Annotated in this window: 56 protein-coding genes and 1 tRNA gene (2 of these 57 only partly in view); 26 read left to right on the forward strand and 31 right to left on the reverse strand. The window is 66.1% G+C overall.

The window, feature by feature from the left end:
- The 4 genes from ACEL92_RS05205 to ACEL92_RS05220 form a co-directional block, all read right to left on the reverse strand.
- A protein-coding gene (locus ACEL92_RS05205; RefSeq protein WP_374024576.1) for a nuclear transport factor 2 family protein crosses the window boundary here: on the reverse strand, window positions 1–456 show its 5' portion. 81 nt of this gene lie to the left of the window's left edge; the window shows 456 of its 537 coding nt (coding positions 1–456); it begins with the start codon at window positions 454–456; the stop codon falls past the left edge of the window.
- Between the two features lie 4 nt (window positions 457–460).
- A complete protein-coding gene (locus ACEL92_RS05210; RefSeq protein WP_374024577.1) occupies window positions 461–1,276 on the reverse strand; it encodes an SDR family NAD(P)-dependent oxidoreductase in 816 nt (271 codons plus the stop codon).
- Between the two features lie 128 nt (window positions 1,277–1,404).
- Window positions 1,405–2,166, reverse strand: a complete 762-nt coding sequence (locus ACEL92_RS05215; protein ID WP_374024578.1) for an enoyl-CoA hydratase/isomerase family protein — start codon at window positions 2,164–2,166, stop codon at window positions 1,405–1,407.
- A gap of 32 nt (window positions 2,167–2,198) precedes the next feature.
- Window positions 2,199–3,395 (reverse strand): cytochrome P450, encoded by a 1,197-nt coding sequence (locus ACEL92_RS05220; RefSeq protein WP_374024579.1) that lies wholly within the window; start codon window positions 3,393–3,395, stop codon window positions 2,199–2,201.
- 101 nt (window positions 3,396–3,496) lie between these two features.
- Between ACEL92_RS05220 and ACEL92_RS05225 the strand changes: the two genes are divergently transcribed.
- Together ACEL92_RS05225 and ACEL92_RS05230 are read left to right on the forward strand one after the other, a co-directional pair.
- Window positions 3,497–4,309, forward strand: coding sequence for an enoyl-CoA hydratase/isomerase family protein (locus ACEL92_RS05225; RefSeq protein ID WP_374024580.1), 813 nt, complete (start codon window positions 3,497–3,499; stop codon window positions 4,307–4,309).
- 2 nt (window positions 4,310–4,311) lie between these two features.
- Window positions 4,312–5,514, forward strand: coding sequence for an acyl-CoA dehydrogenase family protein (locus ACEL92_RS05230; protein ID WP_374024581.1), 1,203 nt, complete (start codon window positions 4,312–4,314; stop codon window positions 5,512–5,514).
- Between the two features lie 2 nt (window positions 5,515–5,516).
- Here the strand turns inward: ACEL92_RS05230 and ACEL92_RS05235 are convergent, their stop codons facing one another.
- The 8 genes from ACEL92_RS05235 to ACEL92_RS05270 form a co-directional block, all read right to left on the reverse strand.
- Entirely contained in the window at window positions 5,517–6,287 is a 771-nt protein-coding gene (locus ACEL92_RS05235; protein WP_374024582.1) for an enoyl-CoA hydratase/isomerase family protein, read from the reverse strand.
- 10 nt (window positions 6,288–6,297) lie between these two features.
- Window positions 6,298–7,095 (reverse strand): enoyl-CoA hydratase/isomerase family protein, encoded by a 798-nt coding sequence (locus ACEL92_RS05240; protein ID WP_374024583.1) that lies wholly within the window; start codon window positions 7,093–7,095, stop codon window positions 6,298–6,300.
- A gap of 7 nt (window positions 7,096–7,102) precedes the next feature.
- Complete coding sequence (locus ACEL92_RS05245; protein WP_374024584.1) at window positions 7,103–7,954, reverse strand: enoyl-CoA hydratase/isomerase family protein; 852 nt, start codon at window positions 7,952–7,954, stop codon at window positions 7,103–7,105.
- Window positions 7,951–8,184: a lipoyl domain-containing protein gene (locus ACEL92_RS05250; protein ID WP_374024585.1), complete on the reverse strand. Its 234-nt coding sequence runs from the start codon at window positions 8,182–8,184 to the stop codon at window positions 7,951–7,953. The genes ACEL92_RS05245 and ACEL92_RS05250 overlap by 4 nt, the downstream gene beginning before the upstream one ends.
- Window positions 8,181–10,199, reverse strand: a complete 2,019-nt coding sequence (locus tag ACEL92_RS05255; protein ID WP_374024586.1) for a thiamine pyrophosphate-dependent enzyme — start codon at window positions 10,197–10,199, stop codon at window positions 8,181–8,183. Before ACEL92_RS05255 ends, ACEL92_RS05250 begins: the two co-directional genes overlap by 4 nt.
- 71 nt (window positions 10,200–10,270) lie before the next feature.
- Entirely contained in the window at window positions 10,271–10,699 is a 429-nt protein-coding gene (locus ACEL92_RS05260; protein ID WP_374024588.1) for a MaoC family dehydratase, read from the reverse strand.
- A gap of 9 nt (window positions 10,700–10,708) precedes the next feature.
- Window positions 10,709–12,136, reverse strand: coding sequence for an NAD-dependent succinate-semialdehyde dehydrogenase (locus tag ACEL92_RS05265; RefSeq protein ID WP_374024589.1), 1,428 nt, complete (start codon window positions 12,134–12,136; stop codon window positions 10,709–10,711).
- Window positions 12,137–12,198: 62 nt separating this feature from the next.
- Window positions 12,199–12,720, reverse strand: a complete 522-nt coding sequence (locus ACEL92_RS05270; protein ID WP_374024590.1) for a MaoC family dehydratase N-terminal domain-containing protein — start codon at window positions 12,718–12,720, stop codon at window positions 12,199–12,201.
- A 256-nt stretch (window positions 12,721–12,976) separates the two neighbouring features.
- On the opposite strand from ACEL92_RS05270, the gene ACEL92_RS05275 reads away from it, so the two are divergent.
- From ACEL92_RS05275 to ACEL92_RS05290, 4 genes are all read left to right on the forward strand, one after another.
- On the forward strand, window positions 12,977–13,924 hold the full coding sequence (locus ACEL92_RS05275) for a VOC family protein (protein WP_374024591.1): 948 nt from the start codon (window positions 12,977–12,979) through the stop codon (window positions 13,922–13,924).
- Window positions 13,887–14,375 (forward strand): DUF3237 domain-containing protein, encoded by a 489-nt coding sequence (locus tag ACEL92_RS05280; RefSeq protein ID WP_374024592.1) that lies wholly within the window; start codon window positions 13,887–13,889, stop codon window positions 14,373–14,375. The genes ACEL92_RS05275 and ACEL92_RS05280 overlap by 38 nt, the downstream gene beginning before the upstream one ends.
- A 136-nt stretch (window positions 14,376–14,511) precedes the next feature.
- Window positions 14,512–15,786 carry a serine hydrolase domain-containing protein gene (locus ACEL92_RS05285; RefSeq protein WP_374024593.1) on the forward strand — a complete coding sequence of 425 codons (1,275 nt, stop codon included), beginning with the start codon at window positions 14,512–14,514 and terminating at the stop codon, window positions 15,784–15,786.
- Between the two features lie 58 nt (window positions 15,787–15,844).
- On the forward strand, window positions 15,845–16,285 hold the full coding sequence (locus ACEL92_RS05290; protein WP_374024594.1) for a nuclear transport factor 2 family protein: 441 nt from the start codon (window positions 15,845–15,847) through the stop codon (window positions 16,283–16,285).
- Here ACEL92_RS05290 and ACEL92_RS05295 read toward each other — a convergent pair.
- From ACEL92_RS05295 to ACEL92_RS05315, 5 genes are read right to left on the reverse strand one after another with little or no spacing between them, the layout of a single operon-like run.
- The gene (locus ACEL92_RS05295; protein WP_374024595.1) at window positions 16,282–16,680 is read right to left on the reverse strand and encodes a nuclear transport factor 2 family protein; all 399 of its coding nucleotides are present in this window, start codon (window positions 16,678–16,680) and stop codon (window positions 16,282–16,284) included. The genes ACEL92_RS05290 and ACEL92_RS05295 overlap by 4 nt on opposite strands.
- Entirely contained in the window at window positions 16,677–17,072 is a 396-nt protein-coding gene (locus ACEL92_RS05300) for a Zn-ribbon domain-containing OB-fold protein (RefSeq protein ID WP_374024596.1), read from the reverse strand. The genes ACEL92_RS05295 and ACEL92_RS05300 overlap by 4 nt, the downstream gene beginning before the upstream one ends.
- On the reverse strand, window positions 17,069–18,235 hold the full coding sequence (locus ACEL92_RS05305) for an acetyl-CoA acetyltransferase (RefSeq protein ID WP_374024597.1): 1,167 nt from the start codon (window positions 18,233–18,235) through the stop codon (window positions 17,069–17,071). Before ACEL92_RS05305 ends, ACEL92_RS05300 begins: the two co-directional genes overlap by 4 nt.
- Window positions 18,232–19,731 (reverse strand): class I adenylate-forming enzyme family protein, encoded by a 1,500-nt coding sequence (locus ACEL92_RS05310; protein WP_374024599.1) that lies wholly within the window; start codon window positions 19,729–19,731, stop codon window positions 18,232–18,234. Before ACEL92_RS05310 ends, ACEL92_RS05305 begins: the two co-directional genes overlap by 4 nt.
- Window positions 19,728–20,801, reverse strand: coding sequence for an LLM class flavin-dependent oxidoreductase (locus ACEL92_RS05315; protein WP_374024601.1), 1,074 nt, complete (start codon window positions 20,799–20,801; stop codon window positions 19,728–19,730). Before ACEL92_RS05315 ends, ACEL92_RS05310 begins: the two co-directional genes overlap by 4 nt.
- A gap of 100 nt (window positions 20,802–20,901) precedes the next feature.
- Here ACEL92_RS05315 and ACEL92_RS05320 point away from each other — a divergent pair, with 100 nt between their 5' ends.
- From ACEL92_RS05320 to ACEL92_RS05350, 7 genes are all read left to right on the forward strand, one after another.
- Window positions 20,902–21,729, forward strand: a complete 828-nt coding sequence (locus tag ACEL92_RS05320; protein ID WP_374024602.1) for a MaoC/PaaZ C-terminal domain-containing protein — start codon at window positions 20,902–20,904, stop codon at window positions 21,727–21,729.
- Between the two features lie 2 nt (window positions 21,730–21,731).
- Window positions 21,732–22,370, forward strand: coding sequence for a TetR/AcrR family transcriptional regulator (locus ACEL92_RS05325; RefSeq protein WP_374024603.1), 639 nt, complete (start codon window positions 21,732–21,734; stop codon window positions 22,368–22,370).
- A complete protein-coding gene (locus tag ACEL92_RS05330; RefSeq protein WP_374024604.1) occupies window positions 22,360–23,109 on the forward strand; it encodes an SDR family NAD(P)-dependent oxidoreductase in 750 nt (249 codons plus the stop codon). The genes ACEL92_RS05325 and ACEL92_RS05330 overlap by 11 nt, the downstream gene beginning before the upstream one ends.
- 70 nt (window positions 23,110–23,179) lie before the next feature.
- Window positions 23,180–23,947 carry an enoyl-CoA hydratase-related protein gene (locus ACEL92_RS05335; protein ID WP_374024605.1) on the forward strand — a complete coding sequence of 256 codons (768 nt, stop codon included), beginning with the start codon at window positions 23,180–23,182 and terminating at the stop codon, window positions 23,945–23,947.
- 18 nt (window positions 23,948–23,965) lie between these two features.
- Window positions 23,966–25,606, forward strand: a complete 1,641-nt coding sequence (locus ACEL92_RS05340; protein WP_374024606.1) for a class I adenylate-forming enzyme family protein — start codon at window positions 23,966–23,968, stop codon at window positions 25,604–25,606.
- Entirely contained in the window at window positions 25,603–26,244 is a 642-nt protein-coding gene (locus ACEL92_RS05345; RefSeq protein WP_374024607.1) for a nuclear transport factor 2 family protein, read from the forward strand. Before ACEL92_RS05340 ends, ACEL92_RS05345 begins: the two co-directional genes overlap by 4 nt.
- Window positions 26,245–27,372 (forward strand): acyl-CoA dehydrogenase family protein, encoded by a 1,128-nt coding sequence (locus ACEL92_RS05350; protein WP_374024608.1) that lies wholly within the window; start codon window positions 26,245–26,247, stop codon window positions 27,370–27,372. It begins immediately after the preceding gene.
- 4 nt (window positions 27,373–27,376) lie between these two features.
- Here the strand turns inward: ACEL92_RS05350 and ACEL92_RS05355 are convergent, their stop codons facing one another.
- Window positions 27,377–28,306 carry an SDR family NAD(P)-dependent oxidoreductase gene (locus ACEL92_RS05355; RefSeq protein ID WP_374026084.1) on the reverse strand — a complete coding sequence of 310 codons (930 nt, stop codon included), beginning with the start codon at window positions 28,304–28,306 and terminating at the stop codon, window positions 27,377–27,379.
- A gap of 33 nt (window positions 28,307–28,339) precedes the next feature.
- Here ACEL92_RS05355 and ACEL92_RS05360 point away from each other — a divergent pair, with 33 nt between their 5' ends.
- The 3 genes from ACEL92_RS05360 (at window position 28,340) to ACEL92_RS05370 (ending at window position 31,120) form a co-directional block, all read left to right on the forward strand.
- The gene (locus tag ACEL92_RS05360) at window positions 28,340–28,951 is read left to right on the forward strand and encodes a TetR/AcrR family transcriptional regulator (RefSeq protein WP_374024609.1); all 612 of its coding nucleotides are present in this window, start codon (window positions 28,340–28,342) and stop codon (window positions 28,949–28,951) included.
- A 98-nt stretch (window positions 28,952–29,049) separates the two neighbouring features.
- On the forward strand, window positions 29,050–29,817 hold the full coding sequence (locus ACEL92_RS05365; protein ID WP_374024610.1) for an SDR family oxidoreductase: 768 nt from the start codon (window positions 29,050–29,052) through the stop codon (window positions 29,815–29,817).
- 22 nt (window positions 29,818–29,839) lie between these two features.
- A complete protein-coding gene (locus ACEL92_RS05370; RefSeq protein WP_374024611.1) occupies window positions 29,840–31,120 on the forward strand; it encodes a DUF427 domain-containing protein in 1,281 nt (426 codons plus the stop codon).
- Window positions 31,121–31,143: 23 nt separating this feature from the next.
- Here ACEL92_RS05370 and ACEL92_RS05375 read toward each other — a convergent pair whose 3' ends face one another.
- On the reverse strand, window positions 31,144–31,743 hold the full coding sequence (locus ACEL92_RS05375; protein ID WP_073870015.1) for a TetR/AcrR family transcriptional regulator: 600 nt from the start codon (window positions 31,741–31,743) through the stop codon (window positions 31,144–31,146).
- A gap of 236 nt (window positions 31,744–31,979) precedes the next feature.
- Between ACEL92_RS05375 and ACEL92_RS05380 the strand changes: the two genes are divergently transcribed.
- From ACEL92_RS05380 to ACEL92_RS05395, 4 genes are read left to right on the forward strand one after another with little or no spacing between them, the layout of a single operon-like run.
- Window positions 31,980–32,777 (forward strand): SDR family NAD(P)-dependent oxidoreductase, encoded by a 798-nt coding sequence (locus ACEL92_RS05380; protein ID WP_374024612.1) that lies wholly within the window; start codon window positions 31,980–31,982, stop codon window positions 32,775–32,777.
- Window positions 32,778–32,808: 31 nt separating this feature from the next.
- On the forward strand, window positions 32,809–33,225 hold the full coding sequence (locus tag ACEL92_RS05385; protein ID WP_374024613.1) for a Zn-ribbon domain-containing OB-fold protein: 417 nt from the start codon (window positions 32,809–32,811) through the stop codon (window positions 33,223–33,225).
- On the forward strand, window positions 33,225–34,400 hold the full coding sequence (locus ACEL92_RS05390) for a thiolase family protein (protein ID WP_374024614.1): 1,176 nt from the start codon (window positions 33,225–33,227) through the stop codon (window positions 34,398–34,400). The genes ACEL92_RS05385 and ACEL92_RS05390 overlap by 1 nt, the downstream gene beginning before the upstream one ends.
- Before the next feature lie 45 nt (window positions 34,401–34,445).
- Window positions 34,446–35,318, forward strand: coding sequence for an NAD(P)-dependent oxidoreductase (locus ACEL92_RS05395; protein WP_374024615.1), 873 nt, complete (start codon window positions 34,446–34,448; stop codon window positions 35,316–35,318).
- A gap of 82 nt (window positions 35,319–35,400) precedes the next feature.
- Here the strand turns inward: ACEL92_RS05395 and ACEL92_RS05400 are convergent, their stop codons facing one another.
- From ACEL92_RS05400 to ACEL92_RS05430, 7 genes are all read right to left on the reverse strand, one after another.
- On the reverse strand, window positions 35,401–35,589 hold the full coding sequence (locus tag ACEL92_RS05400; RefSeq protein ID WP_374024616.1) for a hypothetical protein: 189 nt from the start codon (window positions 35,587–35,589) through the stop codon (window positions 35,401–35,403).
- A 116-nt stretch (window positions 35,590–35,705) separates the two neighbouring features.
- Window positions 35,706–35,778: transfer RNA gene (locus ACEL92_RS05405), tRNA-Arg, on the reverse strand.
- Window positions 35,779–35,818: 40 nt separating this feature from the next.
- Window positions 35,819–36,643, reverse strand: coding sequence for an LLM class F420-dependent oxidoreductase (locus ACEL92_RS05410; protein ID WP_374024617.1), 825 nt, complete (start codon window positions 36,641–36,643; stop codon window positions 35,819–35,821).
- Window positions 36,644–36,666: 23 nt separating this feature from the next.
- Window positions 36,667–37,722 carry a poly-gamma-glutamate hydrolase family protein gene (locus tag ACEL92_RS05415; RefSeq protein WP_374024618.1) on the reverse strand — a complete coding sequence of 352 codons (1,056 nt, stop codon included), beginning with the start codon at window positions 37,720–37,722 and terminating at the stop codon, window positions 36,667–36,669.
- Window positions 37,723–38,949: an Nramp family divalent metal transporter gene (locus ACEL92_RS05420; RefSeq protein WP_374024619.1), complete on the reverse strand. Its 1,227-nt coding sequence runs from the start codon at window positions 38,947–38,949 to the stop codon at window positions 37,723–37,725. It abuts the gene before it with no gap.
- 154 nt (window positions 38,950–39,103) lie between these two features.
- On the reverse strand, window positions 39,104–40,180 hold the full coding sequence (locus tag ACEL92_RS05425) for a diacylglycerol kinase (protein WP_374024620.1): 1,077 nt from the start codon (window positions 40,178–40,180) through the stop codon (window positions 39,104–39,106).
- Window positions 40,181–40,200: 20 nt separating this feature from the next.
- Complete coding sequence (locus ACEL92_RS05430; protein WP_374024621.1) at window positions 40,201–40,992, reverse strand: SDR family oxidoreductase; 792 nt, start codon at window positions 40,990–40,992, stop codon at window positions 40,201–40,203.
- 306 nt (window positions 40,993–41,298) lie between these two features.
- Here ACEL92_RS05430 and pstS (ACEL92_RS05435) point away from each other — a divergent pair, with 306 nt between their 5' ends.
- The 4 genes from pstS (ACEL92_RS05435) to pstA all read left to right on the forward strand — a co-directional run bounded on the left by pstS (ACEL92_RS05435) (window position 41,299) and on the right by pstA (window position 45,610).
- Window positions 41,299–42,405, forward strand: coding sequence for a phosphate ABC transporter substrate-binding protein PstS (pstS, locus tag ACEL92_RS05435; RefSeq protein ID WP_374024622.1), 1,107 nt, complete (start codon window positions 41,299–41,301; stop codon window positions 42,403–42,405).
- Window positions 42,406–42,590: 185 nt separating this feature from the next.
- Window positions 42,591–43,706 (forward strand): phosphate ABC transporter substrate-binding protein PstS, encoded by a 1,116-nt coding sequence (gene pstS / locus ACEL92_RS05440; protein ID WP_374024623.1) that lies wholly within the window; start codon window positions 42,591–42,593, stop codon window positions 43,704–43,706.
- Window positions 43,707–43,712: 6 nt separating this feature from the next.
- Window positions 43,713–44,711, forward strand: a complete 999-nt coding sequence (pstC, locus tag ACEL92_RS05445) for a phosphate ABC transporter permease subunit PstC (protein WP_374024624.1) — start codon at window positions 43,713–43,715, stop codon at window positions 44,709–44,711.
- The gene (gene pstA / locus ACEL92_RS05450) at window positions 44,708–45,610 is read left to right on the forward strand and encodes a phosphate ABC transporter permease PstA (protein WP_374024626.1); all 903 of its coding nucleotides are present in this window, start codon (window positions 44,708–44,710) and stop codon (window positions 45,608–45,610) included. The genes pstC and pstA overlap by 4 nt, the downstream gene beginning before the upstream one ends.
- Window positions 45,611–45,628: 18 nt before the next feature.
- Here pstA and ACEL92_RS05455 read toward each other — a convergent pair whose 3' ends face one another.
- From ACEL92_RS05455 to ACEL92_RS05475, 5 genes are all read right to left on the reverse strand, one after another.
- A complete protein-coding gene (locus ACEL92_RS05455; RefSeq protein WP_374024627.1) occupies window positions 45,629–46,537 on the reverse strand; it encodes a Ku protein in 909 nt (302 codons plus the stop codon).
- 89 nt (window positions 46,538–46,626) lie between these two features.
- Window positions 46,627–47,538, reverse strand: a complete 912-nt coding sequence (locus ACEL92_RS05460; RefSeq protein ID WP_374024628.1) for a carbohydrate kinase — start codon at window positions 47,536–47,538, stop codon at window positions 46,627–46,629.
- The gene (locus tag ACEL92_RS05465) at window positions 47,535–48,947 is read right to left on the reverse strand and encodes a mannitol dehydrogenase family protein (protein WP_374024629.1); all 1,413 of its coding nucleotides are present in this window, start codon (window positions 48,945–48,947) and stop codon (window positions 47,535–47,537) included. Before ACEL92_RS05465 ends, ACEL92_RS05460 begins: the two co-directional genes overlap by 4 nt.
- Window positions 48,948–49,053: 106 nt before the next feature.
- Window positions 49,054–49,911: an HAD family hydrolase gene (locus ACEL92_RS05470; RefSeq protein ID WP_374024630.1), complete on the reverse strand. Its 858-nt coding sequence runs from the start codon at window positions 49,909–49,911 to the stop codon at window positions 49,054–49,056.
- Window positions 49,908–51,416, reverse strand: coding sequence for a mannitol dehydrogenase family protein (locus ACEL92_RS05475; protein ID WP_374024631.1), 1,509 nt, complete (start codon window positions 51,414–51,416; stop codon window positions 49,908–49,910). Before ACEL92_RS05475 ends, ACEL92_RS05470 begins: the two co-directional genes overlap by 4 nt.
- 135 nt (window positions 51,417–51,551) lie before the next feature.
- Here ACEL92_RS05475 and ACEL92_RS05480 point away from each other — a divergent pair, with 135 nt between their 5' ends.
- Both ACEL92_RS05480 and ACEL92_RS05485 read left to right on the forward strand, forming a co-directional pair.
- The gene (locus ACEL92_RS05480) at window positions 51,552–53,810 is read left to right on the forward strand and encodes an ATP-dependent DNA ligase (RefSeq protein ID WP_374024632.1); all 2,259 of its coding nucleotides are present in this window, start codon (window positions 51,552–51,554) and stop codon (window positions 53,808–53,810) included.
- Window positions 53,807–55,595, forward strand: the 5' portion of a protein-coding gene (locus ACEL92_RS05485; protein ID WP_374024633.1) for a fumarylacetoacetate hydrolase family protein. It continues 155 nt past the right edge of the window; 1,789 of the gene's 1,944 nt are visible here — the first part of the coding sequence; the start codon lies at window positions 53,807–53,809; its stop codon lies off the right edge, out of view. The genes ACEL92_RS05480 and ACEL92_RS05485 overlap by 4 nt, the downstream gene beginning before the upstream one ends.

Genomic DNA, 55,595 nt, shown 5'->3' on the forward strand with positions numbered 1-55,595 from the left:
GGTCTGGTTTCGTGGCCAGGATGCGGCTTCTTGTGTCAGGGGCGACGGCCGGCGGCTCACGCCGTAGAATAGGCGATGCCTTCGATGCAGGAAAAGCCAACGCCCGCAGTGCCGCTCGTAGCGGTCTTCGTACTTGATGAGCTGTTCGACAAACCCCTCGGCGTCGGTCTGGGCGAAACACTGGGCCCAAACCTGCCCACGGGCGCGATCCGCTGTGTCCAGCTCGACGAGGTGGTTAGCGACAAGGATGACCGCGAATACGCTCCCGTCGATGCTTGCCAACATCAGCCGGCGCAACGCCTTGGGGCCCTGTCCGTGGTCGCCGAACCGGGCGTGCGGGACGAACAATTCGGCCATCGCGGCGACGTCCCGCGTTTCGATCGCGGCGGCGTAACGGTAAGGCAGTTGACGAATCTCCTCCTTCGCCAACAGGTCCCGAATTTCGGTGTCGTGCATCGGGCTAGGGCACCGGGGTCGGCGGGCCGAGTATGTAGCGCCCCGATTGCGGATGGTGATACCACCCGCCGGCCGCCGATGTCCCGCCGTCGACGTGCAGCGTCTGCCCGGTCACATAAGCGCTGAGGTCACTGGCGAGGAAGATTGCGGCCCCGGCCATTTCGTCGACGTGACCGGCGCGACCCATCGGCACCATGAGTTTGGCGTTCTCGACGCCGTTGGGCGCCATCTTCTGCAGACTTTCGGTGAGCGTGAAGTCGGGCGCGAGCCCGTTGACCCGGATGTTGTGCGGCGCCAGTTCCAGCGCGGCCGTCTTGGTGAAGTTGACCACCCCCGCTTTGGCCGCGGCGTAAGCGGCGAACCCGGGCGCGGCCCGTACCGCCTCGATGGTGCTGATGTTGATGACGCTGCCGCCTCGCCCGGCGTCGACCAAGGCCCGCGCTAAGCGCTGCGTACAGAGCAGCACCTGCGTCAAATTGATCCGGATCAGTGCATCCCAGCCGTTGGGCGAGGTGTCCAGCAGGTCCGACCAGAACACCCCGCCGGCATTGTTCACCAGGATCGTAGGAACCCCCAGCGCGTCGACGGTCGTGGCCAGCGCCGCGTCGACCTGTTCGGCGTCGCGTACGTCGGTGACGCACGCGAGGCCGCCGACCCGCGCGGCCACCTCCGTGGCACTCGGCTGGTCCTTCTCCCAGATGGCCACCCGTGCGCCGAATTCGGTGAGGGTCTCGGCGATGGCGCTTCCGATCCCACCGCCCCCGCCCGTGACGACGGCGACCCGGCCGTTCAGCGATGCGGCGCTCCGGTGCAGCGTCATTCGCTTCTCCTCACGCCCTCGGACGGCATCGGTGAGCGGGCTTCCACCAGCTCGCGGCGAGTGACAGATTAACACTGAGTGTTCTATTACCCAATCGAGTCATCGCGGCATGGGGCAACCGCGAGAGCTCAGCATCCACGAAAGTTCGGGTCGCGACGCTCGGTGAAAGCCGCCATGCCCTCGGCAACGTCGTCGGTCGCGGCGACCTGCTCCACCAACAGCGCCTCGGTGCGAAAAGCGGCGTCGCGGTCGACGTCGAACGCCTGATTCAGCATCGCCTTGGCCGCCGCCAGCGCGCGGGTGGGCCCGCCAGCGAGGCGCTGGGCCCAGGCGGCGGTCTCGGCTTCCAGGTCGTCGGCGGCGACGACCTTGTTGACCAAGCCGAGGCGCTCGGCCTCCGCCGCCGACAGTTCCTCGCCGAAAAACAGCAGCTGCTTTGCGACGTTGAAGGGGACCTTGCGCGCCAGCAGGTAGGCGGCACCCCCGTCGGGGGCGAGCCCGCGCCGCGCGAAAAGCTCGATGATCCGCGCGCTTTCGGAGGCCACGATGAGGTCGCACGCCAGCACCATGCTTGCGCCCACGCCGGCGGCGATCCCGTTGAGCGCGCACAGCACCGGCTTCTCGCAGTCGAGCAACGCGGACACCACCGCCTGAGAACCGGTACGTAGGATGCGGGCGGCGTCGCCCGCAACCCGATCCTTCTTGGGCTGCATTCCCGGGTCCCGCAGATTCGGCCCCGTACAGAAATGCTTGTCCCCGCGGCCGGTCAGGACCACCGCCCTGACACCTGGCTCGTCGGAGGCCGACCGCAGGTTTTCGATGAGGGCCTGCTGCACCGCCCGCGTCACCGAATTGCCGGCCTCGGGGCGGTCCAAGACCAACCAGAGCACGGCGCCTTCCGTGCGGACGGTAAGGCCGGGGGTCACAGCCGCATCGGCACGCTGGCGGGGCCGCGCACGGAATTGGTGTGCACGTACGTCACCGCGCCGCGGTCGACGTCCCAGGTCGGGAAACGCTTCAACGTCTCCTCGAGCGCTACCCGGGCCTCGAGGCGGGCCAGCGCCGCGCCCAGGCAGAAGTGGGAACCATGGCCGAAGCTGATGTGCCGGATCCCCGTGCGCTCGACGTCAAGCACGTCGGGGTTCTCATATTGGCGTTCGTCTCGGCCCGCCGACCCCGTCAGCAGCGCAACGCGCGAACCCGCCGGGATGAGCGTCCCGTTGTAGGTGACGTCGCGTTCCGTGTAGCGGCCCTGCACGGGCGACGGCGCGTCGTAACGGAGCAGTTCCTCGACGGCGTTGCCGATCAGGTCAGGGCGGTCGACCAGCTTGGCCCGCTGGGCGGGGTACTGCGCCAGTGTCAGCGCGGCCCATCCCAGCAGACGCGCAACCGTCTCGTTGCCGGCGACGTTGATCATCGCGATGAACATCAACACTTCGCCATCGTCCAGGCGACGGGTCTCGCGGCCCGCCTGGACCAGGTCGGATGTCATCAGGTTGCCGACGATGTCGTCGGTCGGTGCGGCCCGCCGTCGTTGAATCTGATCGGCGTAGTAGCCCAGCAGCTTCGCGTTGGCCTGCTGGCCCTCCTCACTCAGCTCGGTCGTGCCCTCGTCGCGGTGTAGCTGGGCATCCGACCACTCGCGCAGGTTGTCGTGGTCTTCCTCGGGGAAGCCCAGCAGCGAGCTGATCACCATCACCGGTAGCTTCATCGAGAAGTCGCGCACGTAGTCAAAGCCGTCGGTGCCGACGAACGCATCCAGGTAGGCGCAGCACAACGCGCGGACCCGGTCCTCGAGGCGGGCGATCTGGGTGCGAAAGAACGTGCGATTGACCATCTTTCGCAGTGCGGTGTGGTCGGGCGGATCCATCATGATCATCGCCCGGGGCGACGGCCAGGGCTCGTCGGTAATCGCGTCGAGGGTGATCCCGTGCGACGAGGAAAACGTCTCGGTATCCAGCGACGCTTCCATCACGTCAGCGAACCGGCTCAAAGCATAGAAGCCGTACTGGTCGTTGTAGTAAGTTGGCGCTTCGTCGCGCAGCCGTTTCCAGACCCCGTACGGGTTCTGGTGCAACGCGCGGTCGAATGGATCCCAACGTAACTCGATCGTCGTCATCGGCATCGTCCCTCCGCCAAAGAACACTAATACATTATCTGTATAGTTGCACCATGCTGACGGCGCGGTGATCGTCTGCCCGGTGTTGAGGAGGACGAACGATGGAAACGCGAGAACTCGAGCACGTGATCTACCAGAAGGACGGCCCGATCGCGCGGATCATCCTCAACAACCCGGACGCCGCCAATGCCCAGAGCTCGGAAATGGTCCACAGCGTCAACGAAGCGCTTGACGACGCGCAGTACGACTATGACATCAAGGTCGTCATCATCAAGGCCAACGGTAAGGGGTTCTGCTCCGGGCACATCCCCACCGGTGCCTACCCGGAATTCATGGCCGAACTGCAGGCGTCGGGCAAGGTCTGGCGTTCCGCCGCGCAGTTGTTCCTGTGGCCAGTGCTCAAACTGTGGGAATTTCCCAAGCCCGTGATCGCCCAGGTGCACGGGTATGCGATCGGCGGGGGCACGACCTGGGCGCTGATCCCTGAGATCACCGTCTGCTCCGAGGACGCGTGGTTTCAGATGCCCCTGGTGCCGGGTTTCGGGCTGCCGGGCGCCGAGACCATGTTCGAGCCCTGGGTGTTCATGAACTACAAGCGGGCGGCCGAATACCTGTACACCGCCCAGCGGTTGAGCGCGGCGGAAGCGCTCGAGTTCGGCCTGGTCAACCGCGTGGTGCCTGCCGACCAGCTCGAGGACACCGTCGAGGAATTGGCCGCACAGATCGCCAAGGCTCCCCTGATCACGCTGCAGGCCGTCAAGTCCGGCATCATCCGCGCGTGGGAGACCATGGGGTTCCGCACCCACCAACAGACGACCAACGACCTGCAGGCTATGGTGACCGGCAGCAAAGAGTTTCAGGAGTTCATGGCGGAGCTGATGAAGAAGGGCTCCAAACCCACCGAGCGTATCTAGCGATGCCGCTCAAGCCCCTCATCCAATTCGGTGGTGACCAGAGCGCCGAGACTCTGCGCGCTTCGATCCGCGAGTGGCTGGCGCACAACCTGACGGACGAATTCCGCCGCACCGCAGCGAATCCCGATTACCTGGCACGCGATGCCCACGAACGTGCAGTCGCCTTCTGTAAGGCGCTACACGAGCAGGGATGGTTTGTGCCGCATTGGCCCGCCGAGTATGAAGGCGGCGGACGGGGGATCGTCGACCAGGTGGTCATCCGTGAGGAACTCGCTTATGCGGGCGCACCGCTGGTGAACACCAACGGCGTCAACATGTTGGCGCCGGTGCTGTTCAAATACGGCACGCCTGAACAAAAAGCGGAGCATCTGCCCGCGATTGCGCGCTCGGAACGGATGTGGGCACAAGGGTATTCGGAGCCGGAGGCCGGCTCGGACCTGGCGTCGCTGCGCATGACGGCCCGGCGAGACGGCGACGACTACCTTCTCGATGGGCAGAAGACCTGGACGAGCAACGGTGTGCTGGCCGATTGGATCTTCGTCCTGGCCCGCACCTCGCCCGTGGCGGACAAGCGCCAGGCGGGCATCTCGTTCTTCCTCGTCGACCTGCGGACTCCAGGGATCACGCGCCGGCCCATCCGATCCATGACCGGCTATCCGACGTTCGCGGAGGAATTCTTCGACAGTGTGCGCGTGCCCGCCTCCAATCTCGTCGGCGTGGAGGGCGAGGGCTGGACGGTCGGGAAGGCGCTACTCGACGCCGAACGGTCAAACGTCACCAGGGCGGCCCAAGCCCAGCGTTATCTCGATGAGCTCATCGACTGGTGCCGTGCGCAGAAGGGCTCAACGCACGACCCCCTGGCCGATCCGGCCAACCGCATCGCGTTGGCCCGTGCCGTCGAACGCGTCGAGGTGGGCCGCGCCTTGTCGTATCGGGTCGCGCACCAACAGGCTTCCGGCGCCCTGGATCCCGCCCTGCCGTCGTTGTCGAAGCTGTATCACTCCGAACTGACCGCCGAGCTGCGCGGACTTGGGGCCCAGATCCTGGGTCCAGCAGGGGAACTCATGCCCGATGATCCCGACGCCGTGCTCGAAGGGCACTTCTCCGAAGGCCTCTTGCTGTCGGTGCTCCACACGATCGGCGGTGGCACCAGCGAGATCCAACGCGATCTGATCTCGACTGTCGGTTTGGGCATGCCGCGCTGACGTTAGGAGTAGCCCGCTCGCGCAGCGGCCGCCGCCGAACGTTGTTGCGCCACGGTCGCGATCGCCAGCTCGAGCGGATGAAAGGCGGCCAGCTGAGCGGACTCGGCGGAATTGATCAGCCGCTTTGTCATCTCCACCGCCCCCGCATCGGCCCGGGAAAGTTCGTCGGCGACGGACAGCGCGCGGCTGACCGCGGATCCGGGCTCAACGACCTCGGTCACCAGCCCAAGCCGCTCCGCCTCGCTGGCCGCCAGCCGTGTCCCCCGTAGCAGTAACGATGCAGCGCGGTTGCGGCCCAGCTGCTGCGTCAAGCGCCAGGCCAATCCGCCGTCGGGCACCACCGCACGCGCGACGAACGGGGCAGCGAAGAATGCGTCGGAAGCGCATACGACTAGGTCGCACGACAGCGCCAGGCTCCAGCCGAGACCAACGGCCGCGCCCTCGACTGCTGCGATGGTCGGTACCGGAACCGCTTTGAGTTGCTCCATTACCCGTTGGGCGTGTTCGACGCGGGCCGCTGGTCCCAGCGGTCCGCTGCCACGCGCTGGCCCGGTCTTCAAATCCCCTCCGGCGCTGAAAAAGTCGCCTGCGCCGGCCAAAACCAGGCCGCGATCGCCATATGCAACCACCCCGCCAAGCGCGATCGACAGCTCGGTCCAGGTTTCGTAACAGAGGGCGTTGCGTTGGTGTGGCCTATTCAGCAAGAGGACGGCGATGCCGTCTTGGTGTTCACAGCGAATTAGCTGAGCGTCCGCGCCGGTGTTGTTCTCCATGAAAACACCCTTACCGGTTGAGGAACTTGTCGATGGCGGCCCGATGTTCGGGCGTGGTGAAACACTCGGTCTCGGCGGAGATCCCGTATTCGAGGATGCCGGTGATCGCGCGCTGGGCGTGCAGGTTCAGCGTCCGTTTGGTGTCCTGTACGGCCCTTGGTGGCAATGCGGCGAGGCGGTGGGCAATCGACAGCCCCTCTTGCTTGATCTCTGCGTGCGGCACGACCCGGTTGGCCAAGCCCAACTCGACCGCCTTGTCGGCCTTGATGCGTTCGCCGAGCATCAGATATTCCTTAGCCTTCAACAGGCTCATCAACAGCGGCCAGAGCACAGATCCGCCATCGCCGGCGACCAGGCCGCTGGCGACATGAGTGTCGGCGAAGAAAGCCCGATCGGACATCAGGACGATGTCGCACAACACGGCGATGCTGCACCCGAAGCCGACCGCGGGCCCGTTGACGGCCGCGACGACGGGCAGCGGAAAGTCGATCATGTCGCGCACGATGCGGCGGGCGTCGCGCATCCCAGCGCGCCGGGTGACGGGGTTGTTGACGTGGGTTTCCAACCACTCCACCAGATTTCCGCCGGCGGAGAAGTAGTCACCCGTGCCGGTGATCAGCACCGCCCGCGCGTCGGGATCTTCGGCCAGGTCCGCCCACAGTCTCGTAAATGCCGTGTGCATCCTGTTGTTGACCGCGTTGGCGTCGTCAGGGTTGTTCAGGGTCACGATTCGGACGGGACCGTCGGCGGCCACGAGGATCTCCTCGCATCCGCTCAGTTCCGACGTGCCCTGCGGTAGCTCGGGCATGCAGCCGTCAGTCATTGTCGTGCGGCGCCAGCCACGCCGATCGTCTGGTCTGAACGAACGCGTCTCGATCGTGGTTGACCGCCCAAGCCGGAGACCGCTTCTGCAGGAAGGCGGTGAACGCCTCAATTTGTTCGGCGGTTCCGATCGACGACCAGTAGCCCGTCACGTCGACGGCTGGCAGGGCACGTGCCATCTCGCGCTTGACGGCCGCCCGGGCGGCGGGGCCCGTCTTGCGGACTCGCTCGAGCAACGCATCGACCTCCGACCGCAGGGAGTCGTGCGCGACGACCTTCCCGACCAGACCGAGCCGCTCGGCCTCCTGCGCGTCGACCCAATCATTGCCGTAAATCAGGTGATTGGCGCGCAGCGTGCCGAGGCGCTGCGGTAATCGGGCGGCGACGAAGGCCTCGTACACGCCGCGGGTAAGGTCGGGGACCCGGAATCGTGCGCGATCGGAGGCGATGACGAGATCGGCGAACAACGTCATCACCAAGCCGCCACCCATGGCGATGCCGTTGACGGCGCAGACGACGAGTTTCGGTATCTTGCCCAGCGTTTCGAACGGTGTTCCGTCGTAAGACTCGGTGAACGCGTCCCACCTGCGGTCTGGATTCCGCACGGCGTTCATGTCGCCGCCAGCGCAGAACACGTCGCCCGTCCCGGTGATCAACAGGAAGTTCAGGTCGGGTTCGTCGGCGACGATCATCGCTGCCCGTTTGATTCCGTGGTAACCGTCCGCGGTGACGGCGTTCTTCTTCTCTGGCCGGTTGATGGTGACGGTCAGAGTGTCGCCGTCGATCCTGCCTTCGAGCTCGGGGGCGCAGAGATCGACGTCGACGGAACCCGGTAACGCGTTCACCGTGCCTCGATCACTGCGATCAGTTCGCCGACGTCGTAGCTTGCCCCGGCGCTGATCTTCCATGTGACGATGCCACTGGCCGGTGCCTCGATGTCCATCTCGACCTTGTCGGTAGCGATCTGGTAAAGGGGATCCCCCTCCGAGACGTGGGCGCCGTCCGCCACGTAGAGGTCAGTGACCTCCGCTTCCGTGATCGCGTCGCCCGGTTTCGGCATCCGCACCTCCGTCACGCGATCCTCCTGACCGCTTCGACAAGCCGCGCGGCGTCCGGGCGGCAGGCGGCTTCCAATGTCGCCGCCCGGGGAACGGGCGTGTACGTTCCCGCTACGCGCTGAATCGGGCTCGCCAGCACGCCAAAAAGCTCTGTCCCGACCGCCGCTGCGATTTCGGCGCCGGGCCCGCAGAAGCCGACGGACTCGTGCGCCACCACCAGGCGACGGGTCTTGCGTACCGAGTCGAGGACCGTCTCCAGATCCAATGGCACCAGGCTGCGCAGGTCGACCACCTCCACCGAAACATCTTCGGTGGCAAGCTGATCGGCGGCGTCGAGCGCGGCGTGCACCAGGTTGCCATAGGTGCAGATCGTGACGTCGGTGCCGGCACGTTTGACGTCGGCCTGGCCGAGCGGGATCACGTAGTCGGCCGTGGGCACGGGCCCCTTGCCACCGCCGTAGTAAAGCTTCATCGATTCGATGAACAGGCATGGATCTTGCTCTGCCAGGCAGGCATTGAGCAGCCCGACCGCGTCGGCGGCGGTGCTGGGCCAGACGACCTTGATGCCCGGTGTGTGCATCGCCCAGGCCTCGAACGCTTGGGAATGCTGCGGGCCGGCTGCCGTGCCCACCATCGCGCGGATGACGAGCGGTGCGCCCTGTCGGCCGCCGGACATGTAGCGGATCTTCGCGGCGTGATTGGCGATCTGGTCCATGGCCACGCCCAGGAAGTCCACGAACATGAGCTCCGCCACGGGACGCAGGCCGCCCAGGGCCGCACCCACGGCAGCGCCGATGATCGAGGACTCGGCAATCGGAGTGTCGCGTACCCGGTGGGCGCCGTACTTGGTGGACAACCCGGCGGTGATCTTGAACATGCCGCCCGACGGGTCGGCGATGTCCTCGCCGAGGAGCACGACCGAATCGTCGGCCGCCATCGCGCGGTCCAGCGTGCGGTGAATCGCCTGCACGAGGCCGAGGGTCTCCGTTTCACCCTCGGGAATCGCCGCCCGTTCCGTGACCGGTGCCGCGATCTCGACGCCGTGCGCGGCGAACACGTCGCGGGTCAGTTCGTCGGCGTCGGGGTAGTCGGCATCGCGCGCGGCGGTGAAGGCCGCGTCGATCTCGGCAATGAGATCCGAGTCGATGCGATCGAGGTCGGCCTCGTCGGCCAGACCTGCTTCGATGAGCCGCCGCCGATACCGGGCGAAGGGCGGGTCGGCGCGCTTCGCGGCCAGTTCGTCGGGGTCGGCGTACGGCATCTGGTCGCCGAAGTAGTGCCCCTGCAGGCGGTAGGCGACCGCTTCCACGAACGACGGGCCGGCTCCGGACCGTGCGCGCTCGGCGGCCTCGGCCACGGCCCGGTACACCGCGTGCGGGTCCGTGCCGTCGACCGTGACGCCAGGCATCGCGTAGCCCGTGGCACGGTCGGACAATCGCGCCGTGCGGGTGTAGCCGGCGACGGGCGTGCATTCGGCCCACGCGTTGTTCTGGCAGAAAAACACCACCGGAAGCGCCCACAGCGCCGCCATGTTCATCGCCTCGTGGACGTAGCCGATGCTGGTCGCCCCGTCGCCGAAGCTCACCAACACCACGCGGTCACTGCCCTTGATGGCCTCCGCCAATGCGATCCCGTTCGCGATCAGCGGGCCCGCACCGACGATGCCGGTGGTCCACGCGATGCCGTGGTCGGGATCGTAGATGCCCATGGCGCCGGCCTTGCCCTTCGACAGGCCGGTGCCGCGGCCCAAAATCTCGGCGAAATACCCGGGAAGGTCGATGCCCTTGGCCACCACGTCGCCGAGTCCGCGATAGGTGGTGACCAGTTGGTCGGCGCTTGACAGGGCGAGCGCGGCCCCGGCCGACATCGCCTCCTGGCCGTCCACCGGCCAGTAGCTCATGGCGATCTCACCGGAAGACAGACCTTTTCGGACGCGTTGGTCGCTGTGGTGCACCTTGCTCATGAGGCGGTACAACTCGACGGCACGGTCGCTGCCCAGGGCCCGGGTTCCGGTGTCTACTTGCGTCGCCATCACCACTCCTTTGCGATGCGCACTCCGCCGACGAGCATACAATACAATAAGACGACTTCTGTTCAGTCGTCCTATCGGTCGGCAAGCGCGACGGTGGCTTCCCCTGTACTGATCGCCTCATCGAGCTGGTTCACGACGTTGAACTGGACATGCACCAGCGCACGCCCGTCGACCAGTTCCTTGCCCACCACCTCGCCCTCACAGCGCAGTTCGTCGCCCTTCTGGTTGAGTCGGCGATGCCTGGCGGACAGCGACACGATCTGGCCGTCATCACCCAGCCAGCCGCGCAGCATGTTGACCACATATCCGAGCCGCAGGTTGCCCATGCCGAACGCACCCGCTTCGTTGCCGGCGGCCCGGCCAGCGTCGTCGTCCATGTGAATGGGGATGAACTCGTCATTGACCGCCGCGTAGCGGTTCCACTCGGCGAAACTGGTCGTGCGGACGAAAGTTGGTATTTTATCGCCGATTTCAACGGACTGATAGTCAGAGGTGCTCATCGTGCGCGCCTACAAAGCTATTCCGAGGACCTTGGTGTCTAAGTACTCAGCGATACCCGCTCGAGCGCCTTCGCGACCAAGACCGCTTTCCTTGATGCCACCGAACGGCACCGCCGCCGAGGTGGGATTGATGTCGTTGATGCCGATCATCCCGAAGTCCAACGCCTCGGCGACGCGGATGGCGCGGCCGATATCGCGCGTATAGACGTATCCCGCCAGACCGTAGCTCGTGGCATTCGCCATGGCGATCGCCTCGTCCTCGTCGTCAAAGACGAGGACCGGAGCGATGGGGCCAAACGTCTCCTCCGAACAGATCACCATGTCCGGGGTGACGCCGGAGAGAATCGTCGGCGCGAAAAACGCGCCGTTGCTGAATTTCTGTCCAGACAAGCGTGATCCACCGATCACGACGGTCGCGCCCTTGTCGACGGCGTCGTCGACCTGTCGCTGCATCTTCTTCAGTGCGACGTCGTCGATCAGCGGCCCCACGGTTGTGCCCTTTTCCAGCCCATCGCCAGGCACCAGCTTTTCGACGCGAGAGCGCAGCGTGGCAAGGAATGGTTCCGCGATCGAACGATGAACGATGAATCGGTTCGGGCAGATACAGGCTTGGCCGGTGTTGAGGAACTTCACCAACGCCGCACCCTTCGCGGCGTGTTCGGGGTCGGCGTCGGGACACACCAGAAATGGGGCATGCCCGCCGAGTTCCATCGAGACGCGCTTCATCGTCATACCGGCCCGCGCAGCGATCATCTTGCCGACTTCGGTCGAACCGGTGAAGCTGATCTTGCGCACCGCAGGCTCAGTGAGGATCTCGTCGGCTACTGCCTCGGGGTCCGCACAGGTCACCAAGTTGACCACACCCGGGGGCACGCCCGCATCGGCGAAAACCCGAAAAGTCTCAACCGCGCACAGCGGCGTCTGCTCGGCCGGCTTGAGCACCGACGTACATCCGGCCGCCAGCGCCGGTGCCACCTTGCGGGTAATCATCGAGATCGGGTAGTTCCACGGCGTGATCGCCGCGCACACCCCGACCGGCTGCTGAAGGACTAGAAAGCGTTGATCGGCACGAGCGGACGGGATGACCTCCCCGTAGACACGTTTGGCTTCCTCGGCGAACCACATGAGGAAGTCGGCCGCATATCCCACCTCCGTGAGCGCCATCCGCAGCGGTTTGCCCTGCTCCTTGGTCATTAACGTGGCCAATTCGTCCCGGCGGTCCAACATGATCCGATGTGCTGCCAGAAGGATGTCGGCGCGTTCGTAGGCGGTGCGCGCCCGCCATTGTGGGAGGGCACGTTCCGCCGCTTTGATAGCTCTGCGGGCGTCAGCGCGGTCACCGTCGGGAACCTCGCCCAACGCGGCGCCAGTTGCCGGGTTGGTACTGACAAACGTCTTGCCTGACGCCGCCGGCTGCCATTCACCGTCGATGTACAAGGGCACCTGCTTCCATGTATTGCGGTTCGGGCCACGGGGACGTGGTGCGTCACCTGCATCTCTCAATAGCGGATCAGCGTGTCGATTTGCGTCCTTACTCGTTGGCCGTGCTGATTGTGAAATTGCCTTTCGATGCGGATATACAGCATCCGGCCTAGCCGGCCGTCGCGCTCGCTGGCGTCCTTGACCCGCCACCGCCTGCTGATTGTGTCGCCGGGTCGCATGGGCTGGTCGAACCGCAGCTCCACGCCGCCGTTGAGCAGCTTTTGACCGGCTTCACCGGGCTGGGGTAGGTAGGCCAGTGGACCAGGCTCGGTTCTCGGCACGGGCCAGGCGAAGGGATTGAAGTCGTCGGGCGCGATGATGCCTCCCCAACGCGTCGTGCGAGCGTGGTCCTCGTCCCAGAACAGCCGCGGCGGTTCTTCGGGCCAATAGGTGGCGATAGCCCATCGGCGGATATCGGACTTGTCGATCGGAAACGATGGCGGCCCCTGATCGTGCCAGACGCCGATGGCGTCACGCAGACGCGGCGAAATCATGGTCATGGGGCGCGCCGCCATGTTGGTCGCGGTTGCCGCAAGCATTGGTACGACCTTGGTTCGCAAGCACATTGAAGGTCCGCGGGTGGGCCGCACCTGCCGGAGCGGCTGGAGGTATCCGGCGCTGGGTTGCCGGACCGAGAAAGTGCGCCCATCGCCACGGAGGAACAATACAACACTCATCGTTCTATCGATATGACGATCGAGTGAGCCGACGGCCGCAGCTTGCGCGACTGGCCTGCCTCCACCAGAAGTTTTGTACAATGCGGAGCGACTAATCAGATATACAGGATCTGTCTAGATGACACGTCCGTTCGTCTGCTCGATTAGGCCAGACGAAGAGGGGTTCATGATCGAAATCGGCCGGCAATGGCACATCAACCACATCGTCGACGACTATCGCGAGGTCAGCGACTGGTATCGCGACGTGTTCGCGGCACAGGATGTCTTCGCCGACGAATGGCTCGACGCCGAGAAGCGTTGGGCATCCATGGTCACCATCGCGGACTTCGCCGTCGACGTCATGGAGCCCACTCCCGAGGCTGACAACTTGCCGCTAGGGCGATTTCGGGCACGGTTCGGCCAGCATCTCCACGCGATGGCCTATTTCGTCAACTCGCCACCGGTAGAGATATTTGATGCGTTGACCGCGCGGGGTGTGCGGTGTTTTGGCCTGGCCGGTGCAGGCAGAGAAACGATGGTCGACAAGCCGATGAGTCCGGTGTTCACTCACCCGAAAGATACTGCCGGCCAATTGGAGTTCATGCCATTCGTCGAATCCAAGCCCGGTCCGCTGGGTGTACCCGGACGGTGGGAGGATCCACGCTTTGTGGACGGGTGGTCGACGGAGCCGTGGCGTCACCACCCCCTGGCGATACACGGTTGGCGCGTCGGCGTCGTGGTGCGCGATCTCCAACGCGCGATCGACATTTATCGCGCCCTGGGCGCCAGCTTCATTGGGGATGAGAATTCGGTTGGCGCCCAACGGTGCCGGTTGCGGCTGGGCTGCAGCACCACTGTCGAACTGATCAGGCCGACGGCGGCCGACACGGTCGCTGCGCGTGACCTCGAGGACAACGGCGAGATCATCCACTCGTGCATCTTCGAAACCAGCGACCTCGCAGCGGCCGAGGCGCACCTAACGAGTCATGGTGTGGCAATTGCCGATCGCGAGACGGATCGGTTGATCGCCGACCCCAAGTCCAGCCACGGTGCAGTCTTCGAATTCGTCAGCACGGAGCGACCGTAACTGCTCGCCGTCGGACAAGGAGGCCACCATAGCTGAGTCATTACGCGCGCAACTGCGCCCACTTTGCCATGTTACTTACGGGCTTGCCGCACCCATCTCGGTCTCCTCCGGCCCAGCCGGCAGCAGAATGATCGGCGAAATCATCAGTGCGCGTTACGAAGGCGAGCGTCTGAAGGCCTCGCTGACGGGCCGGGCGGCCGCTGATTGGGCGTTTGTCGAGCCGTCCGGACGCGTGCTGGTCGACGCCAGGCTAACCTTGCAGACCGACGACGGCGCGATCATCCTCGTCACGTATACCGGCCGAATGAACGCCAGCACGGCAGGCGTCTATTCGGCGATGTACTTTGAGACCGGCGACGAGCGATACGAATGGCTGACCCGCATCCTCGGCGTAGCAAAGGGGACGTTCACCGGCGGCAATCTCGAATACGAGGTTTACGAGGCGGTCTGATCCTATTCGTGACGACACCTCACCCTGCAGCGCTCCTTCGTGATGTGCGGTCAGCCGTGGGTATACAATAAGACGAAGGCTGTTTATTCGTCCGATCACAAAAAGGGGGCGGGATGACCGGGGAGCTTCGGCCGTCATGGCCGACCACATAGCGTTACGAGCCGGCGACGGGCTGCCCCTGCGGGTACGCGGTGCCGCTGACCCGAGATTCGGCTGTGCCGTGCAGACGTTTGCCAAATTGTTTCCCAGCCCACGCTATGGCGGCGGGGCGCTGTCGGTTTACGTCGACGGCCGCCCGGTTGTGGACGTTTGGACGGGTTGGTCGGACCGCCACGGCGAGACGCCGTGGGAGGCCGATACCGGCGCGATGGTCTTCTCCGCGGGCAAGGGCGTGGCGTCGACGGTGCTGCACCGGCTCGCCGACCGTGGGTTGCTGTCCTACGACGTACCAATCGCGCAGTACTGGACCGAGTTCGGCGCCAACGGCAAGTCCGACATCACCGTGCGCGACATGATGCGTCACACGACGGGCCTGTCCCGGCTCGGGACCATCACCACCGAGCAGTTGCTCGACCACCGGTTCATGGAAGAGCGGCTGGCCGCGGCGCCGGTTGACCGCCTCGCGGGCCGGGCGGCGTATCACGCGTTCACGTTCGGATGGTTGGCGTCCGGATTGGCCCGCGCGATCACCGGCAAGGGCATGCGGGAGCTGTTCCGCACGGAGATCGCGCGACCGCTGGACACCGACGGTATCCACCTGGGACGGCCGCCGGCGAGCGGGCCTACGAATGCGGCGCAGACCATGTTCCCGCAACGCTTCTCGGGCGGGCCGGTGCTCGGGCAGCTGATCTCGCTGATGGCCAAACTGCCAGTTCCGGGACCGCTCGGAGCGACGTATGTGCCCGGTATCACCTCTCTTGTGCGGGGCGACATGGCGCTGCTGGACAGCGAGATTCCCGCGGTGAACGCGGTGGTAACCGCGCGGGGCCTGGCCAGGATGTACGGAGCGCTCGCCAACGGAGGACGTATCGACGGGCAGCGATTCCTCTCGGAGGAATTGGTGGCGTCGCTGACGGGCAGGCGCAGTTTCCGGCCGGACCTCAACGTCTTCTTCCCGATGTCATTTCACCTGGGCTACCACGGATCACCGGTGCCGGGGCTATTGCGGGGCTTTGGGCACGCCGGCCTGGGCGGGACCATCGGCTGGGCCGACCCGGCCACCAAGAGCTCATTCGCCTTCGTGCACAACCGGTTGCTGACGCCGATGGTCGCCGACCAACTCCTCTTCGTGCCGCTGCTGATACCGCTGCAGCGTGCCGTCAACGAGGCACACGGCGGTGAGTTCGTCACCGTGCCGCACTTCGGCGCGCGACTCTCCGACGAGGCGCGCACCGAAACCGCCGGCCGCTGAGCCGACAACGTTGGGCGGTATCGTCTACGGGCCTATAGCCGGCCGGTAGGGGAAGCAGATGGATATCTCGCGGGCAGTTCCCCATGCGGAACTCGAAGCGCTGTCCCGCAGGTATGCGGCGGCGGTCGATCGCCGAGACCGCTACGCGCTCCTGGCGGTGTTCGCCCCCGACGCTTCCATGCTCGTCGAAAGGCCCGGGCGCGGACCGGGCACCCTGACCGGTCACGACGAGATCCAACGGATAATCGGCATCGTCGCGCGGTGGCCGCGCACGGCCCACCTCATCGGCCAGGGCCTGTATGTCATCGAGGGGAAGTCCGCGGTCGGCGAAATTTACTGCACTGCCAATCACTTTGGTGGCGAGCCCGACGGTCGAAACCACGTCATGCACATCCGCTACCTGGACAAGTATTCGCTCGACGGTGACGGGCGGTGGCGGATTGCGCACCGCAGGGTCGTCGTCGATGCGACCGAAGACCGGCGCGCGTCGATCGGCTAAGGCGTCCGGATCGACTCGAGTTGCGTGGCGAGCAACATCCGGTCGAAATAACAGCGCTCCAAGATCAGATCGGGCCCGCGGAAGCCGAAGAGGTTGATGCTCAGCATGTCGATCGGTGTACCGTGTGCCGTGGTTCGGGTTTCGACGACCAACCCGTTGTCGCCGTGGTAGAGCGCCTCGGCGGAGTACTGCAGCATGGGGAGATCCGTCCACTGCTGCACCAACATTGCGCGGACCGCCTCGTCACCGTCGAAAACCATTCCCGTAGGGATGATCTCGTAGCGGGGATGGGTGAAGGTGGCCATCGCCGCCTCCAGGTCGCGCGCATTCTCGGCCGCGACGTGTCGTAGCACGAGCTCTTCGCGGGCGCGCCGCAGCGCGGCGTCGGAACTCACTTCGGCTCGAACACCATAAGGTTGCGACCGTCCTCGAGCGGCACCCACGCCACGGCGACGCGATCACCGACCGCGGGAGGGGGACCGAACACGTTCGACATCATGCGGACACCTTCGTCCAGGTCGACGAGCACCACCGAATACGGCACCCTGTCGGCGAGGGCGGGGAGCGCGGCGCGGTGGTGCACGCTGACCGCGTGGACGACCCCGTCGCCGCTCACTTTCTCCCACACCAGCGACGACCCGCCGCAGTGCGGGCAGACGAACCGCGGGTACCAGACGAGCCGTGCGCACGACTCGCAACGTTGGACCGTCAGCTCGCGACGCCGGGTCGCGTCCCAGAAGGGGGCGGACGCCGGGCTGGGCTCGGGGACCGGCAGCGTATCGGTCACAGCGTGGCCTCCGTTCCCAGAATCACCGTCGACGTCGCCGAGAGCACTCCGCCGGTACCATGTGCGACCGCCGTTTTCGCGTGTGGGACCTGACGTTCACCGGACTCGCCACGCAATTGCCGCGTGGCCTCGACGAGCAAGAAGGCCCCGAACGCCCCGGGATGGGTGTAGGCGAGACCGCCGCCGGATGTTTGACCGGGCAGCGTGCCGCCGGGGCCCAATGCGCCGTCACCAACGAAGGGTCCGCCTTCGCCTTTGGGGCAGAAGCCCAGGTCTTCAAGCGCCAGCAGCACCGTGATGGTGAACGAGTCGTAAAGTTCGACGACATCGATGTCGCCCGGGGTCAGGCCCGCGGATCTGAACGCGGCTGGCCCGGACACCGCTCCAGGGGTGACGGTGAGGTCGGGCATCTGCGAGATCATCGCGTGCGATGCCGCAGACGCCGCGCCCAGGACAAAGGCCGGCGGCTTGGCCAGGTCCCGGGCCCGCTCGGCGCTGGTGATCACCAGCGCCGCGGCGCCGTCGGTCACCAGGCAGCACTCCAGCTTGTGCACCGGTTCGGCGAGGAAGCCGGAGTCCAGGACGTCCTGCACGGTGATCACCTCGCGCAGGTGAGCCCGCTCGTTCAGCGCGGCCCACCGCCGGGTGTCGACGGCGATCTGCGCCAGTTGTTCGGGCGTAGTCCCGTACGTCGCCATGTGCCGGTTGGCGGCCAGGGCGTATGCGCTGATCGGGAGCATCACCCCGAACGGCGTCTCCCATTCGAGTCGCTCGGGGGTGGCGAACACTCCGAGGCCTTTTTCGCCACGCTTGCGCGCGGCGCGCGGTGTCGAGGCATAGACGATCACCACCGTCTCCGCTTCACCGGCCGCGATCGCCGCGGCGGCGTGCTCGACGTACAACCCGTAGCTGGCGCCACCGGTCTGGGTCGCGTCGGTGAAGCGCGGCGCTATCCCCAGGTACTCGGCCAGCTCCACCGAATGCATCAGCGTTCCCCCGGTGCAGGTGCACAGCCCGTCGACGTCGCGCAGCGACAAACCCGCATCGGCCAGGGCGGCGGTGATCACGCGCGCCTCGAGCTCGCGCAACGGAACGTCGATCACCCCGCTCGCCGAAACCTCGTCGGCCACACCCACAATGGCGGCCGCACCTCGGGTCGTCAACTTGTTGTCCCTTCGAAGATTTTGCGCAGCGCGGGTTGGCTTACCTTGAGCGATGGCGTGCGAGGCAACTCCTCGACGATGACCAGGCGCGCCGGGACGTAGTACCGGCTCAATCGTTCGCGCGCGTACGCGAGCAGCTCCTCCGGTGTGGCGCGCGCGCCGTCGGTCAACTCGGCCGCCGCGACCGGCACCTGGCCGAGCCGTTCATCGGGCAGGCCGATCACGCCGGCATCGCGGACCGCCGGGTGGCCACGGAGCACGCCGACGATCTCGGCCGGGTTGACCTTGAAACCCCCGCGAATGATCACGTCGTCGGTGCGCCCGTCGATGAACACAAACCCGTCGGCGTCGACCCGCCCGAGGTCGGTGGTCCGCACCCAGTCCCCGCCGGTGGTGCGAACCTCGATGCGGCCCTGCTCGCCGGGCGGCACTTCGGTGTCCTCCTCGAGGGACATCACGCGGATCTCCCTTCCGCGCTGCGGGCGCCCCACGCTTCCGCGTTTAAGGGTGGCCCACTGCCGGTGCAAGGCGAGATTCCAGCCGGCCACGCCCCCGGCGAATTCCGTTGCCCCGTAGGACGGCAGCACCGCGACGCCGTAGCGACACTCGAACCTCGTCTGCACGTCGACCGGCAGATGCGCGGTTCCCGAGGTCACCACCTCGACGCTCGAGAAGACGTCCGGATCCACGCCGGCGTCGAGCACCATCGCCATCGCCGACGGCACCAGACTCACAGCCTTCGGTCGGTGCCGGAGTAGCAAATCCACGAAGTCGGGAACCCGGAATCGCTCTAGGAGCGCGATCTTTCGTCCCTCGCAGATGTTGAGCAGGGTGCGGAACAGCCCGGACATATGCACCAGGGGAGAGGAGACGATCGCAACACCTGAGCGCAGCCTTAGTTGCGCGCTATGCCCCGGTCCAACACTGTAATGAGCGGTCGCCGCTGCGACGGTGTGCTCGAAGGAGCTGTAGGACAGCGGTATTCGCTTGGGCGGCCCCGTGGTGCCGCTGGTGAGCATCTCGACGGCGATGCCGTCGCTCGGCGGCCGGAACGGACCCTGACCGGGACGCTCGAGCCCGTCCACAACGGTGACGGCGGCCCCGTCCCTCGACACACATAGACCCAGCGATCCGGCGGCGGCGTCGACGACTCCGGGGCGCTCCCAGTCGGTCCGCACGGCTACCACCGCCGGCAACCGCAGGTCCCGCATATCCGCGCACAGCCCGGCGTCACCCTGGGACGGGTTGATCGTGACCACGCAACCACCGGTCAGCAATACGCCGAGCATGGCCCCGACCATCGCGGGATGATTGCGCAGCACCAGGCCGACGGGGGAGCCCGGACCCAAACCAGCTGATCTCAAACAGCTTTGAACGCCCGCGGCAACGTCTGACAATTCCTGCCAATCCAACCACCGGCCCTCGTACTCGATCGCGGGCGCCCGCGGGTCGAGGGCGAGGACCGCGCGGATGCGGTCGGCGAGTTGTTGGCTCAAGCCGCGGCTGCCGCGAGCTCGGTCGCCGCAGGGATCACCTCTTGGGCGAACAACTTCATCGACTCGTAGACTTTTGTGCGGTCCATGGCGCCGCCCCGCGACATCCGCAAAATGATGTTCCGCCAGCCCATGTCGATGACCGTCCGCATCTTGTCGATGATGCGGTCCGGGGCGCCCATCAGCGTGAGGTGGGAATTCAGAACCTGTTCGTAGCTCTGCTTGTCGTGCTTGTCGAACCAGTCCGAGTAGGCCTTGTAGTCGGCCGGTACCTCCCCGCCGCGCTCGAACGGGCTCGAGTACTTGCGATGGGTCTGAATGGAGAGCTCGACACTCTCACGCGGGTAACTGCGGGCGAATGCGTCGTCGGAGTGGCAGAAGGCATTGAGCAGCGCCCACACGTTACCGGTGGCGGCGTCGAGTCCTTTTTCTGATTGCACCTTCAGGTAGATGTCCAGGGCCCCCTGCAGATCCGGGTCGACCTGATAGGGGTTGCCGATGATCGCGCCGAAACCCTTCTCGGCGAGCCACTCGAAGCTCGAGGGCGTCTTCATCACGGTGCCCCAAACGGGCATCGGCTGCTGCGCCGGCCGTGGGTAGATCGTGACGTCCTCGAGATGGAAGTACTTGCCGTGGAAGCTGACGTTCTCTTCGGTCAGTAGGCGGCTGACGATTTCCACGCACTCCTGGTATCGCCCGGTGGCCTCGTCCATCGATATGCCGAAGCCCTTGAACTCGTGGGCCTGGTAGCCGCGCCCGAAGCCGGCGTCGAAGCGCCCGCCGGACAGGACGTCGACCAAGGCGATCCGTTCGGCCAACTGAATCGGCTCGTGGAAGGGCGCCACCATGCAGGCGGTACCGATGCGGATACGTTCGGTCTGCGCGGCGATGGCCGTCGCCACCTGCGGCAGGTCCGGGAGCATGCCATAGGGGGAGAAGTGATGTTCGGCCAGCCAGATCTCGTCGTAACCGAGTTCCTCCGCCCAGCGCGCCTCCTCCAGCACGTTGGCCAGCACCTCCCGCTCGCTGAGGTGGTTGGGCTTGTCGCCGAGGATGAACACGCCGAACTTCATGTCGGTCCCTCCCGTTGTCCGCTTCGAAAAGTAGTTGCACTCACTGCGACAATACTGCACGATTGAACACATATCGTCAATCCGTCTAGTAGGAGGTGCCGTGGCGCTGCTCGACTCCGCGGTCGGAAATGCACTGCCGCCGAGCACCTTTCGCTGGGACGAGACTGACGCGATCCTCTACGCGCTGGGCGTGGGCGCCCGCCCGCCGGCCGAGCTGCGGATGCTCAACGAAGCCTGCGGCCCCGATGTGCTGCCGACGTTTGCGTTGGTGGCGAACTGGTGGGCCGTCAAGGACCTGCGCGGTGTGCTCGACCTGGGGACCTATCCCATCGTCCACTCTGCGCAGTCGCTGGACCTGCGTCGGCCGATCGGCGCCAGCGGGGAAATGTCGGTGCAGGCCGAGGTGTCGGCCGTGTGGGACAAGGGCAAACACGCCGCCGTCGAGTTGACCAGCCGCGGCGCCGACCCGGACGGGACGGTGTTCGTCGCCCGGTCCCAAACCATGGTCCTCGGTGCCGGTGGATTCGGTGGTGAGCGTGGACCCGCTGCGGAACCGGACCCCGACGGGCCGCCGGATGCGGTGTTCGACGATGTCGTCCGGCCCGAGCAGGCCGCCCTCTACCGACTCTCGGGTGACCGCAACCAGCTGCACATCGACCCGGAGGCGGCCCGGAAATACGGCTTCGACGACGTCTTCCTGCATGGACTGTGCACACTGGGGTTCGCCGCGCGGGCGCTTATCGACCGGATCGGCGGTGGGGACCCGGGGTCGCTGACATCCGTGGCCTGCCGGTTCTCTAAGCAGGTGAAGCTCGATGCCCCGCTGCGGACGGAGATCTGGCGGACCGACGATTCGGTGCGTTTCCGGACGCTGCAGGGTGACGCCGTCGCCCTTAGTTCCGGAACCGCCACGCTGGCAGGGGTGTGAGCATGGACCAACGACGGGCCCGCGGGTTACGCAACCGACAAGCACTCATCCATGCGGCGATCGAGCTGTTCGCCACCCAGGGTTACGAGGCGACCACCGTCGACCAGATTTCGGCGGCCGCCGGGGTCGCACCGCGCACGTTCTTTCATCACTTCGCCACCAAGGAAGACATCCTGTTCGACGGTTACGCCGAGCGCCTGCAGGAGGCGATCCGCCGCTTCCGCGCCGCGCGATCCGACTCCCTGTGGGACGCCCTCGCCGAGACGTCGACGGCCGTGGCGCGGGCGATCGTCGATCAGCCCGACATGTTCCTGGCCCGCGCGCGGATGTATCACAGCCTGCCGGCACTGCGCGCGACCATGCTGCGGATCAACGAAGACTGGATCGATCAGCTCACCACCGAGGTCGCGCGCTGGCTGGGGAGCGACGCCCAAGCGGACTTGCGCCCCCGGCTGGCCGCGGCTCTCATCAACGCCGCCAACCGCGCCGCGATCGATTCGTGGGTCGCCGCCGGTAGTCAGGGTGACTTGTCTCAACTGATGACCGAATCCGTGGACCTTGTGCGGCCCTCGATCGCCGCGATCGAACGCACCGGCACGGCCGCCGGACCAGGGCGGGGGAGTGAGCAGCGTGTCGGTTGACTCCCGTCCCCTCGCGGTCGTCACCGGAGGAGCGCGAGGCATCGGTGAATCCATTGTGGCCGCGCTCATTCGCGGCGGGCACCGGGTGGCCGCGATCGACGTGAATGCGAAGGCCATTGGACGCGCGCAGGATTCGGACGCCGCAAAATTGGGATTGCTCGTCCCGATGAACCTGTCGATCACCGACCGTGGCGCGGTCGAGGACGCGCTGGACGAATTGGCGGACTTGCACGGGCCCGTTCGGGCCTTGGTCAACAACGCGGGAATGACGTTGCCCGGAACCTTCCTCGAGCAGACGGACGAGGACTGGGACCGCATCGTCGACGTCAATCTCAAGGGCACCTTCGTGATGGCGCAGGTCGCCGCAAGGCAGATGGTGGCCCACGGCGGCGGGGCCATTGTGAACGTCAGCTCGGTGTCGGCCCACGGGGTGCGCACCGGGCCGCCCGCCTATGCGGCCGCCAAGGCCGGAGTTGAAGGGCTGAGCCGGCTGATGGCCGTTCAGCTTGGTTCGCACGCCATCCGGGTCAACACCATCGTTGTCGGCACCACCGCGACACCGTGGCTGTTGTCACGCAAGACGTCCGACGAGCTGGCACAGATGCGCCTGACGACGTTGACCGGAAACATCGGGGAACCGGAGGATGTCGCGAGCGTGGTGGCATTTTTGTGTTCACCCGCAGCCAAACACGTCACCGGCCAGTTGATTTCGGTATCAGGCGGACAGTGGATGCCATGAGTGCGATGCCGGACGACTAGACACATAGTGCTGTAGTGTTTACTGCTAAGAATCGATGCCAGGGGATGTCGTGGAGCTGAAGAGAATCCTGTTCGATGTCAGCGAGCAGGTCGCCACCATCACGATCAATCGACCGGAGCGGCTCAACGCCACCGACGACCTGACCCGCACCGAACTCGGCGTCGCGTGGGCACAAGTGCGGGACGACCCCAACATCCGGGTCGCGATCATCACTGGAGCCGGTGACCGCGCGTTCTCCGCGGGCCAGGACATCCGGGCCACGGCCGAAGGCGGCATCCGCAACAAGGTTCCCGGCTCGCGGCTGCACCACAACGTGTGGAAGCCGGTGATCTGCGCGCTCAACGGAATGGTCGTCGGCGGCGGCCTGCATCAGGTTGCCGACGCCGACCTCATCATCGCGGCCGAGCATGCCGAGCTGATCGACACGCATCTGGCCGTGGGCAACGTATTCGCGCTCGAGCCCGCGGTGCTGCTGCGCAGAATGCCGCTGTCAATGGTGATGCAGCTTGGGCTGATGACGAAGCAGGGCCGGATCAGCGCGCAGCGGGGCTACGAGATCGGCCTGATCAACGAGGTCGTGCCCGCGGACCGGCTACAACAGCGGGCGCGCGAAATCGCCTTGGACATCGCGAAACTCTCACCGGCGACGGTCCAGGCGTCGATCAAGGCGATGTGGAGCAGCCTCGATGTCGGGTTGCGCGCGGCCAACGACGTCGCGTATCGCTATGTGCTGCAACACCAGCTGACCCATCCCGACTACCGGGAAGGGATGCTCGCGTTCGCCGAGAAGCGGGAACCGCGGTGGGTTGTGGAATGAGTTGTGGAATGACGCGCCATGGATGAACCCGCACGAACGTTCAGCTACGACCCGCTGCCGTACGTAGCCGTCGTCCCGTCGATGCTGGCCGACCTGGTCGCGGCGTACGGAGACAACGACTTCGTCGTCTCGACGATGGGCAGGGGAACGATCGAGCGAATCACATACGCGCAGGCCGATATTAGGTCCGCCGAGATGGCGCGACGGCTGCTGGCGGCGGGGATCACCAAAGGCGTTCGAGTCGGAATCTTGGCGCCCAACGGGCCCGACTTCGCGGTCGCCTTCTTGGCCACCACCCGGATCGGCGCCGTGGCGGTGCCGATCAACACCTTCTTTCAGCCGCCGGAGTTGAGGTGGCTGCTTCGTGACGCCGACATCCACACCCTGCTGTCGGTCGATTCGCTGCTGGGCAAGGACATGTTGGCGCGAATCGGAGATGCCACGGGTGAGCTCCCGGCCACGGGCACGCCGCTGACCCTCGAACGGCTGCCGCAGTTGCGCAACATCTTTGGGCTCGGCGCCACCGACCGGCCGTGGCCCAGCGCATGGCCGGACCCGGTCCCCGAAGCGTTCCTTCGCGCGTGCGAATCCACCGTCCGTCCGTCCGACGACCTGGTCGTCATCTACACATCGGGAAGCACCTCCGCCCCGAAGGGCATCATCCACACGCACGGCACCGCGATCACACACTCGCGCTTCGTCGCCAACCAGCACGAGTGGAAACCCGACGACCGGGTCTACATCCCGATGGTGTTCTTCTGGGTCGCCGGGTTGGTCTTCGGTCTGCTCGGACCGATGCAGACCGGCGCCACCATCCTCACCGAGCACAAGTTCGACGCCGGCGATGTGCTGCGCCTGCTCGAAGCCGAACGGGCCACTTACGCAACGGGCTTCCCGCACGTGGGCCGGGCGCTTGCGAATCATCCCGACTTTGCGTCCGCCGATTTGTCAAGCCTGCGCGCGGGATACCACCAGGTTTTGCTACCGCCGGAACTGCGCGCGGCCGATCCGTCACTGCTGGTAACTCAGTTGGGGATGACCGAAACGTGCAGTTCCCACACCTGGTGGCCACCACACGAACCGGTGCCCGAAAGCAAACGCGGTTCACTCGGGGTTGCCGCGCCCGGCTACGAGCACAAGATCGTCGATGAATCCGGTGCGGAGGCGCCCAACGGCACCATCGGGGAAATCTGCGTGCGGGGCTTGGCGATGATGCGCGGCATGGTCGGACGGCAGAACTGCGACCTGTTCGACGCCGACGGCTGGTATCACACCAAGGACGCCGGATACCTGGACGACGACGGTTTCCTCTTCTTCACAGGACGCACCGACGACATGATCAAGACCTCGGGCGCCAACGTCGCACCTGTGGAGGTCGAGGCGGTGATCGGTGGCCTCGACGGCGTCCGGATCGCCTATGTCGTCGGTATTCCGGAAGCGGACAAGGGCGCGGTCGTCTGCGCCGTGGTCATACTCAATCAAGGGCGGCGCACGTCGGAAGACGAGCTTGCGATCGCCTGCCGAAAGGATCTGGCCGCGTATAAGATTCCGAAGCGTTGGATTATCCTCCCGGACGACGATCGGCTGCCGTACACCACCACGAACAAGATCGACAAGCCACGGCTTGTGCACCTTGTGACGTCGGGGGAGTTGGCATGAGCGGGTTGGAGGCGCGGGTCGCCAGACTGGAGGCCATCGAGGAGATTCGCCAGCTGGCAGCACGGTACGCGGTGGCATTGGACATGCGCGACTTCGATACCCTGGCAAACCTTTTCGTCGACGATGTCGGCGTGCCGGGTAAGCGGCGGGGCCGCGATGCGATGCGGCAATGGTACGACGCAGAGGTTCGTCCGACGCTGCTGGGCAGCGCGCACGGCGTCCTGGGCCATGTCATCGACGTCCATGACGCCGACACGGCGAGCGGACTCGTCTACTCGCGCAACGACTTGGAAACCGAGTGCGCGTGGTTCATCGAGATGCTGGCCTATCTGGACCGATACGAACGGCGCGACGGGCATTGGTATTTCGCGCGCCGCGTCCCGCTGTTCTGGTACCGGAGCGATATCACCGACCCGCCGATCGGTCCGCGGAAGGTGCGGTGGCCGGGCAGCCCGAGCCAGGACGGTTCATTCCACGACGCGTTCCCGTCGTGGGAGGCATTCTGGGCCGCCGACCCCGGACGCTTCGACGCGCCGGTCCGGGCCCCCGCCGCCGTGGGCGATTGGCTGCGCAGCCTGCGCCGGGGTGCCGAAGCCCCGCGGGTGAGCCCTACCGGACGAGGGATCGTGGAGTTCTGAATGTCCGGTCAGGCAGTGGGATTCGGATTCACCGACGAGCAGAATGAGTTGCGCCGCGTCGTGCGCAGTTTCTTGGAGAGTAGGGCCGATGAGGCGCACGTCCGCCGCCATTTGGAACAACCGCTGGGCTACGACCCGTCGCTGTGGGCGCAAATGTCCGGCGAACTGGGCCTGGTAGGGCTCGCGATCCCCGAGGAATTCGGCGGGCAGGGCTTCACCTTCGTCGAACTCGGCGTCGTCGCCGAGGAGCTTGGCCGGGCCTTGGTTCCCTCCCCGTACTTCGCATCGGCGGTACTGGCGTCGAGTGCGCTGCTTGGCTCCGGCGACCTCGCCGCCCAACAGCGATACCTGCCGGGCATCGCGTCCGGAGTCACGGTCGCCAGCCTGGCGGTCACTGAAGAGTCTGGCCGTTGGGAGGCCGGCGCGATCCGCACGCGGGCGCGAAAAACGGCCCACGGGTGGATGGTGGATGGAGCCAAAACTTATGTCCTCGACGGCTGTAGCGCCGACGTGCTGTTGGTAGCCGCCCACACCGACTCCGGATTGTCGCTGTTCGCCGTCGACCGCTTCGAGAGCGTCGCCCGGCGCGCGCTGTCGACCCTGGACCAAACCCGAAGGCAGGCTCGCATCGAATTCAGTGCTACGCCAGCGTTGCTCGTGGGTCGTGCCGGCGGCGCGGAAGCGGTGTTGCGGTCGACCCTCGCGCTCGGCTGTGCCGCGCTGGCCGCCGAACAGGTCGGCGGCGCGCAACGCTGCCTCGAGATGGCCGTCGCCTACGCGAAGGCCCGCAGACAGTTCGGCAAGCCCATCGGCTCATTCCAGGCCATCCGCCACAAATGCGCCGACCTCTTCCTGGATATCGAATGTGCCCGCGGGGCAGCCTATTATGCGGTGCGGGCCGCGGCCCAACCTGCGCCCGAATTGCTGGCGGTGGCGTCGTTGGCCAAGGCGTGCAGTTCCGAGGCTTATGCCCGGGCCGCCGCAGCCAATATTCAGATTCATGGTGGCATCGGATTCACCTGGGAGCATCCCGCCCATCTGTATTTCAAGCGGGCTCAATCGTCGGGGCGTCTGCTGGGCGATGCCTCCTATCATCGCGGGCTTCTCGCCGACGAAATCGGGCTCTGAGAGGTCAGAAGTCCGTGCCGCCGTCGATGTTGACGGCCGCGCCCGTCATGAAAGCCGCCCTGTCACCGAGCAGAAAGGCGATCAGCTCGCCCGCTTCTTCGGGACGCCCGCCGCGGCCGAGGGCGACACGCATATTCCAGTCCGGGTTGCTTGCCAGGTGCGTGTAGATCGCGTCCTCGAGCGCCACCCCGTACTCTGCTGCCCGCCGGGCGCGGATGAAGTCATTCACCTCGGTGTCGAACAGTCCCGGGCACACGGTGTTCACCCTGATGCCGTCCGGACCATGCGTTTTCGCCAAGATCTTTGACAACGTCAACACCGCCGCCTTCAGAGCGTTGTACGGCGGAATCAGGACTTTCGGCGCACGAACGGAATACGCGGCCGTCGTCACGATGGTTCCGCCGCCATTGCGTTGGAGGTGCGGGATGACGGCGCGGCAGGAGCGCACGGTTCCCATCAGAATCAACTGGTAATACCAGTCCCACGACTCGTCGCCGTGTTCGAGGAACGGCCCCTGCTGCTTCATCGGTCCCGCGGTGACGGCGAGGCCGCGCAGCGGACCCAGGCTTGCGGCCGCGCGGTCGACAGCGCGATCCACCCCATCACCCGGGGCCGACGCGTCGACGGCGATCCCGACCGCACCAACCCCGTAGTCTGCGGTCAATTGCTCGGCACGCGCTCGGGCCCGCTCTCCGTCACGAGCCAGCAGCGCCACGTTGGCGCCGTTGACGGCGAGCTGCTGGGCGGCGGCGAACCCGATACCGGTCGTCCCGCCAACGAGAACGAAGTTGCGCCCCGCCACACCAAGCTCCACCCTGCCCTCGTTTCTGGCATCAACGCCGACGACAGCCATACTAGACAGCAGTACGCTAAGTGTCGCAATGACCACTTTATGGCCGCGGTCCACCCGCTGATCGGCCCACGGACGGAACACAATGTCCAAATTTGTCGCGTAGCATAGGGCGGCATGTCGACGAAACCCGCCCCTGCCGAACTTGAATCGGATGGGGAATTCGATCGCAGGGACCAGATTCTCGAGGCGGCGAACGAATGCTTCACCCAGCTCGGCATTCAACGCACGAGCGTGCAGGACGTCGCCCGAAAAGCCAACGTGTCACGGGGCACGGTGTACCGGTACTTCGAAGACCGCAACGTGCTCATCGATGCCGCGATCGAATTCGGCGCGCAGCGGTTCTATCGCGAGGTCGCTTCGGCGATGGCCAAGAAAAACACGCTGGCGGAGCAAGTCGGCGCGATGGCGCAAACCCACGCCAGGATTCTCCTCGACCATCGGACGCGGAACCGTTTGATGGCCGACGACGCCGAGCTGATGCGGCACTTGATCTCCGACGGTGACACGGCGGTCCGGCGATCCACCAATTTCCTCGAACCCTATGTGCGGGCCGCGCGCGAGCGCGGCGAGGTGGGCACCGACGTCGACGTCACTGCGGCCAGCGAATGGCTGGCCCGGATCGTCTGGTCATTCTCCACCGTTAATGAGGCCCAGACGTTCGACATGTCAAAGCCGGATACTGTCCGGCGCTATGTGGAAACTTTTGCCATCAACGGGCTTCGCTGAACGACCAGCATGGGGCCGCTCAACTGAACAATAGATGTACTATTGTTCTCCAAAGTCGGACCGGTATTACGCATGGATTCTCGATCGGTGGTCAGCGCATGGGCGAACGGACGTTAGCCGGCAAGCGGGTCGTGGTGGTGGGCGCATCGGCCGGAATCGGGCGGGCATTCGCCGTCCGTGCCGCCAAGGAGGGCGCCGACCTGCTGGTCGTGGCGCGCCGACGAGACCGTCTCGACGAGGTCGTCGCCGAAGCCGGTTCCGGCGCGGCCATCAGCGCGGACGTGCGTAACGCTGACGATTGCGCCCGGCTCGCCGAGATGGCCCGCCAGCGCTTTGGCGAAATCGACCTGCTGTTCATTTCGGTGGGATACGCGCCGTTGAGAATGTTCGCCGACACCTCTATCGACGATTGGATGGACGTGATGCAGACCAACGTCGTTGGTGTGCATCACGTCATCAGATCCTGTCTGCCGATGCTCGCACCCGCCGCGATCGTCTGCGCCCTGTCCTCCGAAACCGTCGGACAGCCCCGAACCGCGCTGGGCGCCTACTCCTCCAGCAAGGCTGCGCTGTCGGAAAGCCTCAATGCCTGGCGCACAGAACATCCGCGTTTTCGCTACTGCTGTGTCACCGTGGGCGGCACCGTTCCAACGGAGTTCACCGCGGCGTTCGACCCCGAACTGCTCGGCGCGGTCGTGCAGGATTGGGTCGCACGCGGCCTCTTGCAGGAGACGTTGATGTCGCCCGACGATGTCGCCGACATGCTGGCAGGAACATTCGCGAGCGCGTTGAACTTTCCCGCCGTCGGCCTCGAGCAGCTCGTGATTCGTCCACCCTCATCGCCGCGTCGTGCGGTGACGGTATGAGGCCGGCGACGAGAGGGCAGTGATGACGGCACAAGTGGAGTCGGCCTGGCCCGATCACCCCGACTACCGCATTGATGCGACCCTCTGTCCGCACCGGGGCCAGGCGTGGTTCGGCGATGTGCTTGTTGCCCAGAGCGACCGGTGCCTGGTGGTGACCGAGACCGACCACGAGGACCGCTTGTACTTTCCGGAGTCAGATGTGCGGTGGGAGCTATTCCGCCCGTCGGATCACAGCACCGTCTGCCCATTCAAGGGCCGGGCAAGTTATTGGAGCCTCAGCGAATCGGACGCCGCCGTCGAGAACGTCATGTGGGCCTACCCCACCCCGCTGCCGGAGGTCGCAGCGATCGCGGGACACGTCTGTTTCTACGACGACGCGCTGCGTGTCGTCGTCGTCGAAGACTGGCCGGACGGCTCGACAGTTCCGGCGACGTTCCCACTGTGGGGAGACGCCACCGAGCTGTGCAGGATCATCGACGTCCAGCAGGTCACCGAGAACCGGTTCATCGGGCCAGCTCATGGGCCAACTCGTCGCAACGTCGTCGAGGGTGGCCAGCTGCTGGGCGAGGCCATCGTGGCCGCATCGAAAGCACTTCCAGGGCAACGGGTTACATCGGCATCGATGATCTTCGCGAAAGCGGCTTCGTTCGACGAGCCCGTCGACCTGTCCGTCGACGTGCTACGGCGGGGCAGGTCGTTTTCGTCGGCCGAAATACGCATCAGCCAGAACGGGGTGCTGCGCAGCGCAGCCTTGGTGCTCGCGGACTCGGGAGCCGGCGACGTCATGCGAGCCGTGGAGCCCATGCCGGCCGTTCCAGGACCCGATTCGGCGGTATCGTTCCACGGCTTTGGGATGACCGGCCGCGAGATTCGGGTGATCGACGGTGCCTACGACCCGGATCCCGACCGGGTGGGCCCGCCGATTATCAACGCCTGGGTGCGTTTTCGCGATGCGCCGCGGACCCCCTATCTAAACCTCGCGTTGCTTGCCCAGTCGACGACACATTGGACGATCGCCGCCGGCATGTTGCCGCATCCGGGGTTCGGCGAGGCGCGCGCGCATGCCACCTTGTCGACCGGGATCATGAAGGCGACTATCGCCTTTCACGACGACGTCGACGTCGCGGACTGGCTGCTCTACACCAACCACGCCTTCTGGTCGGGACGCGGGCTTGTGCAGGGCGACGGCCGGGTCTTCGCCCGAGATGGACGGCTCGCCGCGTCATACACCATCCAGGCAATGGTGCGTGAGTTCGCGACCCAGCCCGCGGCGATGGGCCGCGATAGCCGCACGGCTATGTGATGGACATGCGCAGCTCGACCGCGTCAGCGCAGGCCGTTGATCGCGAACTTCTCGACGTACCGGCGGACTGTGGCCGGCTTGGTCATATCGAAGGTCAGACCCTGATTGACAGTCGAGAAGGAATAGATGATGCGGGCCAGCCACTCGCTGCCGGCCGTGACGTCGACGCCGGCGCCGACCTCGCCGCGCTTCTGGGCATCGCGGACATAAGGTTCCAAAAACTTGGTGGTGCGGCGGACGGCCGCGTCACCGTCGGCGACCATGTGGCGCATCAACTCCGCATCGTCAGCCATCAGCCGGTTGCGAGTCCGGTGGTCCAGCAGGATCTTCGCATGGGTCTCGGCCATCGCGCCGAGTTGTTCGGCCAGCGTTGATTTCTTCGCCATCGCCGCGGCGACCTCGCGGTAGAAGCGTTGGGCGCCATACTCGATGGCCGCCTCGATCAGGACGTCACGATCGACGAAGTACCGGTAGATCGTGCCCCGGGAGACCTTGGCCATGCGCGCCACGTCCTGCACACTGGTGCGCTGGATGCCCAGCTGCGTGAAGCACTCGTTCGCCGCGTCGAGAATCTGGTCACGGCGGTCGACCTCCGCTTCGCTGGTGACCGGATCAGTCAACATCTCACTCCTACGAGCTCAAGAAGGGCAGGATCTCAGCTCTTCATGCTACGCGACGTGCGTGGTCGCGCCTGGCAGCCGCAGCCGGGCGAGGGCGGCTGTGTCCGGTGCCTTATGGGCGTCGTCGCTGCCGGTAAGGGACTCGGGGGCGGGCGCCGTAGGCGGGTTTGCGGCGATCTGCGATCATTGAATAATAGAACGCATGATGTTCCATTGTTACATCGCAGCAAGGAGTGGCCTTGTCTCGTCTCGAGGACAGATACGCGCTGGTTACCGGCGGAGCTCAGGGGCTGGGAGGAGCCATTGCCGAGGAGTTGGCCGGCCTGGGCGCCCACGTCACAATCGTTGACCTGAACGGGGAGAAGGGTCTTGAGCGCGTCGAGCGCATTCGTGGCAACTCCGGGCGGGCCTCTTTCGTCAGGGCGAACGTGGCCCACCGTGATGCGATTCAATCCGCCGTGCACGAGGCGGCTGAAACCGGGAACGGCCGCATCGACATCTTGGTGAACGCGGCGCAGTTCTTTGCGATGCCGAAGGCGCTCGAACTGGTCACCGACAAGGATTGGGAGCTTTCGGAGGCCACAGGGCCCAAGGCGACGTTCCGGTTCATGCAGCTTTGTTTTCCGTTCCTCCGCGAGTCGGGGCGGGCGTCGGTGATCAACTTCGTGTCGGGCTCCGCCCTCGCCGGCATCGCCTACACCGCTCCCTATTCGGCAGCCAAAGGCGCGGTGGCGGCGCTGACCAAGGTCGCCGCCAACGAGTGGGCTCGTCACCGCATCCGAGTCAATGCGGTGTGTCCGTTCGCCCTCACGGAGGCACAGGAAAAGCTGATCGGCACCGAGTGGGACAACTACACGCGGACCGCGGCGGCTTCGCCCATGAAGCGCGGCGCCAGCCCCGTGGAGATCGCGCCTGCGGTGGCTTTTTTGGCTGGGGATGACGCGGCGTTCGTGACCGGTACGGTGCTGCATGTCGATGGTGGCATGACCGAATTGTCGACGGTGGACTACTCGCAATCGCCGGGAGTATTTGGCTAGCAGTCGATTTCATCCGATACGAGTGACTCACATGGCAGAAATTCTCAGGCCGGCCCCGGCGCTGACCGCCTTGAATCGGCCCTTCTGGACCTCTGGTGCCGACGGCGTGCTGCGCATGCAACGCTGCACCTGCTGTCGGCGGGTGTGTCACCCGCCTGCGTTGCTGTGCCCGATTGACCACGGGACCACCGAGTATGTCGACCTCAGTGGCCGCGGGTTCGTCGAATCCTGGACGGTGAACCGCCATCAATGGTTCTCGGGGTTCGCTCCGCCCTACCTGATCGCATTCGTCAACCCGGTCGAGGACGCGCGGGCGCGCCTGCTGACCAACCTGGTGAACGTCCATCCCGACGAAGTCACCGCAAATATGCCAGTGAGGGTCACGTTCGATCGATGCATCGACGGCGACGACGAGGTGTTCATCCCATTGTTCGAGCCGGAGCGCTGATGAATAACGCGGTGACCGATCGGGCCATCATCAGCGGCATCGGCCAGTCGGCAATCGGCCGCCGGCTGGGGCGGGACCCGCTGGAGCTCACCGCCGAGGCCTGTCTCGCCGCGGTTGCCGACGCCGGCCTGTCGTTGGCTGACATCGACGGTCTCACAACCTATCCCGGGTCGTCGCAACCCGGCGTCGGGTTCTCCGGGGCGTCCCTTCGTGACATCCATGACGCGCTGGGGATCAACCCGAACTGGGTCGCCGGGGGAGTGGAATCTCCCGGGCAGCTGGGCGCCGTGGTGGACGCAATGCTCGCTGTCGCAGGCGGGCTTGCCGACCACGTCCTGTGCTGGCGCAGCATCTGGGAGGGCACCGCCCAGGGCGCCGGCCGGCGCAAGGGCTACGGGTCTGGCGGCGGCCGCCCCGCCGGAATGTTGAGCTGGCAGATGCCATTTGGCGCGACGGCGGCCAACCTGGCGGCGCTGCAGATTCGCGCGCGAATGCTGCGGTACGGCCTGACTCGGGAGCAGCTCGCGTCGATAGCGATCGCGCAGCGGGCGCACGCAGCACGCAATCCCTCGGCGATCTATCGCGACCCACTCGACCTGGACGCCTATCTGAGCGCGCGCATGGTGTCCGACCCGTTGTGCATGTTCGACTGTGACATCGCCTGCGACGGAGCGACCGCGTTCGTGATCTCGCGTGCCGAGCACGTTGCCGGCCTGGACCATGCGGGGGTGGTCGTCGAGGCCCTCGACTGCGCCCACCACGACCGGTTCACCTGGGAGGGGGGAGACGACATCACCCGCATCAGCTCGCGCTGGTCCACGATCTGGGGGCGCACCGATTTCACCGTCGCCGATGTTGACGTGGCCTCGTTGTACGACGGGTTCAGTGTCTTTGTGCTGTGCTGGCTGGAAGACTTCGGTTTCTGCCCGGTCGGCGAATCCGGTGCGTGGGTCGCCGACCCGGCGCGCATCTCGCTGGGCGGACAATTGCCGATCAACACCGCGGGGGGACAGCTTTCCGGGGGACGTCTGCACGGCTTCGGGCATCTGCATGAAGCATGCCTGCAGATTCGCGGCGGGGCGGGTGCGCGACAGGTCGACGGCGCGAGGCTGGCTGCGGTCGGCGTGGGCGCAGCCAACAGCGGTACCACCGCGATGTTGTTGCGGCGGGCATGACGGCCCGGTCGTGCAGAATGACCATGCGACTCTGAGGAGGACTCGATGGCCGATGATCAGACACCGCAGTTGGGCTTCATCGGGCTGGGCAATCTGGGTGCGCCTATGGCCAAGCGGTTGGTCGGCTGGCCGGGCGGGTTGATCGTCTTCGACGTAAGGCCAGATGCCACAACGTCCTTCGCCGACGCCGGAGTGCAGGTCGCCGACACCGTGGATGAGCTGGCAGCCGCCGACATCATCAGTGTCATGGTGCTCAACGACCAGCAAGTGCGCGACGTGGTGGCGCGGCTCGCCCCCCGGGCCAGGCGCCGCACCGTCATCGCGATCCACTCGACGATCGACCACCGAACCGCAAGCGAACTGGCCGCGGAACTGGAGCCGAACGGCATTCACGTCGTCGATGCGCCGGTCAGTGGGGGCGTGGAAGCGGTGAAGACGGGTGATCTTGCCGTCATGGTGGGTGCCGAACGCGAGGTCTACGAGCGCGTCAAGCCGGCGTTCAAGCAGTGGGCATCCATGGTGGTCCACGCCGGAGAGCCCGGCGCGGGCACCCGGATGAAGCTGGCGCGCAACATGCTGACCTTCACGTCATTTGCGGCCGCCTGCGAAGCAATGAAGCTCGCCGAGTCGGCAGGTCTTGACGTGCAAGCGTTCAGCCGGGTTGTACGCCACACTGACGCACACAGCGGTGGCACCGGCGCAATGATGTTCCGCGATGACATGAGCAAGCCACTCGCCCCAGACCACTTCCTTTACCAGCCGTTCCTGCACACCCGCGATCTGGGAGAAAAGGACCTCAGCCTTGCGCTGGGGCTTGGTGGGGAAGTGGGAGTGGATCTGCCGCTGGCGAACATCGCTCTGCAAACTCTTGCCGAAGGGCTCGGCGTGCCGCGCGCCCCCGTGCCCGAATCTCAGTGACCACGAACCGCCGATCCACTGGATACAGATCGGCGAGCTGGTGAGGTCGAGGTCCGGAGAAGGTGGACGTCATCGCGCGCCTTCACGGCATCCGCATCTGATGCGGACACGACACCGGCCGATGCGACCCCCTGGCGCCGGTATCCAACCCCTCCCGGCCACCGGGCTCATATCGGGCCATCAGGAACACGGCCTGACGCGCCACCCCCGTCTTGTCGGCGGCCTCCGCCGCGGTCAACCCGCGACTGTTCGGCCACATCAACTCCCTCATTCCGGGAGTGTCACGGATCAACCGATGTAGGTGTAAAGCATCAGCCGAAACACTGTCAGGCATCACCCGAAGGTGAAATGTCCAGCATCAGCCGAAGTCATACAATCTCACAAGAGTGCCCCCGGCAGGATTCGAACCTGCGACACCGGCTTTAGGAGAGCCGTGCTCTATCCCCTGAGCTACGAGGGCGGACCGCCTGAGCTTACCGGCCGCTTGGGCGCCGACGGGCTCAGCGCAGCTCCGCGATGACGTTCGCGAAGTTCTTGATGTGGTTGTCCTGCACGGTGACGGACGTGACGCCGTACTTCTCGCGGTAGAAGTTCAGCCTGTCGGCCATCTCCCGTGGCGTCCCGCTGAGCACCGAGGTCTGCTCGAGCAACTCCTCGTCGGACAGGTCCGGGGCGTACTGCCGGGTCATCCGCAGGTCGGGCAGGGTCTCACTTTCGGCCGGCAGAGCGGTGATCGCCAGGTTCAACTCCAGCGAGTCGAATCGGTCGCCGGCGGCGTTGCGGACGAACTCGATGCGTTCGGTCAGCGGGTCGTCGGCTTCCTTCACCCGCGAACCGGTCAATCCGATGATGTGGGCGTGCTGGGCGGCGATGGTCAGCACCCGGTCGCCGTTGCCGGCGATGAGTATTGGCGTCTTAGGGTGATGCTCTTCAAGATAGGTCGTCATGTGTTTGAGGTAGTCGACCCGGGCGCCGGCGCTGGGATACGGCAGCTCGGCTGCCTCGAATTCCTCTCTGACATAACCGGTCCCAAGCCCGATCTCGAGCCGGCCATCGCTCAGCTTGTCCAGGTCACCGAGGTCCCGGCTGAGCAGCGCGGGCTTGTAGAAGGCGGCGTTGAGCACATACATGCTGAGCTTGAGTTTCGTGGTGACCATGGCAGCCGCGGTCAGCGCGGCGATCGGGGAGGCCGCCCCCAAATGGTCGGGCACACAGAGAATGTCGAACCCAACGTCCTCGGCGCGCTTCACCTTCTCCACGAATGCCTCGCGCGACTTGATGAAGCGCATGCTCATTCCGAAGCGAAAATCCTTGGCCACCAACAACTCCGTTCAACAGATGAGGACAACTACCATGTACGAGCCGCTTCGGCCAGGCCGTGCACCAGGGCGCTGGTGACCGGTGACAGGCCGTCGTCCCCGGGCAGCGGGCTGCGCGGGCTGATGCCGCGCACGCGCGGTGACAGCTCCAGCTGGGTACCGCCGTCGCGCACCCGGTTCACCGGGTTGCCCGGATGCAGCCCCCGCAATTCCGGCGGGATGTCCTCGAGGTCGGTGATCACCTGATAGCCGGTCACCTGAATGTGCCGGGCCAGGTGCGCGGCCAACGCACGGTTGCGGCCGCCGGCCAGCAGCTGGGTGCTGCGGCCGATGCGGCCGTAGCCGTGCAGCGACACCGCGACATCGACGTGGTCGAGGAATTCGGCGAGCCGTGGTGACTCGGCCGGGTCGAATCGTGCTGAGGGCAGGTGGTGCGGGTAGCGGTCGGGGTGGCGCAGCACGTACACCGACGCGCCGGCGGCGTCGGCGGCGCGTTCGGCGATCACGTCGGTCATCTCCTCCAGCCCTCCGCCGTGGATGGCGAGGAAGCCGAAGCGCGACCGTAGTTGACTGATCTCGCTCACCCCGGGCTCACTGAGCAACGCTGAAAGGGATTGCGGCGCAGGCCCGGAGGCCGACGCACGGTGCGGCCAGCCCGAGGGATCCCAGCGGCGCAAAAAGTCGATCCAGCGTTGCGGCAACCCGTGGTGCACGGCACCGTCGATGATCTTGGACAGGTAGCCCGGCCGCGGCGGACCTGGCGTCACCCGATGGTCGATGTAGACCCACGCCGGCGACGGCCCGTCGTCGGCCTGCACGGTCAGCCGGTCCCGCCGATAGCGCACCGGCACGCCTTCCGCGCTGTCGAGGGTCGCCAGGTCGCCGTCGGAGATCTGCCAGATCACGCCATGCACCTGATTGCCGGCGCACGGTTCGACCGTGGCCACGCCGCGCTGGTTGATCAGCCAGTCGTGATCGGACAGGACGGCCGGCCGCGGATCGGCGGCGTCGGGACAGCGCAGCGCCATCTGCCTGACGCACAGGTTCGAGCCATATGCGAAGTAGGCATGCCGGCGGGCCGGCATTTAGCCGGTCACCGTCAGCCAGATGAGCACCACGTTAAGCAGACTAATCATTACGCCGACGCCCCAGCCAATAACCGTCGTGACGCGATGGTTGGTGTCGTCGCCCATCAGCTCGCGGTCGCTGGTCAGCTTCACCAGCGGAAGGACCGCAAACGGTATCCCGAACGACAGCACGACCTGGGACAGCACCAGGGCGCGCGTGGGGTCGAAGCCGAACGCGAGGATCGCCAGCGCGGGGCACACCGTGATCAAGCGGCGCACCAGCATCGGAATCCTGCGGTGCAGCAGGCCCTGCATGATCATCGCTCCGGCGTAGGCGCCCACCGACGACGAGGCCAGCCCGGACGCCAGCAACCCGACGGCGAACAGCGCCGCGATGGTGGGGCCCAGGGTGTGGTGAATCGCGGAGTGGGCGCCCTCGATGGACGCGCTGATGTCGCGGTGCTGCAGGTTGATCGCGGCGACCAGCAGCATCGCGGCGTTCACCGTTCCCGCGACGGCCATCGCCAGCACGACGTCCAATCGGGTCACCCGCAGCAGCAGGCGTCGATGTGCGCCCTCGGCGGGATGCCCGTGTCTGTCGAGCACCAGGCCGGAATGCATGTACACCGCATGCGGCATCACGGTGGCGCCCAGGATGGCGGCGGCAAGCAGCACGCTCTCGGTGCCCCGGAATCGTGGCACCAGCCCGCCGAGCACGGCGTCGGGCGGCGGTGTCTTCACGAAGAAGCTGGCCGCGAATCCGACGGCGATGACCAGCAGCAGTCCGGTGATGACGCGTTCGAAGATGATCTGCCCGCGCCGGTCCTGGATGGCCAGCAGCAACAGGGACACCACACCGGTGATGACCCCGCCGAGCAACAGGGGCAAGTCGAACAGAATTCGCAAGGCTATTGCGCCGCCGACGATTTCGGCCATGTCGGTTGCAATCGCCACCAGTTCGGCCTGAGCCCAGTAGACCAGCCGGACCGGGCGGTTCATCCGCTTGCCGATCGCCGCGGGCAACGAGCGGCCCGTCACCAGGCCGAGCTTGGCCGACAGGTACTGCACCAGGCCGGCCAGCGCGTTGGCCACCACGATGACCCACAGCAGCAGGTACCCGAACTGCGCGCCGGAGCTGACGTTGGCGGCGACGTTGCCCGGATCGACATAGGCGATCGCGGCGACGAAGGCAGGCCCGAGCAGATACCAGCTGCTCTTGAGCGTGGCCTGACGGCTCTGCGTCAACGTGTCACCCTCGATTCATACGGCCGAATAAGAAAGTGAGGTTAGCCGAACACTCGGGGCACACCGAAGGTAGCCCAGTATCAGACGGCGGCGGCGACCTCGCGGCCCTAGCGCCCGGAGACCTGACCGGTCCTATACCCGGGGGTGCGGCGGTCTACTCGGGCAGGTACAGCCCCTTGCCGGTGATCAGCGGCAGGTCAAGCGTCGTCACGATGCCCGGCTCGGCGGCCACCACGGCGGGAATCGCGTTGACCACCCGCATCGCGGTGGCGACCAGACCTGCATGGTTGTGGTCGCCCTTGCGGCTGCTCAGGCAGATGTCCATGGCGTAGGACGGTTCGCCGGTGATCTCGATGCGGTAGGACCCGCCGTGCTGGGCAGGCTGTGGCCACTCGGGGCACAGGTCCTCGCGCAACCGGGTGACGTGTTCGAGGACGACGACGGGGTCGCCGTTGACCATGCCGAACACCTCGAAGCGAAGCGCTGCGGCGCTGCCCTTCGGGATATGTCCCGAGGCGATGTCGAAGTCCTCGGGCGCCGGGACGCGCACGTACTCCTGCGCGACCGCGTCGAGCGAGATGCCCAGGGCCGCCGCCAGCTGACGCACCACCGATCCCCAGGCCAGGCTCAGGACGCCGGGCTGCAGCAGCATCGGGATCTCGTCGAGCGGCTTCCCGAAACCCATCACGTCGAACATGACGGCGGCGCTGTCATAGGTGGCGTAGTCGACGATCTCCATGCAGCGGATCTGCTGGATGTTCTGACAGGTGCCGGCCAGCGCCATCGGCAACAGGTCGTTGGCGAAGCCGGGATCGATGCCGTTGACGTATACGCTCGAATTGCCTTCGCGCGCAGCGTCTTCGATGGGCTTGATGAGCTCCTCGGGAATGACCTCCCAGGGGTATTGCAGGAAGACGGGACCGCTGCCGACGATGTTGATGCCGGCCGCCAGCACCCGCCGGTAATCCTCCAGCGCCTCGGGCAACCGGTTGTCGGCGAGCGCGTTGTAGACGGCGCACTGCGGTCCGGTGGCGAGCACGGCGTCAAGGTCGGTGCTGGCCAGCACGCCGGTCGAATCGGGAAGCCCGGCAAGCTCCGCCGCGTCCTTACCGGCCTTGGCGTCCGATGACACCCAGACGCCTGTGAGCTCGAACTCCGGGTTGGTGATGAGCGCTCGCAGTGCGTGGACGCCGACGTTGCCGGTGCCCAATTGGACGACGGGGATTCCCATGACGGGCTCCTTAGCGGTGGTCACAGATCCGGGACGGGGATGTCGAGGTTGGGGTAGGTCAGGCCGCCGTCGACCTCCAGCGTTTTGCCGGTCAGGAAGCTGCCGGCCGGGGACGCCAAATACACTGCGGCCGCGGCGATGTCGACGGGATCGCCGAGCCGGCGCATGGGCGTGGCCTTCTCCATCGGCGCGCGCAGCTCGTCGTTGGACGCGACGACGTCCAGCGCGGAGGTGAGGATCGATCCCGGCGCGATTGCGTTGACACGGATGCGCGGGCACAAATCCAGGGCGGTCAGCCGGGTGTAGTGGGACAGCGCGGCCTTCGCGGTGCCGTAGGCGGCGAACCCGCGGCCCGCCAGCCGGCCCATGGTCGAGGTGATGTTGATGATGTTGCCCTCGCCGGAGTGCTCGAGCATGAGGGGTACCGCCGCGACCGTCAGCGCGTGGGCGGTGGCGACATTGAAGGTGAACGCGTCCCTGAGGTCCTTGGTCGAGGTGGTCAGCAGCGTGTTGGGCATGGTTCCGCCGACGTTGTTGACGACGATGTCTAGTTTCCCGAATGCCTCGACCGCCTGGCCGGCCAGCTCCGCGGTGGCCTCCGGGTGGGCGAGGTCGCCGGCGACGATATGCGCCCGCCGACCCGCGGCGCGGACCTGCTCGGCGACGCCTTCTAGTTGCGATTCCGTGCGCGAGGCGATGAGGACATCGGCGCCCGCCTCGGCGAAAGCCAAGGCGATGGCCGCACCGAGGCCGCGGCCGGCGCCGGTGATGACGGCGACTTTGTCGTCGAGACGAAATCTGTCAAGGATCATTGCGGCCTCTCTTCGCCCAAGGTGTCAGGCGACACGGTAGCAAGCCGCGCCGTATCGGGAGCGGCATTTCTGGAACAGGTTCTACTTTTGCATCCGGCCAGGCCGCTGCATTGGCCCGTGCCCCATTCGCGGCCGGCGGAACCGGCCGGTCGAAATTTCCAATACGCGGGGCCGGGCGCCGGCGCGTCTTGCGTCCACTGCGAGAACATTCACCCGGCGTTAGCCTCTTAGTGCTGACCGTTTGGTCGGCGCGTACGGCTATTGAATGGTGGCGATCGTGTGTGAGCTGTCCCGTCGGGGATCATATTGGGGCTGAACCGATTTGCCGCGGCACTATGCGCCGCGACCGTCCTGGCGGTGTCCGGCTGTGGGAGTAATGACAATGCTGCGGGCCAACGTCCCGCGCCGGGCACGTCGGCCGCCAAGGTGAGCTGTGGCGGGGCCAAGTCGCTGAAGGCGAGCGGGTCGACCGCCCAGGCCAACGCGATGACCCGCTTCGTCGAGGCCTTCGAGCAGGCCTGCCCGGGCTGGACCCTGAACTACACACCCAACGGATCGGGCGCGGGAATCGGTGAATTCACAGGCAACCAAACCGATTTCGCGGGGTCCGACTCACCGCTGGCTCCCATCGAATACTTCGCGGCGCGTCAGCGTTGCGGTTCGCCTGCATGGAATTTGCCGGTGGTGTTCGGCCCCATCGCGATCAGCTACAACGTCAAGGGCGTGACGTCGCTGAATCTGGATGGTCCGACGGCGGCCAAGATATTCAAGGGCGACGTCACCGCCTGGAACGATCCGGCCATCGCGGCGTTGAACCCGGGCGTCCCTTTGCCCGCCGAGCCAATTCGGGTGATCTTCCGCAACGATCAGTCCGGCACCACGGACAATTTCCAGAAATACCTGGATTCCGCGGCCAACGGCGTCTGGGACAGGGGCATCGGGAAGACGTTCAACGGCGGCGTCGGCGAGGGCGCCAGGGGCAACGACGGCACGTCCGCGGCGGTCAAGGCCACCGAGGGGTCGATCACCTATAACGAGTGGTCGTTCGCCCAGGCGCAAAAGCTCAACATGGCCCGGATCATCTCCTCGGCCGGCCCGGACGCGGTGGCGATCAGCGCCGATTCGGTGGGCAAGACCATCGCCGGTGCGGACTTCACCGAGGAGGGCAACGACCTGGTCGTCGACACCTTCTCCTTCTACAAACCGGCCCAGCCCGGTTCCTACCCGATCGTGCTCGCGACATACGAGATCGTCTGTTCGAAGTATCCGGATCCCCAGGTCGCCGCGGCCGTCAAGGCGTTCCTGCAAAGCACCGTCGGCGCGGGGCAGAACGGCCTGGCGGACAACGGTTACATCCCAGTTCCCGAGTCGTTCAAGCCCCGGCTGTCGGCGGCGATCGACGCCATTTCGTGAGCCCTCCCACCCCGGTGTGCGGCCCGCCCGCAAGCCCCGTTGGCCAGCCACAATCGGCCGGCAGCAATTTGCCCAACGTTAACCTTCTTGCTGTTAGCTTCCTTGCTGCGAGAGACGGCTCATCGCCGGGTAGCGGCTAGGAGAACGTCGCCAATCATGTTTCATCCCTACCGTTAGGAAGTGACTTGAAACTCAACCGATTCGGTGCCGCGCTGAGCGTCCTGACCGCTGCTGCGCTGGCGTTGTCGGGGTGCGGAAGCGACAACAATGTGGGCGGCGGGAGCAACGGGACGAGCGGGTCGGCGTCGGGCAAGGTCAGCTGCGGCGGCAAGAAGACGCTGAAGGCCAGCGGGTCGACCGCGCAGGCCAACGCCATGACCCGCTTCGTCAACGCCTTCGAGCAGGCGTGCCCGGGTCAGACGTTGAACTACACGGCCAATGGGTCGGGTGCGGGGATCAGTGAATTCAACGGCAACCAAACCGATTTCGGTGGCTCGGACTCGCCGCTCGCGGCAAAGGAATACGCCGCGGCGCAGCAGCGCTGCGGCTCCCCGGCATGGAACCTGCCGGTGGTGTTCGGCCCGATCGCCATCACCTACAACGTCAAGGGTCTCAGCTCGCTGAGCTTGGACGGCCCCACGGCGGCGAAAATCTTCAACGGCGCCATCACGACCTGGAACGACCCGGCAATCGCGGCGCTGAACTCCGGTGTCACGTTGCCCGCCGAGCCGATCCATGTGGTGTTCCGCAACGACGAATCCGGCACCACGGACAACTTCCAGAAGTACCTTGACGCGGCCTCGAACGGCGCGTGGGGCAAGGGCGCCGGGAAGACGTTCAAAGGTGGTGTCGGCGAGGGCGCCAAGGGCAACGACGGCACGTCGGCGGCCATCAAGGCGACCGAGGGGTCGATCACCTACAACGAGTGGTCGTTCGCCCAGGCGCAGAAGCTGGATATGGCCAAGGTCGTCACGTCGGCCGGCCCGGACGCGGTGGCGATCAGCGCCGACTCGGTCGGCAAGACCATCTCCGGCGCCAAGATCAGCGGGCAGGGCAACGACCTGGTGCTGGACACGCTCTCCTTCTACAAGCCCACCCAGTCCGGGTCCTACCCGATCGTCCTGGCGACCTACGAGATCGTTTGCTCGAAGTATCCCGACCCCCAGGTTGGCACTGCGGTCAAGGCGTTCCTGCAAAGTACGATCGGTGCCGGGCAGAGTGGCCTGGCCGACAATGGGTACATTCCCATCCCGGATTCGTTCAAGTCGAGACTGTCGGCTTCGATCAACGCCATCACGTGATTTGAGGTGGTCGTGACCCGAGGAGCGGTAGCCAGCCCGTCGACCACGGAAAAGCCCGCGCTCAAGGCGTTGGGTGCACCGTCAGGCCGACAGGGTGACCGGCTGTTCAAGTTAGCGGCCGCCGCTGCCGGTTCGACGATCGTGGCCGCGATCGTGCTGATCGCGGTGTTCCTGCTGATTCGTGCCGTTCCGTCCCTGCGGGCCAACCACGCGAACTTCTTCACCAGCGCCCAGTTCAGTACCACCGACCCCGGCAGGCTCGCGTTCGGCATCCGTGATCTGTTGATGGTCACGGTGCTCAGTTCCCTCACTGCGCTGGTGCTGGCGGTGCCGATCGCGGTGGGTATCGCAGTGTTCCTCACCCAATACGCGCCCAAGCGGCTGGCTCGCCCCTTCGGGGCAATCGTCGACCTGCTGGCCGCGGTGCCCTCGATCATCTTCGGCTTATGGGGCATCTTCGTGCTGGCCCCCAAGATCGAGCCCGTCGCCGCGTTCCTCAATCGTCACCTGGGCTGGTTCTTCCTGTTCAAGCAGGGCAACGTGTCGCTGGCCGGTGGCGGCACCATCTTCACCGCGGGCATCGTGCTTTCGGCGATGATTCTGCCGATCATCACGTCGGTTTCGCGCGAGGTGTTCCGGCAGACGCCCCACATGCAGATGGAAGCCGCGCAGGCGCTGGGGGCCACCAAGTGGGAGGTGGTGCGGATGACCGTGCTGCCGTTCGGCCGCAGCGGTGTGATCGCGGCGTCCATGCTGGGGCTGGGCCGAGCGCTCGGCGAGACGGTGGCGGTGCTGATCATCTTGCGTTCCGCAGCACGCCCCGGAAACTGGTCGCTGTTCGACGGCGGCTACACATTCGCCTCGAAAATCGCCTCGGCCGCAGCCGAATTCAGTGAACCGTTGCCCACCGGGGCCTACATCGCCGCCGGGTTCGCGCTGTTCGTCTTGACGTTCGTCGTCAACGCACTGGCTCGCGCCGTCGCCGGCGGGAAGGTGAACGGATGACGGCCAACGTTTTCGATAGGCCCGTCAAAACCCAGGCGTTCCGGCCGGTCAGCATCCGGCGGCGGCTCACGAACGACGCCGCGACGATCTTCTTCGTCGCCTCGTTCCTCATCGCGCTGGTGCCGCTGGTCTGGGTGCTGTCGGTCGTGATCGCCCGGGGCTGGTATGCGGTCACCCGGACGGGCTGGTGGACCCACTCGCTGCACGGCATCCTGCCCGAGCAGTTCGCCGGTGGGATCTACCACGCGCTGTACGGAACGATGGTGCAGGCCGGGGTAGCCGCGCTGCTGTCGGTGCCGCTCGGGCTGATGACCGCGGTCTTCCTGGTGGAATACGGTTCGGGCCGGCTGGTGCGGCTGACGACCTTCATGGTCGACGTGCTCGCCGGGGTCCCCTCGATTGTGGCGGCGTTGTTCGTCTTCAGCCTCTGGATCGCCACGCTGGGATTCCAGCAGAGCTCCTTCGCCGTCTCGCTGGCGCTGGTTTTGCTGATGCTGCCGGTGGTGGTGCGCTCCGCCGAGGAGATGCTCAGGTTGGTGCCCGACGACCTGCGGGAGGCCAGTTACGCGCTCGGCGTTCCCAAGTGGAAGACCATCATGGCGATCGTGTTCCCGATCGCCATGCCCGGCATCGTCTCCGGCGTATTGCTGTCGGTCGCGCGGGTCATCGGGGAAACCGCCCCGGTGCTGGTGCTGGTGGGCTACAGCCGGTCGATCAACGTCGACATCTTCCACGGCAACATGGCATCGCTGCCGTTGCTGATCTACACCGAGCTCACCAACCCCGAGCACGCCGGCTTCCTGCGCATCTGGGGTGCGGCGCTGAGCCTGATCATCATGGTCGCCGCGATCAACCTGATCGCGGCGGCGACCCGGTTCCTGGCGATGCGCCGGCGCTGAGCGCGCGACCGGTCCGGGTCAGGACTTCGACGCGGCCTTCTTCGCGGGTGCTTTCTTCGCCGTCGTCTTCTTCGCGGTGGTCTTCTTCGCGGTGCTCTTCTTGGCCGGGGCTTTCTTGGCGGAGGCCTCGCCGTCGCCCGAACGCGCCTTTACGCTGGCCTCCAGCTTGGCGAGCAGGTCGGAGACGTCCTCGGTCTCGTCGAGCTCCTTCGGCTGCTCCTCGGTGGTAAACGCTTCGCCGCCTTCGAGTTTCGCGTCGATCAGCTCCTGCAGCTGCTCCTGGTAGGTGTCGTGATATCGGTCCGGGTTGAAGTCTTCGGCCATCGACTCCACCACCTGACCGGCCATTTTCAGTTCCGCGGGCTTGATCTCGACCTCCTTGTCGAGCACTGGGAAGTCCGGGTCGCGGATCTCGTCGGGCCACAGCAGGGTGTGCACCATCATCACGTCGCGCTTGCCGAAGTCCTTGACGCGCAACGCCGCCAGCCGGGTCTTGTTGCGCAGGGTGAAGTGGACGATCGCAATCCGATCGGTCTCGGCAAGCGTCTTTGCCAGTAGCACATACGATTTCGACGACTTGGAATCCGGCTCCAGGAAGTAGCTCCGGTCGAACAGCATCGGGTCGACCTCTTCGGCCGGAACGAATTCCAACACCTCGATCTCCCGGCTGCGTTCTTCGGGCAAGGTGGCGATGTCGTCGTCGGTGATGATGACCATCTGACCGTCGTCGGATTCGAAGGCCCGGGCGATGTCTCGATATTCAACGACCTCGCCGTCCACCTCGCACACGCGTTGGTATCGGATGCGGCCGTTGTCCTTGGCGTGCACCTGATGGAACTTGATGTCGTGGTCCTGGGTGGCGCTGTACACCTTGACCGGGACGTTGACCAGCCCGAATGCGATCGAGCCCTTCCAGATGGAGCGCATGTAAGTCAGTATGCCCATACTGTTCGCCGGCTAACAGGACGCGGGGCCGTTGCGCCCAGCTCGTGACCGCATCGAAGCCGGCCGGGAAGCTACCCCCGGTTTGCCTGGGCCCGCAGCTCGGCGCGGTCGGGCAGCTGCGCCCCGGCGCGGCCCACGGTCGCCGCAGACGACAGCGTGGCCGCCTCGAGCGCTCCGGTCAGGGCGTCGATCGAGATGCGGCGCAGGGCGGGCCGCCGGTCGGCGCCCAACAATTCCATTCCCCACAGCGCGTCCAACAGGCCGACCATGAAGGCGTCGCCGGCGCCCACGGTGTCCACCACCCGGACCGGCCTGGCGGCCACGCGCGCCTCGCCGGCCGAGCACAGCGCAACCGCACCGCGCGCACCCATCGTCACCACGACGATCGCCGGTCCCGAGGCCAGCCATGCCCGGGCCGTCTGTTCCGGGTCGTGCTCGGGGTCGATCCAGCGCAGGTCCTCGTCGCTGACCTTCACGATGTCGCTGCGCTCGGCCAGGTGCTCGATACGCACGCGGGCCGAATCGCGGTCGGCGATCAGCGACGGCCGGACGTTGGGATCGAAGGACACCGTGGCCGAGAGTCGGTACGTGTCGACCAACGCCGCGACCGCCAGGCAGCCCGGCTCGCGTACGGAGGCGATCGACCCGGTGTGCACCACCGCCGGCGGCGGGACCTCGGGTGTGCCGGAAAGCCGCCACTGAAGGTCAAACGTGTAGGTGGCGGAGCCATCCTCGGTCAGTGTCGCTACCGCGGTCGGTGTCCGCATCGCCGCAATGCTGCCCGGGACAAGCTGTGCGCCAGCAGTTTTCACATAATCGGCGATGTGCCGGCCGTGTGGGTCGTCGGCGATGTAGGTCAGGAAATCGATGTCGCGGCCCAGCCGGGCGAGTCCGACCGCGACGTTGAGCGGACTGCCACCGACATGTTCGTCGCCGTCGACGATATCGATCAGCGATTCGCCGATCACCAATCCGCTCGTCATCGCACCAGGGCCTCCAGCGTCGCCCGAGCTCCCTTGGTGTGCAACGAATCCAGCGCCCAGCTATACGCGTCGACAAACCGTGGTTGGTGGGCCAGATCGCAGAACACGGCGGTCACCTCGATGAACGCGGTGGGATTCTGGTGTTGCGACCTGGCGATCGGGATGAGCGAATCAGCCAGCTGGTCCACCACCTCGTACGGCTTACCCCATTCGTCGGTGCCCTCGGCGTAGCGCGCCCAGCTGGCGACAGCCGCGGCCGCCAGTTGAACCGGCCCGTCGTTGGCCAGGTTGTCGCAGATGACGGGGAACAGCCATTTCGGGATGCGGTCCGACGAGTAGGCGCAGATGCGCGCGACGGTGTCGCGTACGGCCGGGTTGGCGAACCGCTCGACCAGCGTGCGGCCGAAGTCGTGCAGGTCGATTCCCGGCACCGGCGGCAAGGTGGGGATGGCCTCGGTTTCGAAGTACGAGAGCAGGAATGCGGCGAAGAGGGGATCGCGCGCCGCCTCGTGGACGAACTGGAAGCCGCAGAGATGGGCGAAGTAGGCCAGGCACTGATGCCCCGCGTTGAGCATCCGCAGCTTCATCAGCTCGTACGGGCGCACGTCGTCGACCATCAGGACCCCGGCCCGCTCCAGCGGGGGCCTGCCGTCGGCGAAGTCGTCTTCGATCACCCAGGCGGTGAAGGGTTCGGCCACCACCGGCCACCGGTCACCGACGCCGAAATCGCGCCGCACCTCCGCGGCCATCTCCAAAGTCGTTGCCGGAGTGATGCGATCGACCATCGAACTGGGAAAGCGGGCGTTCTGCGCCACCCACTCGGCCAACGCGGGATCCCTGCGTTCGGCGCTAGCGAGCACGGTGCGCTTGGCGACCTCGCCGTTGTTCTCGATGTTGTCGCAGGAAACGATCGTCGGTGCGGGCACTCCTCGATCGCGCCGCCTGGCGAGCGCCTCGGTGATCAACGCGAACGCCGGCCCATCGGGGTCGCGGTACCCACCTTCGGTGATGGTCAGCGAAATGATCCGGGTGGAGGCGGCGGTAAGCACCTCTAACGCTGATTCCGGATCGTCCGGGGCGTAGCGGTAGTCCACGATCGACCCGATCACCTGCGCGTCCCGGCTGCCGTTGGGGTTCTCCAAGATCAGCGTGTAGAGGCCGTCTTGATCGTTGAGAACGTCGCGCATGGTCCAGTCGGCGGGCATCACGCCCACGCCGCAGATGCCCCAGTCGCGTGCCAGCCCCTGCTGCAGCAGCAGGTTGATATACGCAGCCTGATGCGCCCGGTGGAAATGACCGGCGCCGATATGCGCGATACCGACGGTCACCTCACCGCGGTCATAGTTCGGCGCATCGATCGGCAGTTCGGAAAGCGACGCATTGTTCAGGTCGATCGCGCTAGCCACCATCGGCCAACTCCTCACCGGGCCACGATCCCGATCGTTACGGGCTCGCAGCACCTCTCGACGGTACGACGGCCGGGCCGAAGCCCGGCGGCTTGGGCCAACCGATGCCCTACGTGACCGGGGAGCCCCCGGTCGGCACGGCCGACGACAGCAGGACATCGGCGAGCGCACGCCACGAATCGGTTATCGCGACCGCGCCCGCATCAATCAAATCCGCTCGGCGGCAATCTCGTTCGTCAGGTGGCACGAACATCAGGTTGCCCACGGTGGCATAGCCGGCCGCGACCGCGGAGCTCACTCCGGCGACGGAGTCTTCGATGGCCAGCCCTTCTTCTGCCGCGACACCCATCACCTGACCGGAATGCAGATACACCGCCGGGTCGGGTTTGCTTGTCGGCACCGGAAGCGAATCCTCCGCGCTGAACGTCACCGCCTCCGGTATCAGCGCGTCGATGCCGGTGGCGGCGAAGCAGGCCCGCAGGCGCTTGGTGGCGCTAGAGCTCACGGCCGCGAGCGCGTAGTGCCGGGCGAGGTCGCGCAGTGGTTCGAGCACCCGCGGGTCGGGCGTCAGCGTGACGGCGAGATGCGCGGTGACCCGTTCGCGCTCCTCGCGCACCCACTGCTCGAGCTCGTCGGCCGACACCGCGTTGCCCTTCGCCACGTCGTCGGCCGAGGCGACCACCGCCGCGGGAAAGCCCTGCGCCAACGTGCGATCGAGCGGTAGGCGGCACCGGTTGGCCAGGTCGAGAGCCATGGCGCGGAAGTTCTTTCCGACGGCCCGCTTACGCAACTCCTCCGAGTCGAGTGGGGCGGTCACGCCGAACCTGGCCAGGAAACGATTCATCACCTCGGTCGACGCTTCAAACGCCGGCCTCTCCGAGGCGAACAGGTTGTCGTCGGCGTCACACAGCAAGGTGGTGATCGGCGCCGGGTCGAAGGTGCGCACAAAGGTCAGGTGAGTGTTCATCGTGCCACCAACTGTCGCTCGTGGTCGCGCATCGCGTCACGCAGCGTGGGCACCACGCCGCGCGTGTCGATATCGGCGATCATGTCGCCGAGGCGCCGCGCGAAACCGGGAACCGCACGTAGCTCGGCGAACATTGCGTGCCGGAGCAGGGGGTCAGGGTTGTTGCGGGCCATGTTGGCCAACTTAGCGATCGGGATCGCCTGCGAGTCCTCGAGGCGGAGCCGACGGCCCTGCAGGTCGTGGCCGCGCATGTACCGGGCCCATCCGGCGACAGCCAAAGTCAGCAGCGTGTGCGGTCTGCCCTGCGTGACCGCCTCCTGCAGGGACGGCAGCACAAAGGAGGTGATCTTGGTCGTCCCCCGCCGGGCGAGCCGCGACAACTGGTCGCTCATGCTGGGATTGCTGAGCCGGTCGAGCAGTGTGGCCCGGTACTCCGGAGTGTTCATCCCCGGTACCGCGGGCAGCAATGGCTGAATCTCCTCGCGCAACAGCGTCTCGACGTAGTCGAAGATGACGGGGTCGCGCATCGCTTCGTCGGTGCGTTGGTAACCGGCCAGCGTCGCCAAGCATGCGAGCGCGATATGGGTTCCGTTGAGCAGGCGCGTCTTGATCAGCTTGTGGTCGCTGACATCGGCAACGAATTCGGCGCCGACCTCCTCGAGCGGCGGCCGACCATTGCTGAACGAATCCTCGATCACCCATTGGCGATACGGTTCGGTCACGACCGGGCACCTGTCGGCCACGCCGAACGTCTGCTCGACGAACTTGCGCTCCGAATTCGAGGTTTGCGGGGTGATGCGGTCGACCATCGTCGACGGAAAGGCGACATGCCTTTCGATCCAGCGGGCGAGCCCCGGGTCCTTGCACGCGGCGAACGAAACCAGCGCGGTCCGCGCCGGGCGGGTGTCGCGGGGGATGTTGTCGCAGCAGAGCACGGTAAACGGCGCGAACCCCGCGCGCCGGCGCCGGTCGAGAGCCTCGGCCAGATAACCCCACGCGGTGGCATAGCCACCGGACGCGACCAGGTCGGCGCGCACGTCGGGGTGGTCAACGTTGAACTGGTCGGTGACCGGATCCAGGAAGTACCCGTTGTCGGTGATGGTCAGGCTGACGATGCGGGTTTGCGGATCTGCCAGGGCGGCGCGGACAGCCGCATCATCGTTCGGGGCGAAATGGATGGAGCCGATCGAACCCACCACGCGCGCGGTCTGGCCGTCGTGACCGCGCTGTACCACGGTGTACAGCCCGTCCTGCGCCGACAGCGAGTCTTTGGCGCTCGGGGAGTGGAGGCTGACACCGGTGACGCCCCACCGATGCGAAATACCCGAGCGGGCAAGGTCGTCGAAGTAGACGGCCTGATGTGCCCGGTGGAAGTTGCCCGCGCCGATGTGAACGACACCGCGCCGCAGGGCAGACCTCTCGTATGTGGGTACCGCGATTCGCTGGGAGTGCAGTGGCAGGGTGGCATTGTTGAGGGGGACGCCGCCTTCTGGACGTCTGGACATTATGCGCATTGCTAACCCGTGCCCGTGGTGGCCGCGGGTCTAACGCCTTCGTAACCGATGTCACAGAAATTTACGTTTGAGACATAATCCGTGGTGGGTAGCGATCATCGCTGCTCAGACGCGTAGGTTGACACCATGGCGCCCCGGGTGAAGCTCACCAATGCCGACAAGGCGCTCTATCCCGCCACCGGGACCACCAAGCGGGACGTCTTCGACTATTACACCCGCATCGCCGAGGTGATGATCCCGCATGTCGCCGGACGCCCGGCCACCCGCAAGCGCTGGCCGAATGGCGTTGCGGAGTCGTCGTTTTTCGAGAAGCAGCTGGCTTCCTCGGCGCCGGAATGGTTGCCCCGCGCCAGTGTCACGCACCGGTCGGGGACCACCACGTATCCGATCATCGACAGCCTCGACGGGCTGGCGTGGATCGCGCAACAGGCCGCGCTGGAAGTGCACGTGCCCCAGTGGCGGTTCGTCGCCGAGTGGACCCGAAGCAAGGCCGAAGAGCTCAAGCCGGGTCCGGCGACCCGATTGGTGTTCGACCTCGACCCCGGCGACGGTGTGACCATGGCCCAGCTGGCTGAGGTGGCCCACGCCGTCCGCGACCTCATCGACGGGATCGGGCTGACTCTTTTTCCGCTCACCAGCGGCAGCAAGGGCCTGCACCTCTACGCGCCGCTGGCGGAACCGGTGAGCAGCAAGGGCGCGACGGTATTGGCGAAACGCGTTGCCCAGCAACTGGAAAAGTCTATGCCCAAGCTCGTCACATCGACCATGACGAGAAGCCTGCGGGCGGGCAAGGTGTTCCTCGACTGGAGCCAGAACAACGGCGCCAAGACCACGATCGCCCCTTATTCGTTGCGCGGGCGCGAACACCCGACGGTCGCGGCCCCGCGCACGTGGCAGGAGATCGACGACCCGGCGTCGTTGCGTCAGTTGCGCTACGACGAGGTGCTGGACCGGGTGGCGCGCGACGGCGATCTGCTGGCGGCGCTGGACATCGACGTCGCCGCCCCCGACCGGCTGACCAAGTACCGCAGCATGCGGGACGCGTCGAAGACCCCGGAGCCGGTCCCGCGCGCGAAACCCGAAACCGGCCAGGGCAATTCGTTCGTCATCCAGGAGCACCACGCCCGCCGGCTGCACTACGACTTCCGGCTGGAGAAAGACGGCGTGCTGGTCTCGTGGGCGGTCCCGAAGAACCTGCCCGAAACCACATCGGTGAACCACCTGGCGGTGCACACCGAGGACCATCCGCTGGAATACGCCACCTTCGAAGGCAACATACCCAAAGGAGAGTACGGCGCCGGGAAGGTGATCATCTGGGACGCCGGGACCTATGAGGCGGAGAAGTTTCTCGACGACGAGGTGATCGTCAATCTGCACGGCCACAAGATCTCCGGTCGCTACGCGCTGATCCAAACCAACGGCAACCAGTGGCTGGCCCACCGCATGAAGGAGCAGAAGACCTTCGACTTCGACGGGATCGCGCCCATGCTCGCCAGCCACGGCTCGATCGGGGCGTGCAAGGCGAGCCAGTGGGCGTTCGAAGGCAAATGGGACGGCTACCGGCTGCTCGTCGAAATCGACCACGGCAGCCTGCGGGTGCGGTCCCGCCGCGGCCGGGAAGTCACCAACGAATACCCCCAATTGCGTTCGCTGGCACACGATCTGGCCGAGCACCACGTGGTGCTCGACGGGGAGGCCGTCGTCCTGGACGCCTCAGGCGTGCCCAGCTTTCATGCGATGCAGAACCGGGGCCGCGGCAGTCGCGTCCAATTTTGGGCGTTCGACCTGCTCTACCTCGACAGCCGTTCGCTGCTGCGGGCGCGCTATCAGGACCGCCGAAAGCTGTTGGAAACGCTGGCCGTCGGCAGCGAGCTCATCGTGCCCGAGTTGTTGCCCGGTGACGGGAAACAGGCGCTGGAGCACTCAGGCAAGCACGGTTGGGAGGGGGTCGTCGCCAAGAAGCGCGATTCCACCTATCAACCGGGCCGGCGCTCGGCGTCGTGGATCAAGGACAAACATTGGAACACCCAGGAAGTCGTCATCGGCGGCTGGAAGGCCGGCGAGGGCGGACGCAGCAGCGGCATCGGCTCCCTGCTGATGGGCATCCCGACCGACGGCGGCCTGCACTTCGCGGGGCGGGTCGGAACCGGGTTCACCGAACGTGACCTGGCGAGCTTGAAGAAGACCCTGGCGCCCCTGCACACCGACCGATCTCCCTTTACGCCGCCTCTTCCCCGCAGCGAGGCCAGGGGCGTGACATTCGTCGAGCCGGTGCTGGTGGGGGAGGTGCGCTACAGCGAGTGGACGCCTGATGACCGGTTGCGCCAATCGAGTTGGCGTGGGCTGCGGCCGGACAAGGAGCCCAGTGAGGTGGTGCGGGAATGAAATGGGTGACCTACCTCGACGCCGGCGGCGAACGCACCGGGGTGCTCTCCGGTGACAATGTCTACGCGATGCCCGCCGGCGTGACGCTGCTCGACCTGATCGGCCGTGGCGCCGACGGGTTGCGCGCCGCAGGCGAAGAGGCGCTGCGTGCCCCCGCGGCGACCGTGCCGCTGGGCGCGGTGCGGCTTCTGGCGCCGATCCCGCGGCCGCCATCCATCCGCGACTCCCTGTGCTTTCTGGATCACATGCGCAACTGCCAGGCCGCGCTGGGCGCGGGGCGCACGCTCGCTGACACCTGGTACCGCATACCGGCGTTCTACTTCGCCTGTCCGGCAACGGTTTTAGGCCCTTACGACGACGCGCCCACCGCCCCGGGAAGCGCCTGGCAGGACTTCGAACTGGAGATCGCCGCCATCATCGGAACCGGTGGGCGCGACCTGACCGTCGACGAAGCCGAACGGGCCATCATCGGCTACACCATTTTCAACGACTGGTCTGCGCGCGACCTGCAGCAGATGGAAAGCCAACTCGGGATCGGCCAGGGCAAGGGCAAGGACAGCGGCGTCACGCTCGGCCCGTACCTGGTGACACCCGACGAGCTGGAGCCGTACCGGCGGACCGGCCGACTGGAGCTGCGGGTGACCGCACTGGTCAACGACGCCGTGATCGGTTCGGGGTCCACCGCCCAAATGGATTGGAGCTTCGGCGAAGTGATCTCCTACGTGTCGCGCGGCGTGGCTCTCGCGCCCGGCGACGTCATCGGCTCCGGCACCGTCCCGACGTGCACGCTCGTCGAGCATCTCAACCCGGCGGCGCTGGACTCGTTCCCCGGCTGGCTGCACGACGGCGACGTTGTCACCCTCCGCGTCGAGGGACTCGGGGAGACGCGGCAAACCGTGCGCGCCACCCCCGCGCCACATCCGTTGGCGGCCCGGCCCAATCCGGACGCCGCGCCTCCTGCGGCGCGGGTGAATCGGGCGCCCGCCAAAGTGCCCTACACCCGCGGCCTGCACGAGGTCGCCGATCGGATATGGGCGTGGACGCTGCCGGACGGGGGCTACGGGTGGAGCAACGCCGGACTGGTCGCCGGCGACGGCGCGTCGCTGCTCGTGGATACCTTGTTCGACCTGGCGTTGACCCGCGAAATGCTTGCCGCGATGCGGGATATCACCTCGTCGGCGCCCATCACCGACGCGCTGATCACCCACTCCAACGGAGACCACACCCACGGCAACCAACTGCTCGGCGCCTCGGTGCGGATTGTCGCCGCAACGGGCACGGCCGAGGAGATCGCGCACGGCATGGCGCCCGAGATGCTGGCGATGGCGCAAACCGCCAACCTCGGTCCGGTCGCGACTCCCTACACGCGAGACCGCTTCGGATACTTCGACTTCAGCGGCATCACGGTGCGCAACGCCGACCAGACTTTCGACCGCGAGCTGACCATCGACGTGGGTGGGCGGCGCATCGAGCTGTTGAACCTCGGTCCCGCGCACACCGCCGCTGATTCGGTGGTACACGTGCCCGACGCGGGGGTGCTCTTCGGCGGCGACCTGCTGTTCATCGGCTGCACCCCGATCGTGTGGGCCGGCCCGATCGCCAACTGGATCGCCGCGTGTGATGCGATGATCGCACTCGACGCGCCGACGGTCGTGCCCGGACACGGCCCCGTCAGCGATCCTGACGGAATCCGTTCGGTGCGTGGGTATCTCGCGCATATCTCCGAACAGGCCGAGGCCGCATACCGCAAGGGGCTGTCGTGGTCGGAGGCGGCCGACACCATCG

The sequence above is a fragment of the Mycobacterium hainanense genome, assembly GCF_041890355.1.
GTDB lineage: Bacteria > Actinomycetota > Actinomycetes > Mycobacteriales > Mycobacteriaceae > Mycobacterium > Mycobacterium hainanense.

Bases quoted from the DNA above. Each gene is read 5' to 3' on its own strand.
- ACEL92_RS05235 (WP_374024582.1), bottom strand. From the start codon at position 6,287: ATGGAGAACAACACCGGCGCGGACGCTCAGCTAATTCGCTGTGAACAC.
- ACEL92_RS05275 (WP_374024591.1), top strand. From the start codon at position 12,977: ATGACACGTCCGTTCGTCTGCTCGATTAGGCCAGACGAAGAGGGGTTC.
- ACEL92_RS05460 (WP_374024628.1), bottom strand. From the start codon at position 47,538: ATGACGAGCGGATTGGTGATCGGCGAATCGCTGATCGATATCGTCGAC.
- ACEL92_RS05350 (WP_374024608.1), top strand. From the start codon at position 26,245: ATGTCCGGTCAGGCAGTGGGATTCGGATTCACCGACGAGCAGAATGAG.
- ACEL92_RS05395 (WP_374024615.1), top strand. From the start codon at position 34,446: ATGGCCGATGATCAGACACCGCAGTTGGGCTTCATCGGGCTGGGCAAT.
- ACEL92_RS05465 (WP_374024629.1), bottom strand. From the start codon at position 48,947: ATGGTGGCTAGCGCGATCGACCTGAACAATGCGTCGCTTTCCGAACTG.
- ACEL92_RS05415 (WP_374024618.1), bottom strand. From the start codon at position 37,722: ATGCCGGCCCGCCGGCATGCCTACTTCGCATATGGCTCGAACCTGTGC.
- ACEL92_RS05390 (WP_374024614.1), top strand. From the start codon at position 33,225: ATGAATAACGCGGTGACCGATCGGGCCATCATCAGCGGCATCGGCCAG.
- ACEL92_RS05240 (WP_374024583.1), bottom strand. From the start codon at position 7,095: ATGCCCGAGCTACCGCAGGGCACGTCGGAACTGAGCGGATGCGAGGAG.
- ACEL92_RS05220 (WP_374024579.1), bottom strand. From the start codon at position 3,395: ATGACGACGATCGAGTTACGTTGGGATCCATTCGACCGCGCGTTGCAC.
- ACEL92_RS05345 (WP_374024607.1), top strand. From the start codon at position 25,603: ATGAGCGGGTTGGAGGCGCGGGTCGCCAGACTGGAGGCCATCGAGGAG.
- pstA (WP_374024626.1), top strand. From the start codon at position 44,708: ATGACGGCCAACGTTTTCGATAGGCCCGTCAAAACCCAGGCGTTCCGG.
- ACEL92_RS05210 (WP_374024577.1), bottom strand. From the start codon at position 1,276: ATGACGCTGCACCGGAGCGCCGCATCGCTGAACGGCCGGGTCGCCGTC.
- ACEL92_RS05360 (WP_374024609.1), top strand. From the start codon at position 28,340: ATGTCGACGAAACCCGCCCCTGCCGAACTTGAATCGGATGGGGAATTC.
- ACEL92_RS05290 (WP_374024594.1), top strand. From the start codon at position 15,845: ATGGATATCTCGCGGGCAGTTCCCCATGCGGAACTCGAAGCGCTGTCC.
- ACEL92_RS05365 (WP_374024610.1), top strand. From the start codon at position 29,050: ATGGGCGAACGGACGTTAGCCGGCAAGCGGGTCGTGGTGGTGGGCGCA.
- ACEL92_RS05285 (WP_374024593.1), top strand. From the start codon at position 14,512: ATGGCCGACCACATAGCGTTACGAGCCGGCGACGGGCTGCCCCTGCGG.
- ACEL92_RS05455 (WP_374024627.1), bottom strand. From the start codon at position 46,537: ATGCGCTCCATCTGGAAGGGCTCGATCGCATTCGGGCTGGTCAACGTC.
- ACEL92_RS05400 (WP_374024616.1), bottom strand. From the start codon at position 35,589: ATGAGGGAGTTGATGTGGCCGAACAGTCGCGGGTTGACCGCGGCGGAG.
- ACEL92_RS05430 (WP_374024621.1), bottom strand. From the start codon at position 40,992: ATGATCCTTGACAGATTTCGTCTCGACGACAAAGTCGCCGTCATCACC.
- ACEL92_RS05270 (WP_374024590.1), bottom strand. From the start codon at position 12,720: ATGCTTGCGGCAACCGCGACCAACATGGCGGCGCGCCCCATGACCATG.
- ACEL92_RS05340 (WP_374024606.1), top strand. From the start codon at position 23,966: ATGGATGAACCCGCACGAACGTTCAGCTACGACCCGCTGCCGTACGTA.
- ACEL92_RS05475 (WP_374024631.1), bottom strand. From the start codon at position 51,416: ATGTCCAGACGTCCAGAAGGCGGCGTCCCCCTCAACAATGCCACCCTG.
- ACEL92_RS05375 (WP_073870015.1), bottom strand. From the start codon at position 31,743: ATGTTGACTGATCCGGTCACCAGCGAAGCGGAGGTCGACCGCCGTGAC.
- ACEL92_RS05225 (WP_374024580.1), top strand. From the start codon at position 3,497: ATGGAAACGCGAGAACTCGAGCACGTGATCTACCAGAAGGACGGCCCG.
- ACEL92_RS05230 (WP_374024581.1), top strand. From the start codon at position 4,312: ATGCCGCTCAAGCCCCTCATCCAATTCGGTGGTGACCAGAGCGCCGAG.
- ACEL92_RS05480 (WP_374024632.1), top strand. From the start codon at position 51,552: ATGGCGCCCCGGGTGAAGCTCACCAATGCCGACAAGGCGCTCTATCCC.
- ACEL92_RS05260 (WP_374024588.1), bottom strand. From the start codon at position 10,699: ATGAGCACCTCTGACTATCAGTCCGTTGAAATCGGCGATAAAATACCA.
- ACEL92_RS05325 (WP_374024603.1), top strand. From the start codon at position 21,732: ATGGACCAACGACGGGCCCGCGGGTTACGCAACCGACAAGCACTCATC.
- ACEL92_RS05370 (WP_374024611.1), top strand. From the start codon at position 29,840: ATGACGGCACAAGTGGAGTCGGCCTGGCCCGATCACCCCGACTACCGC.
- ACEL92_RS05425 (WP_374024620.1), bottom strand. From the start codon at position 40,180: ATGGGAATCCCCGTCGTCCAATTGGGCACCGGCAACGTCGGCGTCCAC.
- ACEL92_RS05315 (WP_374024601.1), bottom strand. From the start codon at position 20,801: ATGAAGTTCGGCGTGTTCATCCTCGGCGACAAGCCCAACCACCTCAGC.
- ACEL92_RS05255 (WP_374024586.1), bottom strand. From the start codon at position 10,199: ATGGCGACGCAAGTAGACACCGGAACCCGGGCCCTGGGCAGCGACCGT.
- ACEL92_RS05385 (WP_374024613.1), top strand. From the start codon at position 32,809: ATGGCAGAAATTCTCAGGCCGGCCCCGGCGCTGACCGCCTTGAATCGG.
- ACEL92_RS05470 (WP_374024630.1), bottom strand. From the start codon at position 49,911: ATGAACACTCACCTGACCTTTGTGCGCACCTTCGACCCGGCGCCGATC.